This window comes from Pseudomonas sp. FW305-20 (assembly GCF_058788075.1).
The window spans coordinates 1-57671 of sequence record NZ_JBYTAJ010000014.1 but is presented as its reverse complement, the minus strand read 5'-3'; the positions used below and the strand labels follow the sequence as shown (position 1 = coordinate 57671).

The window sequence follows — 57671 nt, the reverse complement described above, 5'->3', positions numbered from 1 at the left end:
TTTCATGTCTTCGAATTTGTAGCGTTGCAGGGCACGCTCGAAACGCAACTCGCCGTTGAGCTCGGTGCGCACACGCAAGACCGGCTGATTGGTGCCCAGGAATGCGGTGAGTTTGACCGGGATATTCGTGGAGTCGTGCACCGGGCCGGTACTCAGCTGGATGCTTTCGGCGCTGAATTGCTTGCCGGTTTTCTCGTCGCTGTATTCAACGCGGGCGTTGTTGACGGTCAGGCTGTCGATGTCCAGGCGGATCGGCTGGGCCGGTTTTTCCGCTTGGGCAGTGGTCTCGGTCGCTGGTTCAGCAGTGGTCGCGGACGGTGTGGTTGGGGTAGCCGGCGCCGGTACCTTGCCGATGTCTTGCCAGTTGCCGTGGCCATCCTTGTCGCGGTTCAGGCGCAGGTTCAGGCCTTCGACGCGCACATCGCTCATCTGCACTTCGCGGCGCAGCAGCGGCAGCACGCGGACCGACAGACCAAGCATCTGCAAATCAGCAAAGGGCTCAGCGGGCTTGGCCAGGGTCGCAACGCTGGCTTCGTGCAATTCCAGGCCCAACCACGGGAACAGGCTCCAACCGATATCGCCATTGAGCGTCAGCTCGATGTGGGCCTTGTCGCGGGCTATCTGGCGAATCTCGTCTTTATAGTCGTTGGGATCAAAGAGGTGGGTCAGGGCAAAGCCCAGCGCCACAATGATCAGCAACAGCCCGAGAAGTACCAGACCCAGGATTTTGCCGAACGCTTTCATGGGCGAGTCCTTGTAGTTAGTCGAATTCGAAATTTAGCCGGGGAGTATAGCGCCCCGCAGCGGACGATCGGTCAGCGATCACGTCGGCCACTCATCCAGCGGTATTTTCAGTTTGGCCGCCAGCGCTTGTGCCTCCAGATGCCCGGCAGGCGCCAACAAATGCAATGTCGCACCCGCTTGCGACGCCATTTTCTGCGCTTCGTTCACCAGGCGCTCGGCCACGCCACGACGACGGGTAATTTTTCGTACGCATAATTGGGACAAATGCCAGACATCCGAGTGCCGTTGCAGACGTGCCGCGCCCAAAAGTCGATCGTTGAAGCGGCCGGCGATCAGCGAACCGTCCAGCAGACAGCTTTCGATCAGCTGCAATTCCCCGGCAAACGGGGCAAACAGCCAGTCCGGAGCATCGCGGTAGATCTTCTGCAGATCTTGCTGATCCTGATAAGTGGCTTCGTTTAGCGGCTCGACAATGATCGGCATGAGGGCTCCTTCGGTGGTACGAGAACTGATGACATACAAAAGGTGATATCACTTTGATTTTTCTGTCACGTACAGATGGTAACCTTTGCCCGTTCGTCCGTCCTTCTGCGACGTGAAGTCGCACCAAAATGAAGCCTTACCTCAAAAACAGTCATGCGTGCGCATAAAGGCTGGGGGTGAGGAGCGCTGACGAACCATTCTAATAATTGGGGGAAACATAATGACCACGAGCATCACGGCGGACGGCCTGAAAGCCGACCAGCCCGCGTTCCTGTCCAAGGAGCGCATCATCGCCAAGCCCGGTTTCAACCGTTGGCTGGTACCACCGGCCGCCCTGGCCATCCACTTGTGCATCGGCATGGCCTACGGCTTTTCGGTGTTCTGGTTGCCACTGTCCAAAGCCCTGGGCGTGACCAAGGCCGTGGCCTGCGCGCCGGACATGAGCTTCATCTCGCAAGTCTTCTCGTCCCAATGTGACTGGCCGATCTCGATGCTCGGCTGGATCTACACCCTGTTTTTCATCTTCCTCGGTTGCTCGGCAGCCATTTGGGGCGGCTGGCTGGAACACGCCGGGCCTCGCAAGGCTGGCGTTGTATCGGCCCTGTGCTGGTGTGGCGGTCTGCTGATTTCAGCGCTGGGGGTCTATACCCACCAGATCTGGCTGATGTGGATCGGTTCCGGGGTCATTGGCGGTATCGGTCTGGGCCTGGGTTATATCTCGCCGGTCTCGACCCTGATCAAGTGGTTTCCGGACAAGCGTGGCATGGCGACCGGCATGGCGATCATGGGTTTCGGTGGTGGCGCGATGGTCGGTGCTCCGCTGGCTGCAGCCTTGATGGGCCACTTCGCTTCGCCAACCAGCGTCGGCGTATGGCAGAGCTTCCTGGTGATGGCCGCGATCTACTTTGTGTTCATGATCGGTGGCGCACTGTCCTATCGCGTTCCGCCAACCGGCTGGAAGCCTGAAGGCTGGACCGCTCCGGCGAAGAAAGCTTCCAACTCGATGATCACCCACCGTCACGTCCACGTGAACGTGGCGTGGAAAACTCCGCAATTCCGTCTGGTGTGGCTGGTGCTGTGCCTGAACGTTTCGGCAGGTATCGGCATCCTCGGCATGGCTTCGCCGCTGTTGCAGGAAGTGTTTGCCGGCACGTTGTTGGGTAACGGCCTGACATTCGGTCAGCTGGATGCTTCGCAACTGGCCTCGATCGCGGCGATTGCTGCCGGTTTCACTGGTTTGTTGAGTCTGTTCAACATCGGCGGCCGCTTCTTCTGGGCCTCGTTCTCGGACTACCTGGGCCGCAAAAACACCTATTTCGTGTTCTTCGCCCTGGGTTTTGCCCTGTACGCGCTGATCCCGAACCTCGGTCACCTGGGCAACGTTGCGCTGTTCGTGGCGGCCTTCTGCATCATCCTGTCGATGTACGGCGGTGGTTTTGCGACGGTTCCTGCGTATCTCGCGGACCTGTTCGGTACGCAAATGGTCGGCGCGATCCACGGTCGTCTGCTGACGGCCTGGGCGGCGGCGGGCGTGTTGGGTCCGGTGTTGGTGAACTACCTGCGTGAGTATCAGTTGAGCATTGGCGTTGAACGCGCCGCGGCTTACGACATCACCCTATACATTCTCGCGGGCCTGCTGGTGCTGGGTTTCATCTGCAACCTGCTGGTGCGTCCGGTGGCTGACAAGTACTTCATGACCGACGCTGAACTGGCCGCCGAACAGGCGCTGGGCCACGACAAAGGGGCTGACAGCAGCACCGTGTTGGAGTGGAAAGCGGATCCGGGCACCAAGCCTTTGGCAGTGGCTGCGTGGCTGGTGGTGGGGATTCCGTTGGCGTGGGGTGTTTGGGTGACCCTGCAGAAGACTGCAGTTTTGTTCCACTAAGTTAAGTAAGCGCATTACCCCTTGTAGGAGTGAGCCTGCTCGCGATAGCGGTCTGACAGTCGACAGAGATGTTGAATGTGAGGTCCCCATCGCGAGCAGGCTCGCTCCTACAGTTGTTTTTGGAGGGGCCGAAATGAGTTGTATGGACATGTCTATCCCCGACAACAGGGGATTCAGCCCGTCAGGGATATCACGTCGCGTGTTTCTGTTTCGGCCCCGCGCCCCTATAATGGTTGCCTTTTTCGCCCAATGATTTTGCGGAGCTGGTGATGGCCGAACGTAAGGCGTCAGTCGAGCGCGACACTCTGGAAACCCAGATCAAAGCCTCGATCAACCTGGATGGCACCGGAAAGGCCCGATTTGATATCGGCGTTCCTTTTCTTGAGCACATGCTGGACCAGATCGCCCGTCACGGGCTGATCGACCTGGATATTGTCAGCAAGGGCGACCTGCATATCGACGACCACCACACGGTGGAAGACGTCGGTATCACCCTGGGTCAGGCCTTTGCCAAAGCCATCGGCGACAAGAAAGGCATCCGTCGCTACGGCCACGCCTACGTGCCGCTCGATGAAGCGCTGTCGCGCGTGGTGATCGACTTCTCCGGCCGCCCTGGCCTGCAGATGCACGTTCCCTATACCCGCGCCACCGTTGGCGGCTTCGACGTTGACCTGTTCCAGGAATTCTTCCAGGGCTTCGTCAATCACGCGCTCGTCAGCCTGCACATCGACAACCTGCGCGGCACCAACACTCACCACCAGATCGAAACCGTGTTCAAGGCTTTCGGCCGCGCCCTGCGCATGGCCGTAGAGCTGGATGACCGCATGGCCGGTCAGATGCCGTCGACCAAAGGCGTTCTGTAATGCAGACGGTCGCGGTTATCGATTACGGCATGGGCAACCTGCACTCGGTGGCCAAGGCCCTCGAGCACGTGGGTGCCGGCGAGGTCTTGATCACCAGCGATGCCGATGTGATTCGCGAAGCCGACCGGGTGGTTTTCCCCGGCGTCGGCGCGATTCGCGACTGCATGGCAGAGATCCGCCGCCTGGGCTTCGATTCGCTGGTGCGCGAAGTCAGCCAGGACCGCCCGTTCCTCGGCATCTGCGTCGGCATGCAAGCCTTGCTCGACAGCAGCGAAGAGAACGACGGCGTCGACTGCATCGGCCTGTTTCCTGGCGCGGTGAAGTTCTTCGGCAAGGATTTACACGAAGATGGCGAGCATTTGAAAGTCCCGCACATGGGCTGGAACGAAGTGAAGCAGACGGTCACCCATCCGCTGTGGCACAACATTCCGGACCTGGCGCGTTTCTACTTCGTGCACAGCTACTACATCGCTGCCGGCAACCCGCGGCAAGTGGTGGGTGGCGGTCACTACGGTGTTGATTTCGCCGCGGCGCTGGCCGATGGCTCGCGTTTCGCCGTGCAGTTCCACCCGGAGAAGAGCCATACCCATGGCCTGCAATTGCTGCAGAACTTCGCTGCGTGGGATGGTCGCTGGTAAATGGCTGTCAAGAAAAAGCCGCCGATCCTGACCCTCACTCCTGAACAGGAGAACGAGGCTAATCACAAGATCAAACGCTTTATGGAAGATCGCTTCGAACTGGACCTGGGTTCGTTCGAAGCGGCTGAAATCCTTGAGCTGTTTACCCGTGAAATTGCGCCGCACTATTACAACAGGGCGATTTTCGATGTGCAGACGCACCTCAAAGAGAGGTTCGAAAGCATCGAAAGCGACCTGTGGGCGCTCGAGAAAAACTGATTTCCGAGCAAAGCTGAATACTCGAATTTGAAGGTTTGCCAGATGCTGATTATTCCCGCTATCGATCTTAAAGACGGTGCCTGTGTTCGTCTGCGCCAGGGCCGCATGGAAGATTCCACGGTGTTCTCCGATGACCCGGTGAGCATGGCTGCCAAGTGGGTGGAGGGCGGTTGCCGTCGTCTGCATCTGGTCGACCTGAACGGCGCCTTCGAAGGCCAGCCGGTCAACGGCGAAGTGGTCACCGCCATCGCCAAGCGCTACCCGAACCTGCCGATCCAGATCGGCGGCGGTATCCGTTCCCTGGAAACCATCGAACACTACGTCAAAGCGGGCGTGAGCTACGTGATCATCGGCACCAAAGCCGTGAAAGATCCGGCTTTCGTTGCTGAAGCCTGCCGCGCATTCCCGGGCAAAGTGATCGTCGGCCTGGATGCCAAAGACGGTTTTGTCGCCACTGACGGCTGGGCTGAAATCAGCACCATTCAGGTGATCGACCTGGCGAAGCAATTCGAAGCCGACGGCGTGTCCGCGATCGTTTATACCGACATCGCCAAAGACGGCATGATGCAGGGCTGCAACGTTTCGTACACCGCCGCCCTGGCCGCTGCGACGAAGATTCCAGTGATCGCTTCCGGCGGTATCCACAATCTGGGTGACATCAAGTCGCTGCTCGACGCCAAGGCGCCAGGCATCATCGGCGCCATCACCGGTCGGGCGATTTACGAAGGCACCCTCGATGTCGCCGAAGCGCAAGCTTTCTGCGATTCGTACAAAGGCTGAGGACTGACCATGGCGCTGGCCAAACGCATCATCCCTTGCCTGGACGTGGATAACGGCCGGGTGGTCAAGGGCGTCAAGTTCGAGAACATTCGCGACGCCGGCGACCCGGTGGAAATCGCCCGTCGCTACGACGAGCAGGGCGCCGACGAGATTACCTTTCTCGACATCACCGCCAGCGTCGACGGTCGCGACACCACGCTGCATACCGTCGAGCGCATGGCCAGCCAGGTGTTCATCCCGCTGACCGTGGGTGGCGGCGTGCGTACCGTGCAGGACATTCGCAATCTGCTGAATGCCGGCGCGGACAAGGTTTCGATCAACACCGCTGCGGTGTTCAACCCGGAATTCGTCGGCGAAGCGGCTCAGCATTTCGGCTCGCAGTGCATTGTCGTCGCCATCGACGCCAAGAAAGTGTCCGGTCCGGGCGAAACCCCGCGCTGGGAAATCTTCACCCACGGCGGTCGCAAGCCAACCGGTCTCGACGCCGTTGAGTGGGCGAAGAAGATGGAAGGCCTCGGTGCCGGTGAAATCCTGCTGACCAGCATGGACCAGGACGGCATGAAAAACGGCTTCGACCTGGGTGTCACCCGCGCCATCAGCGATGCGCTGGGGATTCCGGTCATCGCGTCGGGCGGTGTCGGCAACCTGCAGCATTTGGCCGACGGCATCCTCGAAGGCCACGCCAGTGCGGTATTGGCGGCGAGTATTTTCCACTTCGGCGAATACACCGTGCAGGAAGCCAAGGCCTACATGGCTCATCGCGGCATCGTGATGCGTTAAACAAACGGTACAGGCCAGTGGACAGCATGGCGGGCTCAAGGCACTCTTGGACACGCCATGGATTCCGGTAGCCCGACATGCTTAAACGTCTTCTTCTTGCCTTCGCCAGCGCTTCTCTGTTGTTCATCAACGGAGTTCACGCCGCAGAAAATCAGGGCACCGGTCTGGTGTTACTGACGGAAAACTTCCCGCCGTACAACATGGCGAAGAACGGCAAGAACTTCGCTCAGGACGAGAACATCGACGGCATTGCCGTGGACATTGTCCGTGAGATGTTCAAGCGCGCCGACATCCCCTACAGCCTGACGCTGCGTTTCCCATGGGAGCGAATCTACAAACTCGCCCTGGAAAAACCCGGTTATGGCGTGTTCGTGATGGCGCGGTTGCCGGACCGCGAGAAACTCTTCAAGTGGGTCGGTCCGATTGGTCCGGATGACTGGATCATGCTGGCCAAGGCCGATAGCAAGATCACCCTCGAGACGCTGGATCAGGCGCGCAAGTACAAGATTGGCGCCTACAAGGGTGATGCAATTGCCGAGACGCTGGCCAAACAAGGACTGAAACCGATCGTTGTGCTGCGCGATCAGGACAACGCAAAAAAACTGGTCAACGGCCAGATCGACCTGTGGGCCACGGGTGATCCGGCAGGCCGCTATCTGGCGCGTCAGGACGGCGTGAACGGGCTCAAGACCGTGCTGCGCTTCAACAGCGCCGAGTTGTACCTGGCGTTGAACAAGGATGTGTCGGATGACGTCGTGGCCAAGTTGCAAGCCGCGCTGGATCAGCTACGCAAGGAAGGCGTGGTCGACGAAATCATGGCGCGGTACTTGTAGTGGATGTTGTATTCCGCTCGATTGGAGGAAGGGTGATCACGTCAAAGCGTATCGCGGATAGGTGTGGTTCAGTATCTCGGCGGGCGTAGCTGCAGAGTTTGACAGGTGAGAATGAGTATAAAACTCCGCTGTCGGCTATGGTTTTGTAACGCGGGTCATCATGATTGCCGCATTGTGTGGAGTCGGCCGGGCCTAAGTGAAAAAAGTGGGAGGTGTATTCTGGATATGAATTTTCCCATGTGATGTTGATGTGCCGATTGGAGTTCAGAGTAATATTCGGTACAGGAGCCGGCTCTGCCAGATAGACAGCGTGCGTGAAAGTATTTCGTAGTAATCCACTGGAGAGCTTCTGCTCTTGTGACTCCACACCAATAATGCACAAGACGTGCATGCGAGTCTGAGGGCCAATAGCGCTGGTTATGTGAGGACTTGTCGAACTAATAGCGGCACTGTACCGGTTGGGGTCTTGGCAATTTATGGCGTCGCGTGTGGTTTTGTAGCGATAGTAAGGGCTGTTGATACTGAACTTGTAATCCCATGTCGGTAAAATTTCTTTCCCCGCTGAATTCCAATGAGAGTATGTATGTGTTGTGAAAAGACTCGGTAGGTCGATAGTAATATCAACTTCCCGTAATGTGCAGTTTTCTGAATTGTTTGTGAAGACTCCATTAATAAAACAGTCGGAGATAAAATTTGCCGCGTAGCTATAGCCTTTTTCTGAGGTAATGCTGATGATCTCGTTTGTACGACGATCCAGCATCGGGCTCCCGGAACTTCCTGGGTGTAAATCAGCACACTGATTCGTTAAGCCCCCGGGGAACCTTGAGATGCTGTCGGACATGGTTCTGGAAACCTCTTGAGTACATGCGCTCAAGCGCAGCCCCTTCTCCACGAATTTTCCAGGTGCGCCCACATTGAGTACGTCATGCCTGTCTAGGGGCGGGAGGGGTGCAAGTTTGAGCGGGACAATTCCGTTTTCAATTAGCAGTGCAAGAGGTTTATCGACTTCAAGTAAAGCCATGTCCGTGCCGACCATGCTGGTCCAATTGGCTGTTTGAACTTTATATGTCTTGTGATTGTCGGGCGTGTCATAGAAATAATTGAAAGTTATGCTCGCATCAAATGTCTGGTTTAACTTGGCCGTTCCGATTTCAGCTGTTACGCAGTGACCGCTGGTGATTAAATAAGCAGGTCCAACAGCTTTGTTCTCAAAATTTCTGGTGTCGATAAGGGTCGCCGTGCAAGCACTGTCTTGAGTGGTCAGGTAACCGATACCACTCCAGAGCGAATATTGTTGTTCGCTATTTTTCAGTGCTTTCGATATGGAATTATTTCTGAGTCCTTCACCAATATCTCTTGGGGCTGCCTGGGCAGGACTAAGGAAGCTGCTGAATAAACAACCGATTAGTACGGTGCGTGTGTAGTTCATGGCCATTCCTTGGCGATATATTTAATTTGGTTAATTTCGGTGCGTAGTGGGGCGGTCGGTTATATGGATAGCTGAAGCTGTCAGATCGTGTCAAGGCAGTGTCAGCAAGTCGGTGCGTACCGCAGAGGACCGGGAGTCCAGGCTGTTGTTGTAGCTGCACAGTGTTAGAGGAAGCTGCTCGGCAGTAAAAGTCACTGCGTTATTTTCATAAGCATAAATATAATCTTCACGCTTTATGTCGCCGCAGTTTGTTTTGTCTGTCGGGCCGGCGTAGTAGAAGCTATTAAAATACAAAGGTAACGAATGACGCCATGTGACGTTGTAATTCCAGTCGGCTCCCAACGTAATAATGGGTTCTGCCATTCTGACGGGTTCTGCCTCTACGAGTTGTGCTGGAGAAATCCAGACGGTTCTCAGTAGCCCTGCTGTCGGAGTCTGCTCTGCTGATTCAACGCCCAGTACGCAGAGAAAATACATGCCTGCTTTGCGACCTGTAGGAGTATTGATCAAAGCGCCGATGGTGCTTATTACGTCGCTGTAGTAGTGAGGGGACAAACAGTCCCTGGCGTCGCGGACAGTTTTAAAGCGGTAGTAAGGCTTGTCCATCGAAAAATCCAGACCCCATGTAGGCACCGTCGGGTTTCCAGTAGATGGTACGGTGGCGTATCTCAATGGAGCGTAATCGTTCAGTTCTAAATTGAAAGTTGGTTCCAGCGTGCAAGAGCTAGATGTGGTGCTGAAAATTCCTTTTGCAAAACAACTTGGTAAGTAATAGGCCGTGTGGCTGTAATTGGTTTCAGGAGACAATTCGGTTTTTTCATTTTTCACTTCACAAGCGGTGTTGAAACATAATTCATCTAGTGACGATACAAATGTAGAAGCAAATAACACGCCGACAATACTTCCTGTTTCACGATCAAGGGCAGGGCTCCCGGAAGCGCCATGACGAATACCCTTGCACCTGTTTTTCAGGGTGTTCGGAAAGGCCCACCATTTCAACACAAGCGTTGCTTCTGTTGATTCCTGATAGCAAGCAGCTAGGCGCAGACCGGATTCTGGAAGATTATCTGGTGCGCCGACAACGAGTATATCGTTAGCTATCTTGGAGGCTCTGTATGCCAGCTTCAGTGGTGTCACCCCATCTTCAAGTAGCGTAGACAGAGGGGTGTCCAGCTCCAAAATAGCAATGTCGGTGGTGGACATGCTAGCCCAGTTTACTTTATGAATTTTGTAGCTCTTGTATTCATCCGAGGTATCGATGAAGAAGTTAAATGTTACGCTTGCCTCAAAAGGTATATCGGTGACAGGGTGTTCCAGACCTTGGGCTACACAGTGTCCTGCCGTGAGCAGGTAAGCCGGGCCCAGTGCATTGTTGTCTTCCTCTCGGGTATCTAACAGGCTGGCTGTACACAGTGGTTTGCTGTCTTTGAAAATTTTTCCAATACCATTCCAATGGTTATATTTAGCATCCTTGTTTTTCAAAAGTATCGGATTTGATTGGTTGGTCAGTCCCTCGCCTAGATCACTTGCGTGCGAGGCTTGGGACAGCAAAAGTATCAAAAAAGTGCAGTATTTAATTAGCGTAAGTTTATTTCTCATGACTGTTCCTCGGGAATTCAGATAAGCACTATCGTGGCATTAGGCTGAGTACCAAGAGACATATATAGTTATCGTGAAATCAGAAGTTCCAATCAATCAGCGGGCAGGAGGGATGCGGTAAAGCCCATCCTTGCCGTGTGCGGCTGTAGCGCGATTGCCGCGCACACTGACCATCTGTTTGATGTCGATCCAGTCAATGCCCTGAGCCTTGAACTTGGGCAATTCACGCTCAAGCACCGCTAATGTCTGCGGATACGGATGCCCGATCATCACCGCAGAACCCTGCTTGTGCGCCAGGCTGATAGCCGTCTGTAGCTGAGTGAAAATCGCCGCTTCAGTGGGTTCGTCGTCCAGGAACACATCCCGCGAAACACTCGCCAGACCAATCTTCTGCGCCTCGGCGGCCGCCACGGTTTGCGCACTGGTGCGGCTGTCGACGAAGAGTTTGTGCCGGCGCTGCAAGTCCGCCATCAACCAGGCCATGGCCGCCGGCTGAGAGGTCATGCGGCTGCCCATGTGGTTGTTGATGCCAGCGGTGTAGGGCACGACCTTGAACGCTGCGTTCAGACGCTTTTCAAGTTCGTCGATGGGCAGGTCGGGGTGCCAGGCGAACGGTCCGGTGGCCGGGTCCATGGGCATGTGCAGGATGACAATCTTGCCGGCGCGATGGGCCTCGCGGGCAAATTCGCTGGCGTGGGGTGTGTCGGGCATGATTGCTGCGGTGACCGGGCCGGGCAGGGCCAGCACGCGACGATCCCGGGGCAGGTTCTGCCCCAGGTCATCGATGATCAGGCTCAGATAAGCCTTGTGAGGTGTGGCTGCTGTTGTGGCAGGCGCCGCGTGAGCGACACCCACCAGACAGCACAGCAGGCCGAGGAACAACCGCAGGCTCATCTCAGCGGCCGGAGGTGATGCTCAGTCCTTTGAGCAGGCTCAGGGCCTGGGCCAACTGGTAATCGTCATCCTGCGGCATCGCCTTGGCTTTGCCGCCGGAACCGGTCGGTTTGTCTGCGCCGCCGTTGCCATTGCCCAAGTGACCTTGCAGATCGGCTTCCTTGAAGTACTCGCCGTCCTGCTCGTTGGTGATCTTGGCCCTGCGCACTTCGATGTCCGGGACGATGCCCTGAGCCTGGATCGAGCGACCGTTCGGCGTGTAGTACAGCGCCGTGGTGATCTTCAGTGCGCGGTCGTTGTTCAGCGGCAGCACGGTTTGTACCGAGCCTTTGCCGAAACTGGTGGTGCCCATGACCACCGCGCGTTTCTGATCCTGCAAGGCACCAGCGACAATTTCCGAGGCCGAGGCGCTGCCGCCGTTGATCAGCGCGACCATTGGCACCGCTTCGCTTTCGTCCTTGCCGGTGGCAGAGAAGCGCAGTTCGGAGTTGGCGATACGGCCCTTGGTGTAAACGATCAGGCCCTTGGTGATGAAGTGGTCGACCACTTCCACCGCCGCTTGCAGTACGCCGCCCGGGTTGTTCCGCAGGTCGAGGATGATGCCTTTGAGCTTCTTGCCGTTGTCCTTGCGCAGTTTCGCCAAGGCCTTGGAGACTTCGTCGCCGGTCTTGACCTGGAACTGGGTAATGCGGATGTAGCCGTAGCCGGACTCCAGCAGTTGGCTCTTCACGCTCTTCACTTGAATGATGGCGCGGGTCAGGGTCACGTCGAACGGCGCACCGCCGTCACGCACCAGGGTCAGGGTGATTTTCTGGCCGATCTTGCCGCGCATCTTGTCCACGGCTTCGGTCATGCTCTGGCCGCGGGTCGGCTGGCCGTTGATCTTGACGATGAAGTCGCCGGCCTGAATGCCAGCCTTGGAGGCCGGCGTGTCATCGATCGGTGAAACCACCTTGATGAAACCGTCTTCGGCGCCGACTTCGATGCCCAGGCCGCCGAATTCGCCGCTGGTGCTTTCCTGCAATTCAGCGAAGTCTTCCGGGCCCAGGTAGGCGGAGTGCGGGTCGAGGTTGCTGAGCATGCCCTTGATCGCGTTTTCCAGCAGGGTCTTGTCGTCCACCGGCTCGACATACGCGGCTTTGATCCGATCCATGACCTCGGCAAAGGTGCGCAACTCTTCCAGAGGCAACGGCGCCTTGGTGGTCGCAGCAGTGCCCGCAGGCGCGATCACCGGGGCCGGTTGAGCGGCAAACGCCAGAGGCGCGCCGATCACCAGGGCGATCGTCAGGGCCAGCGAGGTAAGGCGGGACAAATGCAGCATGTCTAACGAACTCCTGAATTAGGTCGCGTGCTTATCCTTGCGCGCGACACCATTGCGCTGGATCACTCGGGTGACCCTGCTGACGAATAGCGAAATACAGCGCTGGTGTGTCCTGCCCGCCACTGTTACCCACAGTGGAGATGGACTCACCGGCTTTAACCACGTCACCCGCAGACTTGAGCAGCGTCTGGTTGTGACCATAAAGACTCAAGAAGCCGTTGCCGTGGTCGAGAATCACTAGCAGCCCGGCACCGCGCAACCAGTCGGCGAACACCACGCGACCGCCATGCACGGCGTGCACCTGACTGCCGGCGGAGGCGCTGATCATCACACCGTCCCATTTGGTGCGGGCGTCGTCGCCACGGGATTCGCCAAAGCGTGCCAGCAGTCGACCATCAACAGGCCAGGGAAGTTTTCCCCGACTTGAAGCAAAGGGACCGCCGAAGGTCTCGCCTGAACTTGATACCAGGGCGCCGGGTGTCGATCTAACGGGTTTGCGTGGGGCGTCAGTGGCGTCAGCATCTGCTGCAGCCTGGACCTCACGTAAACGCTTTTTTTCGGCTTCCTGCTGGGCGATCAGCGCTTTTTGCCGCGCTTCTTCTGCCTCTCGAGCCTGGCGGGCCAGGGTTTCTTCGATGGTTTTAAGGACTTTAGACAGGTCTGCCTGATCCTGCTCGCGGGCCGCCAGCTTCTGATCGCGGGCCTTCACGTCGTCGCTGAGCTTGGCCAGGACTTGCTGGCGCTCCTTGCGGACTTTGTCGAGTTCGTCACGCTGGCTGTCGAGGCTGCTTTTCTGCACCAGCAATTGCGCCTGTTGCATGGCGATGTCTTTTTCGACATTGGCCAGTTGGCGCAGGGTTTCGTTGAAATTCTTCAGCTGCTCCAGGCGGGCCTGGCTCAGGTAGTCGTAATAGGTGAGGGTGCGGGCGAATTTTTCCGGGTTCTGCTGGTTGAGCAGCAGCTTCAAGTACTCCTGACGGCCGTTCTGATAGGCCGCGCGGGCCTGAATGGCGATCAGTCGTTGCTGTTCAATGCGCGCGCTCTGGAGTTTTTTTTTCTCGGCATCGAGTCGCTGCAGCTCGGATTCGCTTTTCTTCAGCTCTTTTTGCAGGGCTTCGACCTGCTTCTCGAGCTTGCCCATCTCGGTTTCGGTGCCCTTGAGTTCTTTCTGCACTCCGGTTTTTTCTTCCTGGAGTTTACCCAACAGTTTTTTCAGCTCGGCAATGTCCTGACGCGTGGCGTCCAACTGTTGTTGGGTTTGCGCGCGCTCGTCAGCAAAGGCCGGTTGGAGCAGGCAAGTCAGGGCAAGGGCTATCAGGACGCGAAGCATAGAGGCGGGCGACACCAGGGAAAGGGACGGCCTAGTATGCCCGCCAAGCGCTGCAAAAAAAACGCCCAATTGGGGCTGTGTGATGACTGGACCGGGTTGCGGAGAAAATTGTTCTATCAAACCACCCAAAACCAATGTGGGAGCGACGGTGCGACGATTCGACCTGCTCGCGATGGCGTCCTAATATTCAACATCGATGTTGGTTATCAGATTGCTATCGCGAGCAGGCTCACTCCCACAAGGTTTTGGCGGTGTTTGATAGGGCGGGTTACACCAGAATCGACGTGCCAGTCATCTCGGCCGGTTTTTCCAGACCCATCAACATCAGCATGGTCGGAGCCACGTCTGCCAGTACGCCGCCGTCGCGAACCTTGAAGTCACGCTTGCCGACATAGATGAACGGCACCGGCTCGGTGGTGTGTGCGGTATGCGCCTGGCCGGTGGTCTCGTCGGACATCTGTTCGACGTTGCCGTGGTCGGCAGTGATCAGGGCTTCGCCGCCGACTTTTTCCAGCGCATCGACGATACGGCCGACGCACAGGTCCAGGCATTCAACGGCTTTTACCGCTGCGTCGAACACGCCGCTGTGGCCGACCATGTCGCCGTTGGCGTAGTTGACCACGATCACATCGTAACGCTGGTTTTCGATGGCATCGACGATGCGGTCGGTGACTTCCGGGGCGCTCATCTCGGGCTGCAAGTCATAGGTGGCGACTTTTGGCGACGGGATCAGGATGCGTTCTTCACCCGGGAACGGTTCTTCGCGACCGCCGGAGAAGAAGAAGGTCACGTGGGCATACTTCTCGGTTTCGGCAATGCGCAGCTGGGTCTTGCCGTTTTTCGCCAGGTAGTCGCCCAGCACGTTGTCCAGGCTGCCCGCGGCGAAGGCCGATGGCGCAGGAATGCTGGCGGCGTACTGGGTCAGCATGACGAAGCCGGCCAGTTTTGGCTGGCGGGCGCGTTCGAATTCCTTGAAATCGTCTTCAACGAACACGCGGGTCAGTTCGCGGGCACGGTCTGCGCGGAAGTTCATGAACACCACAGCGTCGCCATCTTCGACTTTCACCGGCTCGCCGATGCTGGTGGCTTTGACGAATTCGTCGCTCTCGCCGCGTTCGTACGCCGCTTGCAGGCCTTCCTGAGCGGTGGCGGCGTTGAATTCGCCGTTGCCGTCGACAATCAGGTTGTAAGCCTGGGACACGCGGTCCCAACGGTTGTCGCGGTCCATGGCGTAGTAACGGCCAATAATGCTGGCGATCCGGCCTTTGCCGAGAGCCTGGAAGGCCGCATCCAGCAGTTCGATGGACGACTGGGCGCTTTTCGGCGGCGTGTCGCGACCATCAAGGAAGGCGTGCAGATAGATTTTTTCGGCGCCGCGCTTGAAAGCCAGTTCGGCCATGGCCACCAGGTGATCCTGATGGCTGTGAACGCCGCCATCGGACAGCAGGCCCATGAAATGCACGGCTTTGCCGGCAGCGACGGCTTTATCGACAGCGGCGCAAATGGTCGGGTTCTCGAAGAACTCGCCGTCGCGAATCGATTTGGTCACGCGGGTGAAGTCCTGATACACCACGCGGCCGGCGCCGAGGTTCATGTGGCCGACTTCGGAGTTGCCCATCTGGCCATCCGGCAGGCCGACGTCCATGCCGCTGCCCGAGATCAGGCCGTTCGGCACGGTGGCCCACAGACGGTCCAGTACGGGCTTCTTCGCCGCAAAGATGGCGTTGGATTCAGGGCTCTCACTGTGACCGAAGCCGTCGAGAATAATCAGGACCAAAGGTTTAGGCGTGGTAGTCATGGATTCCACTCGTGGCTGAGTTAATAGAGGGCGATGGAAAAGGGAGTGGCAGTTTAAAGCTAAGTTCCGACGGCGTCACCGCCGGACGGGGTTTGGCCCACCATAGTGGCTGTGTATACTGGCCGACATTTTAACGCCCTGGAACCTCCTTCGATGGTTGCTCACCTGATTGAATTTGCCACTAACCACTATCTGCTCGTCGGTATCTTCGTCGTACTGCTGGCGTTGCTGATCGCTTATCAGATGCAAGGCGGCGGCCGCAGCCTGAGCACCGGTGAACTGACCGGGCTGGTCAACAAGGACGCGGGCGTTGTGATCGACATTCGTTCGACCAAGGACTTCGCCGCCGGTCACATTGTTGGCGCGGTGAACATTCCTCACGACAAACTGACTGCTCGCGTCGGCGAACTGGAAAAGCACAAGGCCAAGACCATCATCCTGGTCGATGCCATGGGCCAGACCGCTGGTACTCATGCCCGCGAACTGATGAAGTCCGGCTTTACTGCCGCCAAGCTCTCCGGCGGTATTTCCAGCTGGAAAGGCGATAACCTGCCGCTGGTGAAGTGAAATGAGCAACGTCGTCGTCTATTCCAGCGATTACTGCCCTTACTGTTCGCGAGCCAAGTACCTGCTCGAGAACAAAGGCGTGGCCTTCGAAGAGATCAAGGTCGATGGCAAGCCGCAGGTGCGTGCCGCCATGGCTCAGAAGGCCGGACGTACATCCGTGCCGCAGATCTGGATTGGCAGCACCCACGTGGGTGGTTGTGATGATTTGTTCGCCCTTGAGCGCGCCGGCAAGCTCGACGCCATGCTCAAGGCCTGAATGCCTTCCCTATAAGACCCCAAGATCAGAAAGGATCTGAGATGACTGACCAACAGAACACTGCAGCTAGCGAAGAAGAAACCGCACCGCAATTCTCCTTGCAGCGCATCTACGTACGTGACTTGTCCTTCGAAGCACCGAAAAGCCCGGCAATCTTCCGCCAGCAGTGGGAACCGAGCGTCGGTCTGGATCTGAACACCCGTCAAAAGGCTCTGGAAGGCGACTTCCATGAAGTCGTACTGACGTTGTCCGTTACCGTGAAAAACGGTGAAGAAGTGGCGTTCATTGCTGAAGTGCAACAGGCCGGGATCTTCCTGATCAAGAACCTCGACGACGCTTCGATGAGCCACACCCTCGGCGCGTTCTGCCCGAACATCCTGTTCCCCTACGCTCGCGAAACCCTGGACAGCCTGGTGACCCGCGGTTCGTTCCCGGCCCTGATGCTGGCCCCGGTGAACTTCGACGCGCTGTACGCACAAGAGCTGCAACGCATGCAGGCGGCTGGCGAGACTCCAACCGTTCAGTAAGCGTTCGATGCAGTAACGAAAAAAGCGCCATAACAGGCGCTTTTTTCATGGGCGGAATGATGCTGCTGGGTGCGTTGCGATGATCGTTCCCACGCTCTGCGTGGGAATGCAGCCCGTGACGCTCCGCGTCAACCGGTGCCAGGCTCGACGCCAGTGGTGCTGCTGGAACGCGGAGCGTCCCTAGAGGCATTCCCACGCGGAGCGTGGGAACGATCAGTCACATTTGTTATGCGGTGTTATTTAAAACCGAGCTGGCGCCAGCCTTCGTACACGGCGACCGCCACGGTGTTGGACAGGTTCAGGCTGCGGCAGCCTTCACGCATCGGCAGGCGCAGGCGCTGTTCACTGGGCAGGGCATCGAGTACTTCTGCCGGCAAGCCACGGCTTTCCGGGCCGAACAGGAACGCATCGCCCTCGGCGAAGCTGGCATCGTGGAACGGCCGCGAGCCCTTGGTGGTGAAGGCGAACAACCGAGGATGCCCGAGGCTTTCCAGACAGCTGGCGAGGTCTGCGTGGCGTTGCAGGGTGGCATACTCGTGGTAATCGAGGCCGGCCCGGCGCAGACGCTTGTCGTCCATCTCGAAGCCCAGCGGTTCGATCAAATGCAGGTGGCAGCCACTGTTGGCGCACAGCCTGATAACGTTGCCGGTATTCGGCGGAATTTCTGGTTGGAAAAGGATGACGTGAAACATGCACGGCTCCGAAGGTAAAGATGAGCGGCATTCTACGCCGCCTGTGGACAACCGTTCGAAACTATTCCCGCGGGTGATGGCTTCGCTGGCGATTGTCGGGGTGATGGTGGGGCTGATGATCGGTCGCCTGACCACTCCCGACCCCAGCGAACTGCAGCAGGTCGAGGTGACGAACGATGGGCTGGTGGTGTGGTTCAACAACGAACCCAAGGCTCACGGCGAGTTCGTCGACGGTAGCCTCGCGTTGCTGTTCGAGGCTGAAGGAAAGTCACAGAAAGGTCAGCTCAAAATCAACGACAAGAACGCGAACTGGCGCGTGCGTTTGAGCGATGGGGGGTTGTTGCTGACGGTGGTGGCGGCCCGGCCACTGCAGGGCGAGTGGGCCGGTAGCGAGGTCGATGACCGCTGGCGGCTGGAGATCCATCTCCGGGAGCAATAAAAGAGGGAATCCCCGGCCTGCCTGTACCAAGGTTCCCAAAACGGCAGGGCTCGCGCATTGCGACGTGAGCCCGGTGTAAAGAAGGAACCCCTGACCTGCCTGTATCAAGGGCCCCAAAACTGCTTGGGCTCGTCGCTTGTGCGGTGTGAGCCCGATGTAAAAGAGGGGAATCCCCGGCCTGCCTGTACCAAGGTCCCCGAAACCGGGTAGTGAATCGAATCACTGAATGGACTATTGCAGGGGGCGTGCCAGGTTTTAACAAGTTGAAACAGAATGTCGCGCTGAAACGTCGAAAGCCCCGTATTCCGGGGCTTTCGTGTTTCTGTGATAGGGATTTTCTTGCAGATGAAGGCGGGGTTTTGGATCGGTTGCCATGCGCGATTGCGGTTCACGGTGCATTGCTGCGGTGCACGATGGCCCTAAAAGCATCGCGAGCAGGCTCGCTCCCACAGGGTTCAATGGTGTTCACAGAATAGTGAACAACTGAAAACCCACTGTGGGAGCGAGCCTGCTCGCGATTGGATCTGACAGTCAGCAAAAAACTAAAGGCTGCTTAGCCTTCATCCGCCTCATCGTCATCCCCACCATCAACCTTCATCCCCAATTCCTTGATCTTGCGCGTCAGGGTATTACGCCCCCAGCCCAGCAAAACGGCGGCATCGCGGCGGCGGCCGGCGGTGTGTTTGAGGGCGGTTTCGATCATGATCCGCTCGAATGCCGGTACAGCGCTGTCGAGCAGGCTCGACTGGCCACGAGCCAACGCCTGATCGGCCCACTGGCGCAGCGCTTGCTCCCAGTTGGTCACCGGCGCCGAATCCTGCGGCAGGTTCAGCAGCTCCGGCGGCAGGTCGCTGATGTGCACTTCACGACCCGAAGCCATCACCGTGATCCAGCGGCAGGTGTTCTCCAGCTGGCGCACGTTGCCGCCCCACGGCAGGTTTTTCAGGTATTCCTCGGTTTCGCTTTTCAACAGCTTCGGCTCTACCGCCAGTTCTTGCGCGGCGCGGCTGAGGAAGTGCTTGGCCAGGGTCGGGATGTCTTCGCGACGGTCCGACAGCCGTGGAATGTGGATACGAATCACGTTGAGGCGGTGGAACAAGTCCTCACGGAATTTCCCGGCATGCACCAGGGTCTCCAGATTCTGGTGCGTCGCGGCGATGATTCGCACATCGACCTTCACCGGCACATGGCCGCCGACGCGGTAGAACTCGCCGTCCGCCAGCACTCGCAGCAAACGAGTCTGGGTGTCTGCCGGCATGTCGCCGATTTCATCGAGGAACAGCGTGCCGCCGTCAGCCTGTTCAAAACGCCCGCGACGCAGGTTGGCCGCGCCGGTGAACGCGCCTTTCTCATGGCCGAACAGCTCGGATTCCATCAGGTCTTTCGGGATCGCCGCCATGTTCAGCGCAATGAACGGCGAAGCCGCACGCGGGCTGTGACGGTGCAGTGCATGTGCCACCAGCTCTTTACCGGTACCGGATTCGCCGTTGATCAGCACAGTGATGTTGGAATGGCTCAAGCGGCCGATGGCGCGAAACACTTCCTGCATCGCCGGCGCTTCGCCAATGATTTCCGGGGTACGTGTCAAGGCGACCGGGACTTCCAGGCCTTGCTGTTCCTGGGCGTGCTGGTTCGCGCGTTTGACCAGCGACACCGCTTCGTCGACGTCGAACGGTTTCGGCAGGTATTCGAACGCGCCGCCCTGATAGGACGCGACAGCGCTGTCCAGATCGGAGTGCGCAGTCATGATGATCACCGGCAGCCGTGGGTGCTGTTCGCGAATCCGCGCCAGAAGGTCCAGACCACTGGCGCCCGGCATGCGAATGTCGGAGATGATCACGTCCGGCTGCTGGCGCGCCAGGCGGCTCATCACGCCATCGGCGCTGTCGAAGCTTTGCGTGGTCATGCCTTCCTGCTGCAAGGCTTTTTCCAGGACCCAACGGATAGAACGGTCGTCATCGACGATCCACACGGTTTCACTACGGCTCATGTCGATGTGGCTCCTTGTTCCAGTGGCAGAAAGATCGAGAAGGTGGTGTGGCCTGGATGGCTGTCACATTCGATCAGGCCCTGGTGCTGGCTGATGATGTTCTGGGTAATGGCCAGGCCCAGCCCGGTACCGTCCGGGCGGCCGCTGACCATGGGAAAGAAGATGGTTTCCTGCAAGTCCGCGGGAATGCCCGGGCCGTTGTCGATGATTTCGATCTTGGTCACCAGGCGATGGCGCACGTGGCCGATGGTGAACTGGCGCATGGCGCGGGTGCGCAGGCTGATGCGGCCAAGGCGCAGCTCGTTCTGGCTGCTGATGGCCTGCATCGCATTGCGCACGATGTTCAGCACGGCCTGAATCATCTGTTCGCGGTCGATCAACACGTCGGGAATGCTAGGGTCGTAGTCGCGCACCAAAGTGATGCAACCCTGGCTTTCGGCTTCCACCAGATGACAAACCCGTTCCAGCACTTCATGGATGTTGCACATCGCCAGTGACGGCAGCTTGTTGGAGCCGAGCATGCGATCGACCAGATTGCGCAGGCGGTCGGCCTCTTCAATGATCACGTTGGTGTAGTCGCGCAGGCTTTCTTCCGGCAGTTCGCGAGCGAGCAATTGCGCCGCGCCGCGAATCCCGCCGAGGGGATTCTTGATCTCGTGAGCGAGGCCGCGCACCAGCATCTTGCTGGTTTCCTGCTTCGACAGCTGCGCCTCTTCCTTGGTGATTCGCAGCAAGCGGTCGCGGGGGTGGACTTCCAGCAGCAGCATGGTGGCGCCGTTGGCCAGGATGGGCGTCACCGCGTAGTCGACGGTCAGCGTCTGGCCGGTGAGGGCGGTGAGCATCGCTTCGCGCTTGGTGAACGGATGGGCTTGCTGGACCGCCTGGCGCAAGGAGTTCAGCGCCTCGGTGGATTCGGTGAACAACTCGCTGATGAACTGCCCATGGCTACGCTGACCGCTGATGGCCAGGAGCATTTCCGCCGCCGGGTTCATGTACTCGAGGCGCAGTTCGGCGTCGAGCAGAATGGTGGCGGTGGTCAGGTTGTCGAGTAGCAATCGATGCAGTGCGTCGCTAATGGTCATCAGGACCTCTTTTGGAGCAGGGCGCGCGCATGAATAAAGCGCTGATGCGAGGAAAATGCAAAAACCAAACCAAGGCTCCGAAAAGAAGCGTTTAAGGCCTGAAACGGGCGTTTGACGCTCGTTTGCGTGGCGTTCTGCCAGCTTTGACGGGTACTTTCGAACCAAAATGGGTTGGTATATGGGTATGGTGCAACCAATTGCACCAATATAGTGCGCAAACCTGAATGGCGTTAGAAGAAGCGCAGGAAGGGATTTTTTTCCTCTGCGGGCTTGTCTTTAAGCGGACATTCCGGCCGTTGGCCGTAATCGGGGAGGGTGCAGGGTCTGACCTGGCGCTTCTGCGCCAGAGAGATGCGCAGCATGTGGAACGGCTGGTTGGCGGTGCGCTCGACCGTGCGGCCCTGCTCGTCGAGGATTTCCACCGAGAGGTTGTGGCTGCCGCGATCGATGTTGCTCAGGGCGAACACCGGGCTCAAGCCGGGATCTGCGGTGGGTTGGCCATCGAGGAGCAATCGGTAGCGATGGCCACGTTGCAGACCGGGTTCGCTGGTGACGCTGACAATAATCTCTCCAGCGCTGCTGCGTACCGTGGCGTCTGGCTCCGGCACCAGTACTCTCAGCATGTCGTAGTGAAACAGTGGTTTTGTTGCGGCCTTCTTTCCAGCTACCGGTGCTGCGCCGCCAGGGTTGGCGGACATGCGGTTACTCGGCGCCATCGGGACACGCTTGGCATTGCCGGAGCCTGGCTGGTCGGTGTAAACCCGATTGCCCTGGGCGTCGATGTAGGTGAATACCTCGGCCGTCACCGGCAGGGCGATCAAGCAGATGATCAGCAGCCACAGCCTCACGGCTTATGCACCCGTTGTACGGTGAACGTCACGGTGGGACTTTGTTGAACGATGGTTTCCCCGTCGATCACCTGCACCGCGAGGCTGTGCGTGCCGCGATCAATATTGACCAGTTGCAGGATTGGCACGTTGCTCGGCTGGCCGTAAGGCTGATCGTCCAGCAACAGCCTGAACAAATGTGGGCCTTGCAGGCGGGGTTTGATCAGCACGTTAACAGTGAAGGTGCCGTTGTTGGCACGCAGCGCTTCGGTGGTGGGCAAGTTGGTCAGTTCCAGCACCTCGTAAGCGCTGCGCGGCTGTTCGCGACTGCTGGCTTCAGCCGGTGGCGCAGGAGGCGCCTGGGGCTCAACCCTGTTCAGCGGTGGCAACTCGACCGGTTGAGCCTTCACGCCATCGGGCGGTTGATTGCTGTAGGCGGTGTTGCCGTCGGCGTCGGTGTACTTGTAGATCTGCGCCATCACAGGGCAAGCGAAAGACAGCAGCAGAAATATCAAAAGTGACCGCATCCAGACTCCCTGTGGGTATCAAGGTTACTCCGACAGTGGAATACCTTGGCTGCCAGCATAGAACACAATGAGTTCTACCGGCTTGTCACCGGTTTTGCCGCGATGGGTGATGTTAACCATTTCAGCCACCGCATCGCCCTGCTTGAAGCGTCGGATCTGGCCGCTGTCCTTGCTCTCGACTGTCAGCTCGCCGGCAAGAATGTACGCGGCATTGGGGATTGGATGGGTGTGCCAGTCGAGTGCAGTGTTCGCAGGTATCTTGAGTTTCAGGAGCGACAGCTCAGGTGCTGCCTTCGGGTAGGCGATGTAAGGCGTGTCGTCCCAGGATGCACTGCTTTGAAGTAGAACTTTACGTTCGATTGCCGCCGTCGATGCTGCTGGGTTGCAGCCCGACAGGGCACCTGCGGTCAAGGTGCCAAGCAGGGTTGTAAGCATGTAGATCTTCATCGTTCCATCCGTTGAGTGCAGGCAAGTCGGTACAGGCTACGAGCAACTCAAATGGATTGATGCCAGACGAAACTGTGAATGTCATGGGAGATGGATCGATTGCTTGTCAGAAATTGCAGAGCGGCTCATCCGGATGCTTCCATGCAAGGCCCGATAACCTTGCGCAACCCGCTGTCGTCTTCTGGCAATACAAACTCTGCAATCAGTGGGGTATCACCCTTGAGCGAAGGCAGTGTCAACGTTACAGGTTGACCACGGGCTGTGTCAGTGAGCCAGTAATGCAACTCGCGCTTGTCGATGCTCGTACCAAACTCGAATACCCAACCGTCTTCTTGCAGGCTCCTTACCGAGCCCGAACCGCTGACCAGAGAGCTGATGGGCGCGCGTGTGCCGGTTGTCAGGCGCAATGGTCCGTTTGCCGGCGCGCCCGGGCCTTCATAATCATCGGCATTGAAGTCAAGTCGCTGGGTCGGGATAGTCAGGGACATTCTCATCGGGTTATCAGGATGACAACTTATCGCCAATAGGGCCTCGCCGGTTTTGCCGTCATAGCGCGTATTTCCGCTGAGAAGGGCAATTTGAAACCGGCTGTCATCGGAAGATTTTTCCACCAGCCAGTGTTTGCCCTGATCAGTGGTATGGGAACTATCCGCTACGGCCCAGGCAGGTGTCAGCGCAGCAAGAAACAACGCTAGCGAATAAAGAGAGGCCGATGCTGATTTCATCTGATGGTCCTTCCGAAAAGTCCCGGGACAGTAAATGAAAATTGCCTGGAAGTTTCACAGAACTATTTTCAAAAAATGTTTTGCCTGAAAACTTACGCCCACAAAAAAGGCCTCCCGAAGGAGGCCTCATTTGTTACGCCGCGTGTGCTGGCGCTACCGGATCAGCAGCTGTAGTACAGCTCGTATTCCAGTGGGTGTACGAAGGTACGAACCTTGATTTCTTCTTCGCTTTTCAGGGCGATGTAAGCGTCGATGAAGTCGTCGCTGAAAACGCCGCCTTTGGTCAGGAACGCACGACCTTTGTCCAGCTCTTCCAGGGCTTCTTTCAGGCTGCCGCAAACTTGTGGGATCTCTTTCGCCTCTTCAGGCGGCAGGTCGTACAGGTTTTTGTCAGCTGCGTCGCCAGGGTGGATCTTGTTCTGGATACCGTCCAGGCCGGCCATTACCAGGGCAGCGAAGGCCAGGTACGGGTTGGCTGCCGGATCCGGGAAGCGAGCTTCGATACGGCGGGCGCGAGGGCTGGATACGTAAGGAATACGGATCGAAGCGGAACGGTTGCGAGCCGAGTAGGCCAGCATTACTGGCGCTTCGAAACCTGGGACCAGACGCTTGTAGGAGTTGGTCGACGGGTTGGTGAAGCCGTTCAGCGCCTTACCGTGCTTGATGATGCCGCCGATGAAGTACAGGGCAGTGTCGGACAGGCCGGCATAGCCTTCGCCAGCGAAGGTGTTCTTGCCATCTTTGGCGATGGACAGGTGAACGTGCATACCCGAACCGTTGTCGCCGTACAGCGGCTTAGGCATGAAGGTCGCGGTGCGGCCGTATGCATCAGCAACGTTGTGTACGCAGTACTTCAGGGTCTGAACTTCGTCAGCCTTGGCGACCAGGGTGTTGAACTTCACACCGATTTCGTTCTGGCCGGCAGTCGCCACTTCGTGGTGGTGAACTTCGATGACCAGGCCCATTTCTTCCATGGCGTTGCACATGGAGGTACGGATTTCGTGGTCGTGGTCGAACGGCGGAACAGGGAAGTAGCCGCCTTTGACGCCTGGACGGTGGCCTTTGTTGCCGCCTTCCACGTCCTGGTCGGACATCCACGAACCTTGTTCGGAGTAGATCTTGAACATCGAGCCGGAGATGTCGGACTTGAACTTCACTTCGTCGAAGATGAAGAACTCAGGCTCTGGACCAACGAATACGGTGTCGCCGATACCGGTCGACTTCAGGTATTCCTCGGCACGCTTGGCGATCGCACGTGGGTCACGGTCGTAGCCTTGCATGGTCGAAGGCTCGATCACGTCGCAAACCAGGATCAGGGTTGGCTCTTCGGTGAACGGGTCGAGAACGGCAGTGCTGTCGTCCGGCATCAGGATCATGTCGGAGGCTTCGATGCCTTTCCAGCCAGCGATGGAGGAACCGTCGAACATTTTGCCTTCTTCGAAGAAAGCTTCATCCAGCGCGTCGCGAGCCGGCATGGTCACGTGATGCTGAGTGCCTTTGGTATCCGTGAAGCGCAGATCAATCCACTTGACGTCATGATCTTTGATGAGTTGAACCGACTTCGACATAGTGTCCTCCGGGTGGCTTCGGGCTTAGTAGTGGATGCCCTTAGAATGTGGGTGATGCCGGCGCGAATACTCTGCCAAGGCAACCTGCCTCACAAGGGAGCAAATTGCATGCCAGTGCCCCACCATGGGTTTTTTGCCCCATTTTCACGCTTATATAGAGGTAAAGCGCAGCAAAGCTGGAAATAGCGCCCTGTAATGTAGCGCCATATTCCACGAATGACCTGTTTTGGTGCGCGCAAAACCTTCTGCACATTAACTGGTTAAACCTTGAGCAATTTCCGCTATAATCCGCGCCCCCCTTTTTCGGCTGGCCCAGCGCGCGCTGTTTTCATGAAACTAATCGTAAAAGTCTTCCCCGAAATCACCATCAAGAGCCGCCCGGTACGGATGCGTTTCATCCGCCAGTTGGCCAAAAACATCCGTACCGTGCTCCGCGACCTGGACCCGGCTGTGGTGGTGAACGGTGTGTGGGACAACCTCGAGTTGGAAACCCGCGTCAGCGAGCCGAAAGCCCTGAAGGAGATGACCGAGCGCCTGAGCTGCATGCCGGGCATCGCGCATTTCCTGCAAGTCGACGAATACCCGCTGGGCGACTTCGACGACATCGTCGCCAAGTGCAAGCAACACTTCGGTGATGCGTTGGCCGGGAAGATTTTTTCGGTGCGCTGCAAGCGTGCCGGCAAGCATGAATTCAGCTCGATGGATGTCGAGAAATACGTCGGCAGCCAACTGCGTCGTCAGTGCGGCGCCGCCGGAATCTCGCTGAAAGAGCCGGAAATTGAAGTTCGTCTCGAAATTCGCGACAAACGGTTGTTCGTGATCCACAACCAGCACAACAGCATCGGCGGTTATCCGCTGGGGGCCCTGGAACAGACGCTTGTGCTGATGTCCGGCGGCTTCGATTCCACTGTAGCTGCCTACCAGATCATGCGCCGCGGGCTGATGAGCCATTTCTGCTTCTTCAATCTGGGCGGACGAGCCCATGAACTGGGCGTTATGGAAGTCGCGCACTTCATCTGGAAGAAGTACGGCAGCTCCCAACGCGTGTTATTTGTCAGTGTGCCTTTCGAGGAAGTACTGGGAGAAATTCTCGGGAAAGTCGATAACAGTCATATGGGCGTAGTTTTGAAGCGTATGATGTTGCGCGCTGCTTCCCGTATTGCCGATCGGCTGGAGATCGAAGCGCTGGTCACCGGCGAAGCGATTTCCCAGGTGTCGAGCCAGACGCTGCCGAACCTGTCCGTGATCGACTGCGTGACCGACAAGCTGGTCTTGCGACCGCTGATCGCCAGTCACAAGCAGGACATCATCGACCTGGCCAACGAAATCGGGACTGCCGATTTCGCCAAGCACATGCCGGAATACTGCGGGGTCATCTCGGTGAACCCCAAGACCCACGCCAAGCGTCCACGCGTGGAGTACGAAGAACAACAGTTCGACATGGCAGTGCTCGAGCGTGCGCTCGAAAACGCCAAACTGGTGCCGATCGATCGCGTAATCGACGAATTGGGCCAGGATTTGCAGATCGAAGAAGTCAGCGAAGCTCTGGCGGGCCAGATCATCATCGACATCCGTCATCCGGATGCCGCTGAAGACGAGCCGCTTGAACTCGCTGGCATTGAGGTGCAGACGATGCCGTTTTATGCATTGAACGCTCGTTTCAAGGAACTGGACCCTACTCGCCAGTACCTGCTGTATTGCGACAAAGGCGTGATGAGTCGCCTGCATGCCCACCATTTGCTCAGTGAGGGGCATGCCAATGTGCGCGTTTATCGACCGAGCTAAGAGCCCGGGGCTGTATGCCTGTGGCCTGCGTCACCGGCCCCCCGACCCTGCCGTCAAGCTGTAACGGCAAGGCCTGACTCTACTGTAAATCGCTGCCAAGACTTGTCAGCACACCGAATCCTCTGATCGAGATACACAAGTGATCGAAAATCTACGCAACATCGCCATCATTGCTCACGTTGACCATGGTAAGACCACCCTGGTAGACAAACTCTTGCGTCAATCCGGCACCCTGGAGCGCAACGAGCTCAACGACGAGCGCGTGATGGACTCCAACGACCAGGAGAAAGAGCGCGGTATTACCATTCTGGCGAAAAACACCGCCATCAACTGGAACGGCTACCACATCAACATCGTGGACACCCCGGGCCACGCCGACTTCGGCGGCGAAGTTGAACGCGTAATGTCGATGGTCGACTCCGTTCTGCTGCTGGTTGACGCTCAAGACGGCCCTATGCCGCAAACCCGTTTCGTGACCAAGAAGGCTTTCGAAGCCGGCCTGCGTCCAATCGTGGTGATCAACAAGGTTGACCGTCCAGGCGCGCGTCCGGACTGGGTTCTGGACCAGATCTTCGACCTGTTCGACAACCTCGGTGCTACCGAAGAACAGCTGGACTTCAAAGTCGTCTACGCCTCGGCCCTGAACGGCATTGCCGGTCTGGAACACACCGACATGGCTGAAGACATGACCCCGCTGTACCAGTCGATCGTCGACAACGTACCTGCGCCGAAAGTCGACCGTGAAGGTCCGTTCCAGATGCAAATCTCCGCTCTGGACTACAACAGCTTCCTGGGTGTTATCGGCGTTGGCCGTATCGCTCGTGGTCGCATCAAGCCGAACACTCCGGTTGTCGCTATCGACGCCGACGGCAAGAAGCGTACCGGTCGTATCCTGAAGCTGATGGGTCACCACGGTCTGCACCGTATCGACGTTGAAGAAGCAGCTGCCGGCGACATCGTCTGCATCAGCGGCTTCGACCAGCTGTTCATCTCCGACACTCTGTGCGACCCACTGAACGTCGAAGCGATGAAGCCGCTGACCGTTGACGAACCAACCGTTTCCATGACCTTCCAGGTAAACGACTCGCCTTTCTGCGGTAAAGAAGGCAAGTTCGTCACCAGCCGTAACATCAAGGAACGTCTGGACAAAGAACTGCTCTACAACGTTGCCCTGCGCGTTGAAGAAGGCGACACCGCCGACAAGTTCAAAGTCTCCGGCCGTGGTGAGCTGCACCTCTCGGTACTGATCGAAACCATGCGTCGCGAAGGCTTCGAAATGGGTGTTGGTCGTCCGGAAGTGATCATCCGCATGGTTGACGGCGTCAAGCACGAACCGTACGAAAACGTGACCATCGACCTGCCGGAAGAATCGCAAGGTTCGATCATGGAACAGATCGGTATCCGTAAGGGCGACCTGACCAACATGGTTCCGGATGGCAAGGGCCGTGTGCGCCTTGAGTACAACATCCCGGCTCGTGGCTTGATCGGTTTCCGTAACGAGTTCCTGACCCTGACCTCCGGTGCAGGCATCCTGACCTCGATCTTCGACCGTTACGACGTGATGAAGTCCGGCGACATGTCCGGCCGTCAGAACGGCGTGCTGGTTTCGGTTGCTACCGGTAAGGCTCTGACTTACTCGCTGGAAACCCTGCAAGCTCGCGGCAAACTGTTCCTGGGTCACGGTGAAGACGTGTACGAAGGTCAAATCGTCGGCATCAACAGCCGCGACAACGACCTGGGCGTTAACCCAACCAAAGGCAAGAAGCTCGACAACATGCGTGCCTCGGGTAAAGACGAAACCATCGCTCTGGTTCCGCCTATCCGTTTCACCCTGGAACAAGCTCTTGAGTTCGTGCAAGAAGACGAACTGTGCGAAGTCACTCCTAAGTCCATCCGTCTTCGTAAGAAGATCCTGGGCGAAAGCGAGCGTACCCGCGCTGCCAAGAAAGCCGGTAACTGAGTTTCGACTTAGTTAGCTGCTAAAAAAACGCCCCCGACCGCAAGGTCGGGGGCGTTTTTGTTTGTCTGGGGTTTGAAGATCGTTCCCACGCTCTGCGTGGGAATGCAGCCCGGGACGCTCCGCGTCCCTAAAGCGGACGCGGAGCGTCCGTTGAGGCATTCCCACGCGGAGCGTGGGAACGATCAGGGTTGGGTTAAAACTTTTCGAGGGTACGACGGCTCTCGCTGGTCTCGCGCGCCACTTCTTTGGGCTTATACGCGCAATACCCCGGCCGCGGCCCGATTTTCGGGTGGTTGCGGCAAGTATCCGGGCGCTTTTCATAAATAGTGCACAGACGGCTCTTACGATCCAGGTACAGGCAATCGTTATTGCTCATGCGCTGAAGGGTGAAGATCTCGGACTTCTGGTTGTAACGCTCGACGATCCCTTCCTTCTGCAGACGCTTGGCGATGTTCTTCGGCGGCTCGCCTCGCTCGAATTCATCGACGATGCCGATACGGATCAGATCCTTGATCTTGACCTCGACCGGCAGGGTGCAGCAGCTGGAAACACACGAACCACACATCGGGGCGGAGTACTTGGCCCAGGTATCGAGGCGATCGATCTCCGCGGCGGCGATCAGGTTGGACTTCATCATCGGTTGTTACCAGCGTGCATCAGGGCGCGCGATCATACCGGGACTGGTGGATTTTTGAACAACCTTTCGCCAGATTTTTTCGTATTTCGCCCGATAACACCTGTAACCCGGCACGGCCCCTGCATTCTTTCCGGTGCGCGGCAAGGTAATGTCGATCTATCTCACACTAACGGGAAAAACTGCCGAACCAGAGTTCCAACGGCCTGTCAGACCGTCTAGGCTCAACAACTCCACGCTCGCTCGAGGTCCTTTCAATGACTCAAGAACCACTTGTTCGCGAAGCAGAGGTGGCCGCATTTCGCGACGCCGTCTTGACCAAACTCACCTACGCGGTGGGCAAAGACCCGGATCACGCCTTCGACCACGACTGGTTCGAAGCCATTGCCCTGGCGGCGCGCGATCACATGGTCGAGCACTGGATGGATCACACCCGGCAGATTTACCGCAAAGGTCAAAAGCGGGTTTATTACCTTTCCCTCGAATTCCTGATCGGCCGTCTGCTCTACGACAGCCTGAGCAACCTTGGTCTGCTGGACGTCGCCCGCGAGGCCATGACTGAACTCGGCGTCGACCTTGAGCGCATCCGCCTGCTGGAGCCCGACGCAGCGTTGGGCAACGGCGGCCTCGGTCGTCTGGCCGCGTGCTTCATGGAAAGCATGTCGACCCTCGGCATTGCCGGCCACGGTTACGGTATTCGTTACGAACACGGTTTGTTCCGCCAGGCCATCGTCGACGGCTGGCAACAGGAACAGACCGAACACTGGCTGGATTTCGGTAACCCTTGGGAGTTCGAACGGCCAGAGGTCGTTTACCCGATCGGTTTCGGCGGCAGTGTCGAAACCGTCACCGACGAAGCCGGCAAGTCCAAGCAAGTCTGGACGCCAGCGGAAACCGTTCGCGCGATTGCGTATGACACGCCGGTCGTCGGCTGGCGCGGAGCGAGCGTCAACACGTTGCGCCTGTGGCGCGCCCGGGCCATGGAAGATTTGCACCTGGAACGCTTCAACGCCGGCGACCACTTGGGCGCCGTGGCAGAAGTCGCCCGGGCCGAAAGTATTTCCCGGGTGCTCTACCCGGCGGACAGCACCGAAGCCGGCCAGGAACTGCGCCTGCGTCAGGAGTATTTCTTCGTCGCCGCGTCCTTGCAGGACTTGCTGCGCCGCCATCGCAACATGCACACCTCGGTCCTGACCCTGGGCGATCATGCCGCGATCCAGCTCAACGACACGCACCCCTCGATTGCCGTGGCCGAACTGATGCGGCAACTGGTCGATGTCTATGACGTCGCGTGGGATGCGGCATGGCAGGTCACCGTCGACACGCTGTCCTACACCAACCACACGCTGCTGCCGGAAGCGCTGGAAACCTGGCCGGTCGGTTTGATGGAGCGGATGCTGCCACGGCACATGCAGATCATTTATTTGATCAACGCCCAACACATCGATTCGCTGCGGGCCAAGGGTATCCATGACTTCGAGGTCTTGCGCGCGGTGTCGCTGATCGAAGAAGACAACGGCCGCCGTGTGCGCATGGGCAACCTGGCGTTCCTTGGTTCCCACAGCGTCAACGGCGTGTCCGGGCTGCACACGCAGCTGATGCGCAAAACGGTATTTTCCGAACTGCACAAGCTCTACCCGGACCGGATCAACAACAAGACCAACGGCATCACCTTCCGCCGCTGGCTTTACCAGGCCAACCCTGAGCTGACCTCGATGATGGTCGACGCCCTCGGCCCGGATCTGCTGGACAACGCCGAAGAGCGTCTGCTCGGCCTGGAACCCTTCGCCGAGAAAGCCGCGTTCCGCAAGGCCTTCGCCGAGCAGCGCCTGCACAGCAAGAAAGCCCTGGCGTACATCATTCATGAGCGACTTGGCGTTGCGGTCAACCCGGCCGCGATGTTCGACGTGCAGGTCAAGCGGATCCACGAATACAAACGTCAGTTGCTGAACCTTTTGCACACCGTCGCGCTGTATCAGGCGATTCGCGCCGAACCGGAAGTCGATTGGGTGCCCCGGGTGAAGATCTTCGCCGGCAAGGCGGCGGCCAGTTATCACCAGGCCAAGCTGATCATCAAATTGACCAACGACATCGCCCGGGTGGTGAACAACGACCCGACCGTGCGCGGTTTGCTCAAAGTGGTGTTCTTGCCCAACTACAACGTCAGTCTGGCGGAAAGCATCATTCCGGCCGCGGATTTGTCGGAGCAGATTTCCACCGCAGGCTTCGAGGCATCGGGCACCAGCAACATGAAGTTCGGCCTCAACGGCGCGCTGACCATCGGTACCCTGGACGGGGCGAACGTGGAAATGTGCGAACGCATCGGCGTGGAACACATGTTCATCTTCGGCCTCAGCGCCCAGCAGGTTGAAGCGCGCAAGCAGAACCATGAGTTCAACGCGACGCCGGATATTGCGGCCTCCCACCGGCTCAATGACGTGCTGCAAGCGATACGCGGCGGGGTGTTCTCGCCGGATGATCCTTCCCGTTACACAGGATTGATCGATTCGCTGATCGACTACGATCGCTTCCTGGTCTGCGCCGATTTCGACTCTTACTGGGAAGCGCAGATGCGGGTAGAAGCCCATTGGCACGATTCGAAAGAATGGTGGCGTTCGGCGGTGTTGAACACCTCCAGGATGGGCTGGTTCTCGTCCGACCGGACCATTCGCGAGTACGCCACGGATATCTGGAAAGCTTTGGAGTAACTTTTAGCAATAATTGCGAGCAAGGCCCGACGGTTGTTGGGCCTGATCGATATACTAAGCGCCGGTTACACCGGGCGGTATGCATCGCGATCCATTGTGGGAGCGAGCCTGCTCGCGAAAGCGGACTGACATTCAACATCAATGCTGAATGTTAAGGCCTCATCGCGAGCAGGCTCGCTCCCACAGGTTTGTGTGGTTTCACACTAAACTCAGCCAGATGCCGCTTTACCCGGATTCGCCCCGCAGCGGGGCCGCTTAGGGATATCGACCATGCAATGGATGTTCATGCTGATTGGGCTGGTGCTGGGCTGGGTACTCGACGAGTCGTTCAGCGATGCGCTGCTGGGCGCGCTGCTCGGGCTGGGTATTGGCCAGGCCATTCGCATTGGCCGCCTGAGTTCTCAGGCTGCCGAGCAACGCAAGCTACTCGATCAGGCTCAGATTGCGCTGAATGCAGTGCAGCAACGGTTGTCACTGCTGGAAGTGTCAGGCGTCAAGACGCCGGAAACCCACGAGCCCGAGCCGGCTCCTGAATTTACGCTCGACGAAATCCCTGTCGAAGCCCCGGAGCTGATCTGGGAGCTCCCCCCCGAACTCGAACCGATCACCGTGGTCGCCGCTGAAGCGAGCCGCCCAGTGCCCGTCGATGCCTGGAAACCCCAGCCGGTCGCCCGCGAGCCGCAACAACCCGCCATCCCGCGTGGCCCGAACTTCATCGATCGCGCCATCAGTGGCGCCCGCAACTGGCTGTTCGGCGGCAACACGGTGCTGCGGGTCGGTGTGGTGCTGTTGTTTCTCGGCCTGGCCTTCCTGTTGCGTTACGCCACCGAAGGCATGGTGGTGCCGATCGAGTTGCGTTATGCCGGTGTTGCGGCGGCGGCATTGGGGCTTCTGGGGCTGGGCTGGTGGCTTAGAACACGCAACAGCCATTACGCGTTGATGCTGCAAGGCACCGGGATCGCGGTGTTGTACCTGACCGTGTTTGCCGCGATGCGCCTGCATCCACTGCTCGATCCTACGGCGGCGTTGGGTCTGCTGGTCGCGGTGACGGTGTTCTCGGCGATTCTCGCCATCACCCAGGATGCCTTGGGCCTGGCTGCCGCTGCGGCACTCGGGGGTTTTGCGGCGCCGATCCTGACCTCCACCGGTGCCGGCAATCATGTCGCGCTGTTCAGCTACTTCGCCTTGCTCAACGCCGGCATCCTCGCCATCGCCTGGTTCAAGGCCTGGCGGCTGCTCAACCTGATCGGCTTCGTCGGCACCTTCGGCATCGGTTTCGCCTGGGGCCTGCGTTCCTACACGCCGGAATTGTTGTGGAGCACTGAGCCGTTCCTGATTGTGTTCTTCCTGATGTACCTGGCCATCGGTCTGCTGTTCGCCCGGCGCAAGTTGCTGGAAATGAGTGATGCGCCAGAGGACGACAGCCGTGAAGCGCTGCTGCACTGGTCGGCGCGCAAGGGCGATTACGTCGACGGCACGATGCTGTTCGGTCCTCCGTTGGTGGGCTTCGGCTTGCAGTTCGCGTTGGTCCAGCACCTGGAGTTCGCCGCAGCCTTCAGCGCGTTGGCGTTGGGCATGATTTACATGGGCCTGGCGCGGCTGCTGATGGGCGGACGCGCGTTGCTGCTGGCGGAAACCTGCCTGGCGCTGGGGGTGATCTTCGCCAGCCTGGCGATTCCCTTGGGGCTCGATGCGCGCTGGACCGCTGCTGCCTGGGCCGTCGAAGGCGCCGGCATCTTCTGGCTGGGCCTGCGTCAGCAACGACCGCTGGCCCGAGCCTTTGCCTTGCTGCTGCAACTGGGCTCGGCCCTGGCCTTCCTCAGTGAATTGCGAATCGGCGAAAGTAGTCTGCTCGACGGTGCGCCGCTCGGTGCATTGATGCTCGGCGTAGCGTTGTTGTTCAGCTTCTACCAGTTGCGCAAAGCCTTGCCCGAGCAGGCGTCGGACTGGGAGCGTAAAGGGCTGCCGGTATTGGCCTGCCTCGGTTTGACCTTTCTTTATCTGCTGGCGCCGTTGTTTTTCTTCACTCATGGCACGGCGATCAGTTGGGCACTGGCGGGGTTGGCGACGTTGTTCGTTGGCTTGCGTCTGCAATCGCGCACCTTCCTGTTCACCGCATTCGCCGTGCAGTTGCTCGGCGGTGCGTTGTTCCTGCTGCGGCTGCAAGGTTCGAGCGGTGAGTCCGGCGCTGTATTCAACGCGGGTTGGAGCGGTTTGTTGAGTGCGTCGTTGATCGGCCTGGCGCTGATCGCTGGCATGTTGTTGGCGGCGCGCGATGAGATGGTCCGAAGCGACGTGCGCTTGCTGCGCGGCTTGTCGGTGGTGCTGCTGGCCGGTCTGGTGTTGATCAATCTGGCGGTGCTGTTCGTCCTGCCTTGGCAAACAGCGAGTGCGGTATGGGCGGCCAGCGGTTTGTTCATCATCTGGCTCAGCCTGTACCTCAAACAGCGCGTGAGTTTTGTCTTCGGTTTGCTGTTGCAGGTGATCGGTGGCGCGGCGTTCCTGCTGGCCGGGCCGGATTTACTCGGCCCGCTGGCGAGCGAAGGGTTGAAACCTCTGGCTCATAGCGGTTTCTGGACGCCGCTGGTGTTGGGTTTGGCTGCGATGGTGGGCGCCTGGCGCTTGCAGCTCGGCAACCATGCTTCGGCCTTCGATGTGTTGAGCTTGCAGCGTTTGTCCGAAGTGCTGCTGGTGTGGGGCGCGGCTTGGTGGGCGGTGGCGTGGGTCAGTGAGGTGCTGCGCTTCGCACCTTTGAACCTGCAAGCGACGTTGTTGCTGGTGGTTGCGGCAGCGAGTGTGGCTCTGTGGACAGTCTTGGCGTTGCGTTTGAAATGGTCGTCGCTGGGCTTGCTCTGCACCTTGCTGATGCTTGCGTCCGGTTTGGTGTTGCTGGCTGCGTGGCACTCGCGTTATCACCCAGCGGCCAATGTTGGTTGGCTGGTATGGGCGGCCGTGTTCGTCGTGCACTTCATCTCCCTGCGGCGTCTGGCGCCGATGTTGCCGGCGCGCGCGCTCAGTACCGCGCACGTACTCGGCTGCTGGCTGTTGATCGGTGTGTTGGCCCTGGAGCTGCGTTACGGCCTGTTGCTGTTGTCCGAGCAGTACAACGCCTGGCGCTGGTTGGGTTGGGCGATCCTGCCGAGCCTGTATCTGGTACTGATGGCCGCACCCCGTGCCTGGCCATGGCCGGTGTCGGCTTATTCGCGCGAATACCGCGTGTACGCGGCAGCACCGTTGGCGTTGCTGATGCTCGGCTGGTTCTGGCTGGCGAACATCGTTAGCGATGGCACCGCCGAGCCGTTGCCTTACGTGCCGCTGATCAACCCGCTGGAGTTGGGTCTGCTGTTTGCGCTGTTCGGCGTCTACGTATGGTCCCGCAGCGCCGTGACACAACTGGCGATCCGCAAGGACTATGCCGAACACGCCACGCAACTGATCGCTGGCGCCTCGCTGTTTGTGTTCTTCACGGCGCTGGTAATGCGCACGGCTCACCATTGGGGCGGCGTGCCGTTCGAGTTGGATCTATTGCTCGAATCCATGCTGGTGCAGGCCGGCCTGTCCATCGTCTGGACCTTGATGGCCCTGAGTCTGATGATCGGCGGTCATTTGCGTCATCGCCGCGAAGTCTGGCTGATTGGTGCGGCGCTGATCGGTGTGGTGGTGGCCAAACTGTTCTTTGTCGAATTGAGTAACCGCGGCGGACTCGCCCGGATCGTCTCGTTTATCGGCGTTGGCGTATTGCTGTTGGTGGTGGGCTATTTCGCCCCGTTGCCGCCCAAGCGCTTTGATGCTGAGCCGGAGGCTGAAAAACCGGCCCCGCAAACCGAAGGAGTGTCGTCTTGAGTCAGAAGCTGAACCGGGTCTGGTTGGGCGCTGTTGCCCTGGGTGTGGCGTTGTCGGCCAGTGCCCAGGAAAAACTGGCGGACTTCGCCACGCAGGTGCCGTTGTCGGTCAGCGGTGAAGGTCCGTGGTATCGCCTCGAATTGCCGTTGAGCGTGCAATTGAATGCGCGGCAAACCGATCTCAGCGATGTGCGCGTGTTCAATGCCGCCGGTGAGGCCCAGGCGTATTCCTTGGCGCGTGCGCCGGCGCAGACCAGCGACAACCGTACCCTGACGGATGTGAAATGGTTCCCGCTATACAACTCGGCGGACTCCACTGAGCGTGCACCGAGCGTGCGGGTGCAATCGAGCGCCAACGGCACGCTGGTCGAAGTGCAGCCATCCAGTCAACTGGAGGCGGGCGAAGAAGTGCTGCGCGGCTGGTTGCTCGACGCCAGCAGCATCAAAGCACCGTTGCAACAGTTGATCCTCGACTGGACCAGCGAACGCGATGGCTTCCAGCGTTTCACCATCGAAGCGAGCGACGACCTGCAGCACTGGCAATCGTGGGGTGAAGGTCAGGTGGCGCGCCTGACGTTTGCCGACGAACAGGTCGAGCAGCATGAAGTCGCGCTGCCGGGTCAATCGGCCCGTTATCTGCGCTTGCTGTGGAACACGCCGCAATCGGCCCCGACATTGACCTCGGCGCAACTGCAAAGCGCCAAGACCCGCAGCCTGCCGCTACCGCTTGTCTGGTCGCAGCCGCTGGCCGGCAGCAGCGTCAAGGCGGGTGAATACACCTGGCAATTACCGATGGGACTGAATGTCGAGCGCTTGCAGGTCGAATTGAGTCAGCCCAACAGTTTGGCGCCCGTGACCTTGTCCGGTCGTCGGGAAAGCAGCCTGCCGTGGCAGCCGTTGAGCAGCGGTTTGCTGTACCGCCTGACCCAGAATGGCCAGGATGTGGTGCAGAACGAATTGCAGCTGCCGGGGCAAACCGTACAGCAGTTGAAGCTGACGGTGGACGAGCGCGGCGGCGGCCTGGGTGCCGAGGCCCCAACGGTGCGATTCGCCGTGCGCTCCATTCATCTGGTGTTCCTGGCGCGGGGAGCGGGGCCTTATACGCTCGCGCTGGGAAGTGCCACGGTGAAGGCGGCGAGCCTGCCGCTGTCGACGTTGATTCCGGATTACAGCGCTGCAAAGTTGGCGACGTTGGGCAAGGCTACGGTGGACGGCGGGCTGGTGGCCACGCCGGCATCGACCGTGACAACGACGGCGACGACGGACACCAACTGGAAGAAGTTCGGGCTGTGGGCGGTGTTGTTGCTCAGTGTTTTGTTTCTGGGCGCGATGGCGTTCAGTCTGTTGCGCAAGCCGCCGGTCAAGCCTTGAAGGCGGGTGCTGCGCACCCAATCGCGAGCAGGCTCGCTCCCACAGTGGAATGCGGACCCTGTGGTAGCGAGCCTGCTCGCGAAGACGGTTTATCGGTCGGAAAAGAACCTGGATTCCAACTACGCTAAACCGGGCGCATGAACTCTATTGGGTGTAACACGTCTGATAGGAGGAAATGCGCCCTGACTCGCGTTAAACTGCGCGGGTTTTTAGCCCCCCATTCCACCGGAGCCTTCCATGTCCCGCGTTACCCTGAGTCGCTATTTGATTGAGCAGACCCGTAGCAACAACACCCCTGCCGATCTGCGTTTCCTGATCGAAGTGGTGGCGCGTGCTTGCAAAGAGATCAACCACGCCGTGTCCAAAGGCGCCCTCGGCGGTGTTCTGGGCAGCATGGGCACTGAAAACGTCCAAGGTGAAGTGCAGAAGAAACTCGACGTGATCTCCAACGAGATCCTGCTCGAAGCCAACGAATGGGGCGGTCACCTGGCCGGCATGGCGTCCGAAGAAATGGACAACGCCTACCAGATTCCGGGCAAATACCCGAAAGGCGCGTACTTGCTGGTTTTCGACCCACTGGACGGCTCGTCGAACATCGATATCAACGCACCGGTCGGTACGATCTTCTCGGTGCTGCGTTGCCCGAACGAATACCTGAGCCAAAACGAGCCCTTGAATGAAAAGGCTTTCCTGCAGCCAGGCACTGAGCAAGTGGCTGCCGGTTACGCGATCTACGGTCCACAGACCATGTTGATCCTGACCTTGGGCGACGGCGTAAAAGGCTTCACCCTGGACCGCGAAATGGGCAGCTTCGTGTTGACCCATGAAGACATCAAGATCCCGGAGTCCACTCAGGAATTCGCGATCAACGCCTCCAACCAGCGTCACTGGGAAGCGCCGGTACAACGCTACGTCAGCGAATTGCTGGCGGGCGAAGAAGGCCCGTTGAAAAAGAACTACAACATGCGTTGGGTCGCCGCGATGGTCGCGGACGTGCACCGCATCCTGACCCGTGGTGGCTTGTTCATGTACCCACGCGACAGCCGCGAGCCATCCAAGCCGGGCAAACTGCGTCTGATGTACGAAGCCAACCCGATGTCGTTCCTGGTTGAACAGGCTGGCGGCGCTTCCACCGATGGCCATCAGCGCATCCTCGACATCAAGCCTGACGGCTTGCACCAGCGTGTCGCCGTGTTCCTCGGCTCGAAAGAAGAAGTCGAGCGCGTCACGGCTTACCACAAGGAATAAACATGACCGCGCCCTGGCAGCCGTTGCTCGAATGGTGGTTTGGATCTTTCGAATCACCCAACGAAATAGCGGCTGAGAAGGGCAAGTTATGGTTTGGCAAGCGTGACAGCCAGGACCTCGAAGCGCGCACGCGTTTCGGGGACCAGGTCGAGCAGGCACTGGCCGGCGGATTGACCGAATGGGCGCAATGCCCTGAAGGTTGGCTGGCCCTGGTGCTGTTGCTCGATCAACTGCCGCGCATGATCTATCGCGACACTCCCAAATCCTTTTCAGGCGATCTCAGGGCCCAGGCACTGGTGGCGCAAGGCATTGCTGCGGATTTCGATCGGCAGTTGCGGCCGATCCAGCGAGTGTTCATCTACCTGGTGTTTGAGCATTGCGAGAATCTGGCGGTGCAGAACGAGGCGGTTTCGCGGTTTATCGATCTGGTTGAACAGCAACCCGAGGCGGATCGGGCGGTGTTTGCGGACAACCTGGATTATGCCGAGCGGCATCAGAAGATCATTGCGCGGTTTGGACGGTTTCCGCATCGCAATGCGGTGTTGGGCCGGGAATCTACGGCTGAGGAGTTGGCGTTTCTTTCGGGGCCTGGTTCTCGCTTTTAGTTTTCTGCTGTAGCTGATGCCGCTATCGCCAGCAGGCTGGCTCCCACATTTGGTTTGTGTCGTTCACAAATCCCCTGTGGGAGCCAGCCTGCTGGCGATGGGGCCAGTGAAAGCAGCTTATATTCGGAAACTACCGACCAACTGCTTCAACCGCGCCGCCTGCTGTTCAAGGTCTGAACACGCACGCAACGTCGATTGCAAGTTCTCCACGCCTTCCTGGTTCAGCGTGTTGATCTCGGTAATGTCGACGTTGATCGACTCCACCACCGCCGTCTGCTCTTCCGTCGCAGTGGCCACCGACTGGTTCATCCCGTCGATCTCACCGATACGCTGAGTCACGCTGCCCAGACGTTCGCCCGCCTGGTTGGCGATGCCGACGCTGCTTTCGCTCTGGCGCTGGCTGTCGGTCATGGTGATCACGGCTTCCCGGGCGCCGACTTGCAGTTCCTCGATCATCTTCTGCACTTGCTGCGCCGAATCCTGGGTTCGGTGCGCGAGGTTGCGCACCTCGTCCGCGACCACGGCAAAACCGCGACCGGCTTCACCAGCACGGGCCGCTTCGATGGCGGCGTTGAGTGCCAGCAGGTTGGTTTGCTGGGAGATGCTGGTGATCACTTCCAGAATCTGCCCGATGTTCACGGTATTGCTGTTGAGCGTTTCGATGTTGCCGCACGAATCGCTGATCTTCGCCGAGAGCTGCTGCATCGCCGCGATGGTTTTATCCACGACTTGCTGACCGTCCTCGGCCAATGCGCGAGCATCGCTCGAATGCTGAGAGGCGAGGGCGGCGTTCTGGGCGATTTCCTGGGCGGCAGCGCCAAGTTCGTTGATGGCGGCGGCCACGCTGCTGGTGCGCGAGGCTTGCTGGTCGGAGTTGAACATCGACGAATTCGACGCGGCAACCACACGCAAGGCGACTTCGTTGACCTGGCCGGTGGCCGAGGACACTTCGCGAATCGACGTATGAATACGCTCCACAAAACGGTTGAACGAGGTACCCAGCGCACCGAACTCGTCCTGGCCGTGAATCGTCAGGCGTTTGGTCAGGTCACCTTCGCCTTCGGCGATGTCATGCATGGCGCGGCCCATGGTCAGCAGTGGCTGCATCAGGAAGCTGATCAGCATGCCCAGCAACGCGATGATGATCACCACGGCAATGACCATGGCGATGATCGCCGAGGTGCGGAACTCGCTGAGCATCGAGAACGCGGTGTCCTGATCCAGCACCAGCGCCACGTACCAGTCTGCCGAGGGCACACCGTTGACGTGGGTAAAGGAGATGAATTGGGTCTTGCCGTCGATCTCGACTTCTTTCATGCCCGGGCTGACTTTCGGCGCACCGTTCGGGTAGGCGTCGGCCAGGCTCTTGAGCACCAGTTTGCTGTCTGGATGAATCAGGATCTTGCCGTCGGCGCTGACGATGAACGCATGGCCGTGGCCGCCGAAGTTCAGCGAGTTGATGATCGCGCTGACGCTGGACAGGTCGATGTCTGCGCCGGCGACGCCGATCATTTGATTCTGATGTTTCACCGGTGTGGCGACGGTGATCACCAGTTTGCCCGACGAAGCAGCGATATAAGGTTCGGTGACGATGGTCTGTTGCGCAGTGTTCGCCGCCTTGTACCAGCCACGGGCACGGGGATCGTAATCCGCGGCACGATTGCCGGCCGGGACCGAGAACATCACACCGTCAGTGCCACCGAAATAGCTCAGTTGAAAGTTAGTGGTGTAGGCCGGCAAGTCGATGGCGCGCTTGAGGCTGGCCGCAGCGCTACCGTCCACGGCGACCTGCTGGGACAGTGATTGCAGCAATTGAATGCGGCTTTCCAGCCAGGTCTGGATGTTGCTGGTGGTCAGGCTGCCGAGTTCCTGCATCGAGGATTCGGTACTGCTGCGCAGGGTTTGCCGCTGGCGGTAGTCGTTGAAAAGGATGAAACAAGCGAATGCAACGGCCACCACGAGGGCGGCAGCCAACAAGATCTTGTGGCTGAACTTCATGTTTCTGGTCATTAAATGAACTACCGCGGAGGGGCTGGTCAACAAAGGGGCGTCAATTTGCCACAGTCGTGGGCGTTGCGCTGCTTTTATGTCGACTGGCCGGCGCCAAAGATTAGGCGGTTTTTGCGAAAACCGACGAAATACCCGATAGCGAAAGTAAAGTTGCAGATTTTCCAAATAAGGCAGACGAACGGCCAAATAAATAGGCGGGAGACCAGGGAACCAGATTGGGGTTTTCTCTTCTAAGCTTCAGCTTGGCAGCCATGCCATCCCCTTTGCCCCAGGAGCTACACCATGTCGCTGCGCTCTATTGCCCTGCTTTCGTTCTGCGTGTTGTTGGCCGCTTGCAGCAAGGTTAATCAGGAAAACTACTCGAAGCTGTCGTCAGGCATGCCCAAGGCCGAAGTAGAAAACTTGCTGGGCAAACCCGCCGATTGCTCCGGCGCGCTCGGCATGTCCAGTTGCACCTGGGGTGACAAGAACAGCTTTATCAGCGTGCAGTACGCCGGTGACAAAGTGCTGATGTTTTCCGGCCAAGGCCTGAAGTAAACCGGGGTTATACGCCCACGGGAGAAAAACAATGAAGCGGTTACTGATAGTCCTTTTAGCCGGCTTGTTTTTGGCCGGCTGCGCCACCTCTGGCGTAGATCCATTGGCACCGAAAACTGCCAATAGCGTCAATCTCAAGAAGTACCAAGGGACCTGGTACGAGTTGGCTCGTCTGCCGATGTATTTCCAGCGCAACTGCGCGCAATCCGAAGCCCATTACACGCTCAAGCCCGACGGCAAGGTATTGGTGCTCAATCGCTGCCTGACAGCGGACTGGCAATGGGAAGAGGCCAAAGGCGTGGCCTGGCCACAGGAACCGGGCAAGACCGACAAGCTGTGGGTCGAGTTCGATACCTGGTTTTCGCGGCTGATTCCGGGTGTGGCGAAGGGCGAGTACTGGGTGTTGTACGTCAGCGATGACTACAAGACCGCCATTGTTGGCGACCCGAGCCGCAAGTATCTGTGGCTGCTGTCACGGACCCCGACGGTCAATGGCGTGGTGCGTGAGGAACTGCTGAGCAAGGCGCGTCAGCAAGGTTACGACACCACACGGCTGATCTGGCGCGCGACAGATACGCAGATGGCCAAGACGTCGAACTGATCACTGCGCTACTGATCGTTCCCACGCTCCGCGTGGGAATGCCTCAATGGACGCTCTGCGTCTGCTGTTGGGACGCGGAGCGTCCCGGGCTGCATTCCCACGCAGAGCGTGGGAACGATCGGCGGGGGGGTTAACCCAACAAATCGCGCAGGACTTGGGTGAAGGCGCGGTTACTTTCTTCTTCGCCAGCATGCCGCCCATCGCGCACAACCCACTGGCCATTGACCAGCACATCCCGCACCTGGCGATCGCCACCGGCGAACAACCAACGATTGAGAATCCCGTCGCCGCTGGCCGTCGCCAGGTACGGATCGTTGCCGTCCAGCACCAGCCAATCCGCACGTTTGCCAACTTCGAGCGCACCAATCGGCTGACCCAGCGCCTGAGCGCCGCCATCCAGCGCCGCGTCGTACAGCGTGCGGCCAACCATCGGCTGATCCGCGCCATACAAACGGTTACGTCGTTGGTCGCGCAGACGCTGGCCGTATTCCAGCCAACGCAATTCTTCCACCACGCTCAATGACACATGGCTGTCGGAACCGATGCCCATGCGCCCGCCCTGAGCGAGGAAATCCACCGCCGGGAAAATCCCGTCGCCGAGGTTGGCTTCGGTCGTCAGGCACAAGCCGGCGATGGCGCGACTCTTGGCCATCAGCGTGACTTCTTCCGGGTTGGCGTGGGTGGCGTGAACCAGACACCAGCGCTGATCGACTTCAGTGTTTTCGTGCAGCCATTGCAGCGGACGGCGGCCGCTCCAGCTCAAGCAGTCATCGACCTCCTTCTGCTGTTCGGCAATGTGAATGTGTACCGGGCACTGCTTGTCGCTGGCCGCCAATACTTCGCTGATCTGCTGCGGTGTTACCGCGCGCAACGAGTGGAAACACAATCCCAGCGACTGCGCCGGTTGCTGCGCCAGGATCGGCTGCAAGCGCGACTGAAGCTTGAGGTAGTTTTCGGTGCTGTTGATAAAGCGGCGCTGGCCTTCGTTCGGGGCCTGCCCGCCGAAACCGGAATGGCTGTAGAGCACCGGCAGCAGAGTAAGCCCGATCCCGGCGGAGCTGGCGGCATGGCTGATGCGCAGCGCCAGTTCGGCCGGGTCCGCGTATGGCTGGCCGTTGGTGTCGTGGTGTACGTAATGAAATTCCGCGACCGAGGTGTAACCGGCCTTGAGCATTTCGATGTACAGCTGACGGGCGATGACGCCGAGTTGATCCGGGCTGATTTTTCCGACGAGGCGATACATCAAGTCGCGCCAGGTCCAGAAACTGTCATTCGGATTACCCGCCACTTCCGCCAGCCCGGCCATGGCGCGCTGGAAGGCGTGGGAGTGTAGATTCGGCATACCCGGCAGCAGCGGACCGCTAAGCCGTTCGGCGCCATCTGCGTTGGAATCGGCCTGGATATGGGTCAACACGCCATCGGCGCTGACCTCAAGACGTACATTGTTGGCCCATCCACTAGGCAGCAGCGCGCGTTCGGCAAAGAAGGCGGACATGGTTCAGCACCCCATCGTGTGTTATTTGTATATACATATACAGACGTTTGCCTGCTCGGTAAACTCCGGCAAGCTAGCAACCTTTACTAAACGAACAAGGATTAACCGTGCCGACTCCCTCTGCCACATTGCCGCCGAATGCCAATCTGAGCGCCAATCTGGGCGACAGTCCGGCGCCCTTGTACGCCCGCGTCAAACAGATGATCACCCAGCAGATCGACAGTGGAAACTGGCCGCCGCACTACCGCGTTCCGTCGGAAAGCGAGCTGGTCAGCCAGCTGGGTTTCAGCCGTATGACCATCAACCGCGCCCTGCGCGAGATGACCGCCGATGGTCTGCTGGTGCGCATGCAGGGTGTCGGCACGTTCGTCGCCGAACCGAAAAGCCAGTCCGCCCTGTTTGAAGTCCACAACATCGCCGACGAAATCGCCTCCCGTGGCCATCGCCACACCTGCAAGGTCATCACCCTCGAGGAAGAGGCCGCCGGTTCCGAGCGCGCACTGGCCCTGGACATGCGTGAAGGGCAGAAAGTCTTTCACTCGCTGATCGTGCATTTCGAAAACGATATCCCGGTGCAAATCGAAGACCGTTTCGTCAACGCACTGGTGGCGCCGGAGTACCTCAAGCAAGACTTCACCCTGCAAACGCCTTACGCCTATCTGAACCAGGTCGCGCCGCTGACCGAAGGCGAGCATGTGGTCGAAGCGATTCTCGCCGAGCCGTCCGAATGCAAGTTGCTGCAGATTGAAAAGGGCGAGCCGTGCCTGCTGATTCGTCGCCGCACCTGGTCCGGCCGTCAGCCAGTGACCGCCGCCCGTTTGATCCACCCTGGTTCCCGTCATCGTCTGGAAGGTCGGTTTCATAAATGAATCAAGTAAAGGTTCTACGCGCAAAAGATTACCCGCGCATGCCGTGGAAAAACGGCGGCGGCAGCACTGAAGAAATCACCCGTGATGGAGGTGCCGGCCTTGAGGGTTTCGGCTGGCGCCTGTCGATTGCCGACATCGGCGAGTCGGGCGGCTTCTCGACATTCGCCGGCTATGAGCGAGTGATCACCGTATTGCAAGGCGACGGCATGACCTTGCGGATTGATGGTCAGGACACTCGGCCATTGTTACCGCTGGACCCGTTTGCTTTCAGCGGCGAGAGCCAGGTTTCCTGCACATTGCTTGGTGGGCCGATCCGCGACTTCAACCTGATTTATGCACCGCAGCGTTATAGCGCACGGTTGCAGTGGCTGGACGGCGAGCAGCGGTTTTTCAGTTCGGCCGGCACCGTGCTTGTGTTCAGTATCACCGATGAGCTTGAAGTGAAGGTCGGTAACAGTGCCTCGCAGTTGGGTCGCCATGATTGCCTGCAACTCGTCGGTAATGTCGGACTGCTGGAAGTCTCCGGTAATGGCCTGTGCTGCGTGATCGAACTGACCGCACGCTGATCCAATTGTTTACAAAATCTCTGTGGCGAGGGGGCTTGCCCCCGTTGGATGGCGAAGCCGCCCCCGATTTTCACATCCAATTTTGCGACTGCTGCGCAGCCGAACGGGGGTAAACCCCCTCGCCACAAAAGCAATCCACATCCTGTTTCCCATCGCGCACCACTTTGTTACCGAACGCCCCAGCGTGGCGCAAAACCGCGCTCAAGTAACAGCTGCCTCTCCTCCGAAAAATCCCCCGCGAAAAATTTCATCTTTGTCTAAACCCTTGATCCAAGGGCCTTCCAGCGTTCCAAAAACTTTTCTTGAACACTCATCCAGCAAGTTGGCCGCTTGATTGCATATGCTTGTATGTACAAGTAAAGACGTATGCGTATGAGTCGATCGAGGCTCCTCGCAACGTCCACTGATTCGCTTGTGTCGCGTTGACGCGCACAGGCTGGCTTACCCACCGCCAGGGTTGGTTTGGATTGATCGCTGAGGAGTCTTTTTCGTGACTGACAATACCCAGAAACCTACGAAGTATCGTGACGTTGAAATCCGTGCCGCACGCGGTAACAAGCTGACCGCCAAAAGCTGGCTGACTGAAGCGCCGCTGCGCATGCTGATGAACAACCTCGACCCGGAAGTCGCCGAGAACCCTAAAGAACTGGTGGTTTACGGCGGCATCGGTCGTGCGGCGCGTAACTGGGAATGCTACGACAAGATCGTCGAAAGCCTGACCAACCTGAACGACGACGAGACCCTGCTGGTGCAATCCGGCAAGCCGGTCGGCGTGTTCAAGACCCACAGCAACGCCCCGCGCGTACTGATCGCCAACTCCAACCTGGTGCCACACTGGGCGAGCTGGGAACATTTCAACGAACTCGACGCCAAAGGCCTGGCCATGTACGGCCAGATGACTGCCGGCAGCTGGATCTACATCGGCAGCCAGGGCATCGTCCAGGGCACTTACGAAACCTTCGTCGAAGCCGGTCGCCAACACTACAACGATGACCTCAAAGGTCGTTGGGTCCTGACCGCAGGCCTCGGCGGCATGGGCGGCGCTCAGCCATTGGCCGCGACCCTGGCCGGCGCTTGCTCGCTGAACATCGAATGCCAGCAGGTCAGCATCGATTTCCGCCTGAACAGCCGCTATGTCGATGAGCAAGCCACCGACCTCGACGACGCGCTGGCCCGCATCGCCAAATACACCAAGGAAGGCAAAGCGATTTCCATCGCCCTGCTGGGCAACGCGGCGGAAATCCTGCCGGAACTGGTCAAGCGTGGCGTGCGCCCGGACATGGTCACCGACCAGACCAGCGCCCACGACCCGCTCAACGGTTACCTGCCCGCCGGCTGGACCTGGGAAGAGTACCGCGCTCGCGCCAAGACCGAGCCGGCTGCCGTGGTCAAAGCCGCCAAGCAGTCCATGGCCGTGCACGTTAAAGCGATGCTCGAATTCCAGAAAATGGGTATTCCGACCTTCGACTACGGCAACAACATCCGTCAGATGGCCCAGGAAGAAGGCGTCGAGAACGCATTCGACTTCCCGGGTTTCGTACCGGCTTACATCCGTCCACTGTTCTGCCGCGGCATCGGTCCGTTCCGCTGGGCTGCGCTGTCGGGCAACGCCGAAGACATCTACAAAACCGACGCCAAGGTCAAAGAGCTGATCCCGGACGACGCTCACCTGCACAACTGGCTGGACATGGCCCGCGAGCGCATCAGCTTCCAGGGTCTGCCGGCACGTATCTGCTGGGTTGGCCTGGGCCTGCGCGCCAAGCTCGGTCTGGCATTCAACGAAATGGTGCGCAGCGGTGAATTGTCCGCGCCAATCGTGATCGGTCGCGATCACCTGGACTCCGGCTCTGTTGCCAGCCCTAACCGCGAAACCGAATCGATGCAGGACGGTTCTGACGCCGTGTCCGACTGGCCACTGCTCAACGCTCTGCTCAACACCGCGAGCGGCGCGACCTGGGTTTCCCTGCACCACGGCGGCGGCGTCGGCATGGGCTTCTCCCAGCACTCGGGCATGGTGATTGTCTGCGACGGTACTGACGAAGCGGCCGAGCGTATCGCTCGCGTGCTGCACAACGACCCGGCTACCGGTGTCATGCGTCACGCCGATGCGGGTTACCAGATCGCAATCGACTGTGCCAAGGAGCAGGGTCTGAACCTGCCGATGATTACCGGCAAATAACGCAAATCCCTGTGGGAGCTGGCTTGCCAGCGATAGCGGCGGCAATGCTGGAATTGATGTTGAAGGTGCCGACGTCATCGCGGGCAAGCCCGCTCCCACAGGGTCCAGGTAAACCGGATAGAACAATTAAAACAATCCACAGAGGTTGAATCATGGCTGTTAACAGCGATCGTGCAGGCAGTAAACCGTTGATCGAGAAACGTTCGATCGACTACATCCCGGAAGCGGAGAGACACGGTCGTCTGTTGAGCCAGTTCACCCTGTGGATGGGGGCCAACCTGCAAATCACCGCGATTGTCACCGGGGCCCTGGCCGTGGTGCTGGGCGGTGATGTGTTCTGGTCGTTGATCGGTTTGTTGATCGGTCAAGTGCTCGGCGGTGGCGTAATGGCGCTGCATGCGGCACAAGGGCCCAAGCTTGGCCTGCCGCAGATGATCTCCAGCCGGGTGCAATTCGGCGTGTATGGCGCGGCCATCCCGATCGTGCTGGTGTGTCTGATGTACCTGGGTTTCACCGCAACGGGCACCGTGCTTTCCGGCCAGGCGCTGGGCCAGTTGTTTGGCGTCAGCGACAGCGTCGGGATCCTCATCTTCGCCAGTGTCATCGTGCTGGTCACGGTGCTTGGTTATCGGGTGATCCATTTCATCGGCCGAGTCGCCAGCGTCATTGGTGTGATTGCCTTCGTTTACCTGTTCAGTCGTCTGATGAGCCAGACGGACGTTGGCGCACTCCTGCAAATCCGCCATTTCAGCTGGACCAGCTTCCTGCTCGCGGTGTCGCTCGCGGCGTCCTGGCAGATCGCCTTCGGTCCTTACGTAGCGGACTATTCACGCTACCTGCCGAGCAGCACGTCTTCGGTGAAAACCTTTTTCGCCGCTGGCGCGGGTTCGGTTATCGGTGCACAGGTGGCGATGATCCTCGGCGTGTTTGCCGCGGCCATGGCCAACGGGCAATTCGCCGGTCACGAAGTGGCCTACATCGTTGGTTTGAGCGGTAGTGGTGCCACCGCTGCGCTGCTGTATTTCAGCATCGCGTTCGGCAAGGTCACCATCTCCACGCTGAACTCCTACGGCAGCTTCATGTGCATTGCGACGGTCATCAGCGGTTTCCGTGGTGATCTGAAAGTAACGCGCTTGCAGCGTCTGGTCTTCGTGCTGGTCATCGTCGGCACGGCGACCCTGATCGCGTTGCTCGGTCAGCACTCGTTCCTCGGTGCGTTCAAGTCCTTCATCCTGTTCTTGCTGGCCTTTTTCACGCCATGGAGCGCGATCAACCTGGTGGACTACTACTGCATCACTCGCGAGCGCTATGACGTGCCGGCCCTGGCCGATCCGAACGGTCGCTACGGCCGTTGGAACCCCCTCGGTATCAGCGTCTATGTCTTCGGTGTGCTGGTGCAACTGCCGTTCATCTCTACCAAGTTCTATACCGGTCCGCTGGTGGACGTTCTGGGTGGTGTGGATATTTCCTGGATCATCGGTCTGGTGCTTCCCGCCGGCCTGTATTACGTCTGCGCGAAAAAATGGCACAGCGCGGTACCCGATCACCTGATCCTGCCAGTCGAGCAGGACAGCGATGCAGCACCTATAACAAGCGGGGCCAGTCGCGCTGCGGCGCGGGCCTGATTGGACGTGGACAGGGCTGGATGCCTCTTGACTGCCGTAAGCCAACTCATGATTAGGAGCGTCACACAATGAAATCGAACAAGACCCTGCTGACCACATTACTTTCCATGGGCCTGCTGGCCAGCGCCGGAGCCACTCAGGCGGCGGGCTGGTGCGAGTCGGGCAAACCGGTGAAATTCGCCGGCCTGAACTGGGAAAGCGGCATGCTGCTGACCGACGTGATGCAAGTCGTGCTGGAGAAAGGTTACGACTGCAAGGTCGACAGTCTCCCAGGCAACTCCATCACCATGGAAAACGCCCTGAGCAGCAACGATATTCAAGTGTTTGCCGAGGAGTGGGTCGGCCGCAGTGAAGTCTGGAACAAGGCCGAGAAGGCCGGCAAGGTCGTCGGTGTCGGCGCTCCGGTCGTTGGCGCGATCGAAGGCTGGTACGTGCCGCGTTACGTGATCGAAGGCGACGCCAAGCGCAAGCTGGAGCCTAAAGCCCCGGACCTGAAAGCGATCGCCGATCTGGGCAAATACGCTGCCGTGTTCAAGGATCAGGAAGAGCCATCCAAGGGCCGTTTCTACAACTGCCCGGCCGGCTGGACCTGTGAACTGGACAACAGCGAAATGCTCAAAAGCTATGGCCTGGAAAGCACCTACACCAACTTCCGCCCGGGCACCGGTCCGGCACTGGATGCCGCGGTGCTGTCGAGCTACAAGCGTGGCGAGCCGATCCTGTTCTACTACTGGTCGCCAACCCCGCTGATGGGCCAGGTTGATCTGGTCAAACTCGAAGAGAAACCAGGCGTGGACAAGAGCGTGACCATCAAGGTCGGCCTGTCCAAGACCTTCCACGAGCAAGCCCCGGAACTGGTGGCTGTGCTGGAAAAGGTCAACCTGCCAATCGACCTGCTGAACCAGAACCTCGGGCGCATGGCTAAAGAGCGGATCGAGTCACCAAAACTGGCGAAAATCTTCCTCAAGGAACATCCTGAAGTCTGGCACGCATGGGTGAGCGAAGACGCAGCCAAAAAGATCGACGCGGCCTTGTAGGTCGAGTGTCTCCGACTGTCGGCAGCGGCAGTCGGATGCTTGATCGCAACCCCTTGATTGAGAGTCTCTTATGTTTCCCGAAAGCTTTACCTTTTCCATCGCCGACTGGGTCAACAGTTGGGTCGATTCGCTGGTCACCAACTACGGCGATGTGTTCCGCAGCATCTCCGACACCCTGTTGTGGGCCATCGTCAATCTTGAAGGGCTGCTGCGTGCGGCGCCTTGGTGGCTGATGCTGGCGATCGTGGCGGGCGTTGCCTGGCACGCGACCCGCAAAGTCGTGACCACCGCCGTGATCGTTGGCTTATTGTTCCTGGTGGGCGCGGTCGGCCTCTGGGACAAGCTGATGCAAACCCTGGCGCTGATGATGGTAGCGACGGTCATTTCGGTATTGATCGGCATTCCGCTGGGCATTCTCTCGGCGCGCAGCAATCGCCTGCGTTCGGTGCTGATGCCGCTGCTGGACATCATGCAGACCATGCCGAGTTTCGTGTACCTGATCCCGGTGCTGATGTTGTTCGGCCTGGGCAAGGTCCCGGCGATTTTCGCCACGGTGATCTACGCCGCGCCGCCGCTGATCCGCCTGACCGATCTGGGTATTCGCCAGGTCGACGGCGAAGTGATGGAAGCGATCAACGCCTTCGGTGCCAACCGCTGGCAGCAACTGTTTGGCGTGCAACTGCCGCTGGCCCTGCCGAGCATCATGGCCGGGATCAACCAGACCACCATGATGGCCCTGTCGATGGTCGTGATTGCCTCGATGATCGGTGCCCGTGGCTTGGGCGAAGACGTGTTGGTGGGGATTCAGACCCTCAACGTCGGACGTGGTCTTGAGGCCGGTCTGGCGATCGTGATTCTGGCAGTGGTCATCGACCGCATTACTCAGGCGTATGGTCGGCCACGGCATGAGGTGAGCAAATGAACAACGCAGCCATCAGCAAGATCGAAGTCAAAAACGTCTTCAAGATTTTCGGCAACCGTTCCAAGGATGCGCTGGCCATGATTGGCCAGGGCAAGACCAAAGACCAGGTCCTGGCCGAAACCGGCTGCGTGGTCGGCGTGAACGATTTGTCCCTGAGCATCGGCACCGGCGAGATCTTCGTGATCATGGGCCTGTCGGGTTCCGGCAAGTCGACCCTGGTGCGCCACTTCAATCGCCTGATCGACCCGACCAGCGGCGCGATCCTGGTGGACGGCGTGGACATCCTGCAATACGACATGGAAGCCCTGCGCGAATTTCGCCGGCACAAGATCAGCATGGTGTTCCAGAGCTTCGGCCTGCTGCCGCACAAGACCGTGCTGGATAACGTCGCCTACGGCCTGAAAGTGCGTGGCGAGAGCAAGCAGATGTGCGCCGAGCGCGCGTTGCACTGGATCAACACCGTGGGCCTCAAGGGCTACGAAAACAAATACCCGCATCAACTTTCCGGTGGTATGCGCCAGCGTGTGGGCCTGGCTCGCGCCTTGGCGGCGGACACCGACATCATCCTGATGGACGAAGCTTTCAGTGCCCTCGACCCGCTGATTCGCGCGGAAATGCAGGACCAGTTGCTGGAGCTGCAAAAGACCCTGCACAAGACCATCGTCTTCATCACCCACGACCTCGACGAGGCTGTGCGCATCGGCAACCGCATTGCGATTCTCAAGGATGGCCGCCTGATCCAGGTGGGCACGCCAAGAGAGATCCTGCATTCGCCGGCGGATGAGTATGTGGACCGGTTCGTACAGCGGCGGGCTGCGGTGGTTTAAAGGCCGATCGTTCCCACGCTCTGCGTGGGAATGCATCCCGTGACGCTCCGCGTCACACATGCGCAGGGCTTGAGCCTTGCGCTGACAACGGGACGCGGAGCGTCCCAGGCGGCATTCCCACGCAGAGCATGGGAACGATCAAGTTCAAGAGGTTGAAGATGTCCCAGGCTGAAAAAATCGTTATCGCCGACGCCCCGTTGCGTTGGCAGGATGTGGTTGCCGTCGCTCGCCATGGCGCACAGCTTGAGCTGTCACCCCGGGTCTGGGCGCGGATCGAAAACGCCCAGGCCATCGTCCAGCGCATCGTCGTCAGCGGTGAGCGCGCCTATGGCGTCAACACCGGCCTCGGCGCGCTGTGCAACGTCTCGCTCAAAGACGAACAACTCAGCCAATTGTCGCGCAACACCCTGCTCAGTCACGCCTGTGGCGTCGGCGCACCCTTGGCCGACGAACAGACCCGCGCAATCATCTGTGCCGCCATTCGCAACTACAGCCACGGCAAATCCGGCATTCATCGCCGGGTGGTCGAAGCCCTGTTGGCGCTGCTCAATCGCGGCATCACCCCGCAAGTGCCGTCCCAGGGTTCGGTGGGTTACCTGACCCACATGGCCCACATCAGCATCGCGCTGCTGGGTGTCGGCAATGTCAGCTATCGCGGTCAGATCGTTTCCGCGCAGCAGGCCCTGGCCGAAGAAGGTCTGCAACCGGTTCAACTGGGCGCCAAAGATGGCCTGTGCCTGGTCAATGGCACGCCGTGCATGACCGGCCTCAGCTGCCTGGCGCTGGCCGACGCGATGCGTCTGCTGCAATGGGCCGACGTGATCGGTGCCATGAGCTTTGAAGCCCAGCGCGGCCAGATTGCCGCGTTCGATGCCGAGATCATCGCGCTCAAGCCTCACCCGGGCATGCAGCAAGTCGGCATCAACCTGCGTGCGTTGCTCGATGGCAGTGAAGTGATTGCCAGCAGCAAAGGCATTCGTACCCAGGATGCGCTGAGCATCCGTTCGATTCCGCAAGTTCACGGTGCCGCTCGCGATCAGCTTGAGCACGCCAGAAAGCAGATCGAAACCGAACTCAACTCGGTCACCGACAACCCGATGTTGCTGGGCACGCCGGACGACTTCCGGGTGATGTCCCAAGCCAACCCGCACGGTCAATCGGTCGCGTTGGCCGCTGACTTGTTGGCAATCGCCATGGCCGAAATCGGGTCCATCGCCGAACGTCGCCTGGACCGCTTGATCAATCCGCATGTCAGCGGTCTGCCAGCCTTTTTGGTGGCGAATCCGGGAGTGAACTCCGGAATGATGATCGTCCAGTACGTCGCCGCTTCGCTGTGTGCGGAAAACCGCCAATTGGCGCAACCGGCGGTGCTCGACAACTACGTCACCTCGGGTTTGCAGGAAGACCATCTGAGCCTGGGCACCAACGCCGCGCTGAAGCTGCACCGCGCGTTGGAAAACTGCACGCAGATCCTCGCCATCGAGTACCTGTTGGCGGCTCAGGCGTTTGAGTTCTTGAAAGAGCAACGCTTTGGCGTCGGCACTGGTGCCGCCTGGCGTGTGCTGCGCGAGCGGGTCCCGGCCTACGATCAGGACCGCTGGCTGGCACCGGACATCGCCAGTGCCGCCGCCGTTTTGAAAGACCCGATTTTGCTGAGCAAGGTATTACCGAACCTGAACTGATTCCCACCACACCAGCGTGCCAAGGCGCGGCTCCCCAAAAGGCGAGACGCGACGGACAACGGACATTTCCGGAGCGTCTGGTGAGTTAATAAAAGACTCTCAAAAGGAGAATGATGTGACTGCGCTTAATTTGATTCCCGGCCAACTGAGCCTTGCCCAACTGCGTGATATCTATCAGCAACCGGTCAAAATCACCCTCGACAACAGTGCCTCGGCGCAGATCGAAGCCAGCGTTGCCTGCGTGGAACAGATCCTCGCCGAGAACCGCACCGCTTACGGCATCAACACCGGTTTCGGCCTGCTGGCTTCGACCCGCATCGCCAGCGAAGACCTGGAAAACCTGCAGCGCTCGCTGGTGCTGTCCCACGCCGCCGGTGTCGGCGAGCCGATCAGCGACGCGCTGGTTCGCTTGGTCATGGTGCTCAAGGTCAACAGCCTGAGCCGTGGTTTCTCCGGCATTCGTCGCGTCGTGATCGACGCGTTGATCGCCCTGATCAACGCCGAGGTTTACCCGCACATTCCATTGAAAGGTTCGGTCGGTGCCTCCGGTGACCTGGCGCCGTTGGCCCACATGTCGCTGGTGCTGCTGGGCGAAGGCAAGGCTCGCTACAAAGGCGAGTGGATGGAAGCCACCGAAGCACTGAAAGTGGCCGGTTTGACCCCGCTGACCCTGGCCGCAAAAGAAGGTCTGGCGCTGCTCAACGGTACTCAGGTGTCCACCGCTTATGCGTTGCGTGGTCTGTTCGAAGGAGAAGACTTGTTCGCTGGTGCTGTGGCGCTGGGCGCACTGACCGTTGAAGCCGTGCTGGGCTCGCGCTCGCCGTTCGACGCCCGCATCCACGCTGCTCGTGGCCAGAAAGGCCAGATCGACGCCGCTGCCGCTTACCGCGATCTGCTGGGCGAGCGCAGCGAAGTGTCCGACTCGCACCAGAACTGCGAAAAGGTCCAGGACCCGTACTCCCTGCGCTGCCAGCCGCAAGTCATGGGCGCCTGCCTGACCCAGTTCCGTCAGGCCGCCGAAGTGCTCGCCATCGAAGCCAACGCCGTTTCGGACAACCCGCTGGTCTTCGCCGCTGAAGGCGACGTGATTTCCGGCGGTAACTTCCACGCCGAACCGGTCGCCATGGCTGCTGACAACATGGCCTTGGCTATCGCCGAAATCGGTTCCCTGAGCGAACGTCGTATCTCGCTGATGATGGACAAGCACATGTCGCAACTGCCGCCGTTCCTGGTGGCCAATGGCGGTGTGAACTCCGGCTTCATGATTGCCCAGGTGACTGCTGCGGCACTGGCCAGTGAGAACAAGGCACTGTCCCATCCGCATTCGGTGGACAGCCTGCCGACTTCCGCGAACCAGGAAGACCACGTTTCTATGGCGCCGGCTGCCGGCAAGCGCCTGTGGGAAATGGCTGAAAACACTCGCGGCGTTCTCGCGGTGGAATGGTTGGCGGCCTGCCAGGGCCTGGATCTGCGTGAAGGTCTGAAGACCTCGCCAAAACTCGAAAAAGCCCGCGGGATACTGCGTGCCGAAGTGCCTTTCTATGAGAAAGACCGCTTCTTCGCACCGGACATCAATGCGGCGACCGAGTTGTTGGCGACGCGTTGCCTGAATGAACTGGTATCGGCGAAGTTGCTGCCTAGCCTCTAACCCCCCACCCACCGATCGTTCCCACGCTCTGCGTGGGAATGCAGCCCGTGACGCTCCGCGTCACTGGACGCAGAGCGTCCCTAGAGGCATTCCCACGCGGAGCGTGGGAACGATCAAAGACGAGGAACTCGGGATGAAAACTCTCTGGCAACACTGCCACGTCGCAACCATGGCGCAAGGCGTCTACTCGATCATCGAGGATGCGGCCATCGTGACGTCAGGAGCGCACATTGAGTGGATCGGCCCGCGTGCCGAACTGCCGGCGGGCGAGTACCCGGCAGTCAATGATCTTAAAGGGGCCTGGGTGACGCCGGGCCTGATCGACTGCCACACCCACACGGTGTTCGGCGGTAACCGCAGCGGTGAATTCGAACAGCGTCTGCAAGGCGTCAGCTATGCAGAAATCGCCGCGGCCGGTGGTGGCATCGCCAGCACCGTGCGCGCCACTCGTGCGGCCACTGAAGATGAACTGTTCGCCAGCGCCGCCAAGCGTCTGAAGAGCCTGATGCGCGACGGCGTGACCACCGTCGAAATGAAATCCGGCTACGGCCTGGACCTGGCCAGCGAACGCAAGATCCTGCGGGTCATCCGCCGTCTCGGCGCCGAGCTCCCGGTCAGCGTGCGCAGCACCTGCCTGGCCGCTCACGCCTTGCCGCCGGAATACGCGGACCGTGCCGACGACTACATCGATCACATCTGCGCCGAGATGCTCCCGGCCCTGGCCGCCGAAGGGTTGGTGGATGCGGTGGACGCGTTCTGTGAATACCTGGCCTTTTCGCCGGCGCAGGTCGAGCGGGTGTTCATCACCGCGCAGCAACTCGGTTTGCCGGTGAAGCTGCACGCCGAACAGTTGTCGTCGTTGCAGGGTTCGAGTCTGGCGGCGCGTTATCACGCACTGTCGGCCGATCATCTGGAATTCATGACCGAAGACGACGCCATCGCCATGGCCAAGTCCGGCACCGTCGCGGTGTTGCTGCCCGGCGCCTTTTACTTCCTGCGGGAAACCCAATTGCCGCCGATGGAGGCGCTGCGCAAGCACGGCGTGAAAATCGCCATCGCCAGCGACCTCAACCCCGGCACCTCGCCGGCACTGTCGTTGCGTTTGATGCTGAACATGGCGTGCACCTGTTTCCGCATGACCCCGGAGGAAGCCTTGGCCGGGGCAACGATTCACGCCGCCACCGCGCTGGGCATGGCTGAAACCCACGGTTCGCTGGAAGTCGGCAAGTGTGCGGATTTCGTCGCTTGGCAAATCGATCGTCCGGCCGACCTGTCGTACTGGCTGGGCGGTGACCTGGAAAAACGCGTCGTGCGTCACGGCGTTGAAGTGAGCATTTAGGAGAACAGTTGTGGATAAGGTCCTGAACTTCAAACAAGGTCGTGTACCGCTGCTGATCAGCATGCCCCACGCCGGCCTGCGCCTGACCCCGACGGTCGAAGCCGGGTTGATCCCCGACGCGAAAAGCCTGCCGGACACTGACTGGCATATTCCGCAGCTTTACGAGTTTGCTGCCGAGCTGGGCGCCAGCACCTTGGCCGCCGAGTACTCGCGTTTTGTCATTGACCTGAATCGACCGTCTGACGACAAGCCGTTGTATGCCGGCGCGACCACCGGTCTGTTCCCGGCGACGCTGTTCGACGGCATTGCGTTGTTCCGCGAAGGGCATGAGCCATCAGCCGCAGAGCGCGCGACTTATCTGGAGCAGATCTGGACGCCGTATCACAGCACCTTGCAGAACGAGCTGGCGCGGCTGAAAGCCGAGTTTGGTTATGCGCTGCTGTTCGATGCGCACTCGATCCGCTCGATCATCCCGCACCTGTTCGACGGCAAGCTGCCGGACTTCAACCTCGGCACCTTCAACGGCGCCAGTTGCGATCCACAGTTGGCCTCTCAGCTGGAAGCCATCTGCGCACGCCACGGCGATTACAGCCATGTGCTGAACGGTCGCTTCAAGGGCGGCCACATCACCCGGCATTACGGCAATCCGGCCGAGAACATCCATGCGGTGCAACTGGAGTTGGGCCAGTGCACGTACATGGAAGAGTTCGAGCCGTTCCGCTATCGCCCGGACCTGGCGGCACCGACGCAGGTGGTGCTCAAGGAATTGCTGCAAGGGCTGCTGGCCTGGGGCGAAAAGCATTACGGATGACTGATCGCTGACTGATCGTTCCCACGCTCCCGCGTGGGAATGCCTCAAGGGACGCTCCGCGTCCAGTGACGCGGAGCGTCACGGGCTG

Annotated in this window: 51 protein-coding genes (1 of these 51 running past the window's edge); 31 read left to right on the top strand and 20 right to left on the bottom strand. The window is 59.2% G+C overall.

What is annotated here, in order from left to right; genetic code table 11:
• Together AC3WP4_RS14320 and AC3WP4_RS14315 are read right to left on the bottom strand one after the other, a co-directional pair.
• Nucleotides 1-744 carry the 5' end (the start) of an AsmA family protein gene (locus AC3WP4_RS14320; protein ID WP_102614937.1) on the bottom strand. It extends 1482 nt beyond the left edge of the window, so 744 of the gene's 2226 nt are visible here — the first part of the coding sequence; the start codon lies at nucleotides 742-744; the stop codon falls past the left edge of the window.
• A gap of 78 nt (nucleotides 745-822) precedes the next feature.
• Nucleotides 823-1227, bottom strand: a complete 405-nt coding sequence (locus tag AC3WP4_RS14315) for an acetyl-CoA sensor PanZ family protein (RefSeq protein WP_074872713.1) — start codon at nucleotides 1225-1227, stop codon at nucleotides 823-825.
• 220 nt (nucleotides 1228-1447) lie between these two features.
• Here AC3WP4_RS14315 and AC3WP4_RS14310 point away from each other — a divergent pair, with 220 nt between their 5' ends.
• The 7 genes from AC3WP4_RS14310 to AC3WP4_RS14280 all read left to right on the top strand — a co-directional run bounded on the left by AC3WP4_RS14310 (nucleotide 1448) and on the right by AC3WP4_RS14280 (nucleotide 7264).
• Nucleotides 1448-3112 (top strand): OFA family MFS transporter, encoded by a 1665-nt coding sequence (locus tag AC3WP4_RS14310; protein WP_102614936.1) that lies wholly within the window; start codon nucleotides 1448-1450, stop codon nucleotides 3110-3112.
• A 269-nt stretch (nucleotides 3113-3381) separates the two neighbouring features.
• Nucleotides 3382-3975 (top strand): imidazoleglycerol-phosphate dehydratase HisB, encoded by a 594-nt coding sequence (hisB, locus tag AC3WP4_RS14305; protein ID WP_003218037.1) that lies wholly within the window; start codon nucleotides 3382-3384, stop codon nucleotides 3973-3975.
• Nucleotides 3975-4613 (top strand): imidazole glycerol phosphate synthase subunit HisH, encoded by a 639-nt coding sequence (gene hisH / locus AC3WP4_RS14300; protein ID WP_102614935.1) that lies wholly within the window; start codon nucleotides 3975-3977, stop codon nucleotides 4611-4613. Before hisB ends, hisH begins: the two co-directional genes overlap by 1 nt.
• Nucleotides 4614-4871 (top strand): DUF2164 domain-containing protein, encoded by a 258-nt coding sequence (locus tag AC3WP4_RS14295; protein WP_008024930.1) that lies wholly within the window; start codon nucleotides 4614-4616, stop codon nucleotides 4869-4871. It abuts the gene before it with no gap.
• A gap of 42 nt (nucleotides 4872-4913) precedes the next feature.
• A complete protein-coding gene (gene hisA, locus AC3WP4_RS14290; RefSeq protein WP_007897434.1) occupies nucleotides 4914-5651 on the top strand; it encodes a 1-(5-phosphoribosyl)-5-[(5-phosphoribosylamino)methylideneamino]imidazole-4-carboxamide isomerase in 738 nt (245 codons plus the stop codon).
• 9 nt (nucleotides 5652-5660) lie between these two features.
• Nucleotides 5661-6431, top strand: a complete 771-nt coding sequence (gene hisF, locus AC3WP4_RS14285) for an imidazole glycerol phosphate synthase subunit HisF (protein WP_007897430.1) — start codon at nucleotides 5661-5663, stop codon at nucleotides 6429-6431.
• A gap of 77 nt (nucleotides 6432-6508) precedes the next feature.
• A complete protein-coding gene (locus AC3WP4_RS14280; RefSeq protein WP_102614934.1) occupies nucleotides 6509-7264 on the top strand; it encodes a substrate-binding periplasmic protein in 756 nt (251 codons plus the stop codon).
• Here the strand turns inward: AC3WP4_RS14280 and AC3WP4_RS14275 are convergent.
• The 6 genes from AC3WP4_RS14275 to gpmI all read right to left on the bottom strand — a co-directional run bounded on the left by AC3WP4_RS14275 (nucleotide 7245) and on the right by gpmI (nucleotide 15635).
• Complete coding sequence (locus AC3WP4_RS14275; RefSeq protein ID WP_102614933.1) at nucleotides 7245-8693, bottom strand: trypsin-like serine peptidase; 1449 nt, start codon at nucleotides 8691-8693, stop codon at nucleotides 7245-7247. The two genes, AC3WP4_RS14280 and AC3WP4_RS14275, sit on opposite strands and share 20 nt — an antisense overlap.
• Nucleotides 8694-8783: 90 nt before the next feature.
• Nucleotides 8784-10292, bottom strand: a complete 1509-nt coding sequence (locus AC3WP4_RS14270) for a trypsin-like serine peptidase (protein WP_102614932.1) — start codon at nucleotides 10290-10292, stop codon at nucleotides 8784-8786.
• A 96-nt stretch (nucleotides 10293-10388) separates the two neighbouring features.
• Nucleotides 10389-11186, bottom strand: coding sequence for a divergent polysaccharide deacetylase family protein (locus AC3WP4_RS14265; protein WP_102614931.1), 798 nt, complete (start codon nucleotides 11184-11186; stop codon nucleotides 10389-10391).
• A gap of 1 nt (nucleotide 11187) precedes the next feature.
• Nucleotides 11188-12507: a S41 family peptidase gene (locus AC3WP4_RS14260; RefSeq protein WP_074872730.1), complete on the bottom strand. Its 1320-nt coding sequence runs from the start codon at nucleotides 12505-12507 to the stop codon at nucleotides 11188-11190.
• 31 nt (nucleotides 12508-12538) lie between these two features.
• The gene (locus tag AC3WP4_RS14255; RefSeq protein ID WP_102614930.1) at nucleotides 12539-13837 is read right to left on the bottom strand and encodes a murein hydrolase activator EnvC family protein; all 1299 of its coding nucleotides are present in this window, start codon (nucleotides 13835-13837) and stop codon (nucleotides 12539-12541) included.
• A gap of 268 nt (nucleotides 13838-14105) precedes the next feature.
• Nucleotides 14106-15635: a 2,3-bisphosphoglycerate-independent phosphoglycerate mutase gene (gpmI, locus tag AC3WP4_RS14250; protein WP_074872736.1), complete on the bottom strand. Its 1530-nt coding sequence runs from the start codon at nucleotides 15633-15635 to the stop codon at nucleotides 14106-14108.
• Nucleotides 15636-15788: 153 nt separating this feature from the next.
• Here gpmI and AC3WP4_RS14245 point away from each other — a divergent pair, with 153 nt between their 5' ends.
• The 3 genes from AC3WP4_RS14245 to secB are packed head-to-tail and all read left to right on the top strand — an operon-like array spanning nucleotide 15789 to nucleotide 16985.
• A complete protein-coding gene (locus AC3WP4_RS14245) occupies nucleotides 15789-16202 on the top strand; it encodes a rhodanese-like domain-containing protein (RefSeq protein WP_008149429.1) in 414 nt (137 codons plus the stop codon).
• Between the two features lies 1 nt (nucleotide 16203).
• Entirely contained in the window at nucleotides 16204-16458 is a 255-nt protein-coding gene (gene grxC / locus AC3WP4_RS14240; protein ID WP_008149430.1) for a glutaredoxin 3, read from the top strand.
• A 41-nt stretch (nucleotides 16459-16499) separates the two neighbouring features.
• The gene (gene secB, locus AC3WP4_RS14235) at nucleotides 16500-16985 is read left to right on the top strand and encodes a protein-export chaperone SecB (RefSeq protein WP_007897410.1); all 486 of its coding nucleotides are present in this window, start codon (nucleotides 16500-16502) and stop codon (nucleotides 16983-16985) included.
• 236 nt (nucleotides 16986-17221) lie between these two features.
• Here secB and AC3WP4_RS14230 read toward each other — a convergent pair whose 3' ends face one another.
• Entirely contained in the window at nucleotides 17222-17677 is a 456-nt protein-coding gene (locus AC3WP4_RS14230; RefSeq protein ID WP_008068783.1) for a tRNA (cytidine(34)-2'-O)-methyltransferase, read from the bottom strand.
• On the opposite strand from AC3WP4_RS14230, the gene AC3WP4_RS14225 reads away from it, so the two are divergent.
• Entirely contained in the window at nucleotides 17676-18116 is a 441-nt protein-coding gene (locus AC3WP4_RS14225; protein WP_074872739.1) for a hypothetical protein, read from the top strand. The genes AC3WP4_RS14230 and AC3WP4_RS14225 overlap by 2 nt on opposite strands.
• A 553-nt stretch (nucleotides 18117-18669) precedes the next feature.
• Here the strand turns inward: AC3WP4_RS14225 and ntrC are convergent.
• From ntrC to glnA, 7 genes are all read right to left on the bottom strand, one after another.
• A complete protein-coding gene (ntrC, locus tag AC3WP4_RS14220) occupies nucleotides 18670-20106 on the bottom strand; it encodes a nitrogen regulation protein NR(I) (RefSeq protein ID WP_074872742.1) in 1437 nt (478 codons plus the stop codon).
• Nucleotides 20103-21188 (bottom strand): nitrogen regulation protein NR(II), encoded by a 1086-nt coding sequence (glnL, locus tag AC3WP4_RS14215; RefSeq protein ID WP_074872746.1) that lies wholly within the window; start codon nucleotides 21186-21188, stop codon nucleotides 20103-20105. The genes ntrC and glnL overlap by 4 nt, the downstream gene beginning before the upstream one ends.
• 230 nt (nucleotides 21189-21418) lie before the next feature.
• Nucleotides 21419-22036, bottom strand: a complete 618-nt coding sequence (locus tag AC3WP4_RS14210) for a DUF4124 domain-containing protein (protein ID WP_074872750.1) — start codon at nucleotides 22034-22036, stop codon at nucleotides 21419-21421.
• The gene (locus tag AC3WP4_RS14205; protein WP_074872753.1) at nucleotides 22033-22542 is read right to left on the bottom strand and encodes a DUF4124 domain-containing protein; all 510 of its coding nucleotides are present in this window, start codon (nucleotides 22540-22542) and stop codon (nucleotides 22033-22035) included. Before AC3WP4_RS14205 ends, AC3WP4_RS14210 begins: the two co-directional genes overlap by 4 nt.
• 24 nt (nucleotides 22543-22566) lie before the next feature.
• Nucleotides 22567-22989, bottom strand: coding sequence for a cupin domain-containing protein (locus tag AC3WP4_RS14200; protein WP_083383345.1), 423 nt, complete (start codon nucleotides 22987-22989; stop codon nucleotides 22567-22569).
• A gap of 125 nt (nucleotides 22990-23114) precedes the next feature.
• Nucleotides 23115-23714 carry a hypothetical protein gene (locus tag AC3WP4_RS14195; protein ID WP_102614929.1) on the bottom strand — a complete coding sequence of 200 codons (600 nt, stop codon included), beginning with the start codon at nucleotides 23712-23714 and terminating at the stop codon, nucleotides 23115-23117.
• 161 nt (nucleotides 23715-23875) lie between these two features.
• Nucleotides 23876-25282 (bottom strand): glutamate--ammonia ligase, encoded by a 1407-nt coding sequence (gene glnA, locus AC3WP4_RS14190; protein WP_046045568.1) that lies wholly within the window; start codon nucleotides 25280-25282, stop codon nucleotides 23876-23878.
• 330 nt (nucleotides 25283-25612) lie between these two features.
• Here glnA and thiI point away from each other — a divergent pair, with 330 nt between their 5' ends.
• Both thiI and typA read left to right on the top strand, forming a co-directional pair.
• On the top strand, nucleotides 25613-27067 hold the full coding sequence (gene thiI / locus AC3WP4_RS14185; RefSeq protein WP_076028975.1) for a tRNA uracil 4-sulfurtransferase ThiI: 1455 nt from the start codon (nucleotides 25613-25615) through the stop codon (nucleotides 27065-27067).
• A 139-nt stretch (nucleotides 27068-27206) separates the two neighbouring features.
• The gene (gene typA, locus AC3WP4_RS14180; protein ID WP_008149445.1) at nucleotides 27207-29027 is read left to right on the top strand and encodes a translational GTPase TypA; all 1821 of its coding nucleotides are present in this window, start codon (nucleotides 27207-27209) and stop codon (nucleotides 29025-29027) included.
• 193 nt (nucleotides 29028-29220) lie between these two features.
• Here the strand turns inward: typA and AC3WP4_RS14175 are convergent, their stop codons facing one another.
• Nucleotides 29221-29664, bottom strand: coding sequence for a YkgJ family cysteine cluster protein (locus AC3WP4_RS14175; RefSeq protein ID WP_008149447.1), 444 nt, complete (start codon nucleotides 29662-29664; stop codon nucleotides 29221-29223).
• A gap of 254 nt (nucleotides 29665-29918) precedes the next feature.
• Here AC3WP4_RS14175 and AC3WP4_RS14170 point away from each other — a divergent pair, with 254 nt between their 5' ends.
• From AC3WP4_RS14170 to AC3WP4_RS14150, 5 genes are all read left to right on the top strand, one after another.
• Nucleotides 29919-32369, top strand: coding sequence for a glycogen/starch/alpha-glucan phosphorylase (locus tag AC3WP4_RS14170; RefSeq protein WP_074872762.1), 2451 nt, complete (start codon nucleotides 29919-29921; stop codon nucleotides 32367-32369).
• A gap of 270 nt (nucleotides 32370-32639) precedes the next feature.
• Nucleotides 32640-36212, top strand: a complete 3573-nt coding sequence (locus AC3WP4_RS14165) for a DUF2339 domain-containing protein (RefSeq protein WP_102614928.1) — start codon at nucleotides 32640-32642, stop codon at nucleotides 36210-36212.
• Complete coding sequence (locus tag AC3WP4_RS14160; protein ID WP_074872767.1) at nucleotides 36209-37582, top strand: DUF3999 domain-containing protein; 1374 nt, start codon at nucleotides 36209-36211, stop codon at nucleotides 37580-37582. Before AC3WP4_RS14165 ends, AC3WP4_RS14160 begins: the two co-directional genes overlap by 4 nt.
• Before the next feature lie 237 nt (nucleotides 37583-37819).
• Nucleotides 37820-38830 (top strand): class 1 fructose-bisphosphatase, encoded by a 1011-nt coding sequence (locus AC3WP4_RS14155; protein WP_074872770.1) that lies wholly within the window; start codon nucleotides 37820-37822, stop codon nucleotides 38828-38830.
• Between the two features lie 2 nt (nucleotides 38831-38832).
• The gene (locus AC3WP4_RS14150) at nucleotides 38833-39435 is read left to right on the top strand and encodes a DUF924 family protein (protein WP_074872773.1); all 603 of its coding nucleotides are present in this window, start codon (nucleotides 38833-38835) and stop codon (nucleotides 39433-39435) included.
• Nucleotides 39436-39552: 117 nt separating this feature from the next.
• Here the strand turns inward: AC3WP4_RS14150 and AC3WP4_RS14145 are convergent, their stop codons facing one another.
• Nucleotides 39553-41445, bottom strand: a complete 1893-nt coding sequence (locus AC3WP4_RS14145; RefSeq protein ID WP_158242618.1) for a methyl-accepting chemotaxis protein — start codon at nucleotides 41443-41445, stop codon at nucleotides 39553-39555.
• Nucleotides 41446-41545: 100 nt separating this feature from the next.
• The gene (locus AC3WP4_RS14140) at nucleotides 41546-41698 is read right to left on the bottom strand and encodes a hypothetical protein (RefSeq protein WP_158242619.1); all 153 of its coding nucleotides are present in this window, start codon (nucleotides 41696-41698) and stop codon (nucleotides 41546-41548) included.
• Nucleotides 41699-41727: 29 nt separating this feature from the next.
• Here AC3WP4_RS14140 and AC3WP4_RS14135 point away from each other — a divergent pair, with 29 nt between their 5' ends.
• The gene (locus AC3WP4_RS14135; protein WP_074872779.1) at nucleotides 41728-41982 is read left to right on the top strand and encodes a hypothetical protein; all 255 of its coding nucleotides are present in this window, start codon (nucleotides 41728-41730) and stop codon (nucleotides 41980-41982) included.
• 31 nt (nucleotides 41983-42013) lie between these two features.
• Complete coding sequence (locus AC3WP4_RS14130; RefSeq protein ID WP_074872782.1) at nucleotides 42014-42583, top strand: lipocalin family protein; 570 nt, start codon at nucleotides 42014-42016, stop codon at nucleotides 42581-42583.
• Nucleotides 42584-42713: 130 nt separating this feature from the next.
• On the opposite strand, the gene AC3WP4_RS14125 is transcribed toward AC3WP4_RS14130, so the two are convergent.
• A complete protein-coding gene (locus AC3WP4_RS14125) occupies nucleotides 42714-44078 on the bottom strand; it encodes a formimidoylglutamate deiminase (protein ID WP_102614927.1) in 1365 nt (454 codons plus the stop codon).
• A 200-nt stretch (nucleotides 44079-44278) separates the two neighbouring features.
• On the opposite strand from AC3WP4_RS14125, the gene hutC reads away from it, so the two are divergent.
• The 11 genes from hutC (at nucleotide 44279) to hutG (ending at nucleotide 57583) form a co-directional block, all read left to right on the top strand.
• Entirely contained in the window at nucleotides 44279-44947 is a 669-nt protein-coding gene (gene hutC / locus AC3WP4_RS14120; RefSeq protein WP_232252242.1) for a histidine utilization transcriptional repressor HutC, read from the top strand.
• The gene (locus AC3WP4_RS14115; protein ID WP_102614926.1) at nucleotides 44944-45513 is read left to right on the top strand and encodes a HutD/Ves family protein; all 570 of its coding nucleotides are present in this window, start codon (nucleotides 44944-44946) and stop codon (nucleotides 45511-45513) included. The genes hutC and AC3WP4_RS14115 overlap by 4 nt, the downstream gene beginning before the upstream one ends.
• Nucleotides 45514-46003: 490 nt before the next feature.
• On the top strand, nucleotides 46004-47692 hold the full coding sequence (hutU, locus tag AC3WP4_RS14110) for a urocanate hydratase (RefSeq protein ID WP_008149472.1): 1689 nt from the start codon (nucleotides 46004-46006) through the stop codon (nucleotides 47690-47692).
• Between the two features lie 152 nt (nucleotides 47693-47844).
• Nucleotides 47845-49317, top strand: a complete 1473-nt coding sequence (locus tag AC3WP4_RS14105) for a purine-cytosine permease family protein (protein WP_102614925.1) — start codon at nucleotides 47845-47847, stop codon at nucleotides 49315-49317.
• Between the two features lie 68 nt (nucleotides 49318-49385).
• On the top strand, nucleotides 49386-50354 hold the full coding sequence (locus AC3WP4_RS14100) for an ABC transporter substrate-binding protein (protein ID WP_076028965.1): 969 nt from the start codon (nucleotides 49386-49388) through the stop codon (nucleotides 50352-50354).
• Between the two features lie 70 nt (nucleotides 50355-50424).
• A complete protein-coding gene (locus tag AC3WP4_RS14095; RefSeq protein ID WP_074872803.1) occupies nucleotides 50425-51276 on the top strand; it encodes an ABC transporter permease in 852 nt (283 codons plus the stop codon).
• The gene (locus AC3WP4_RS14090) at nucleotides 51273-52103 is read left to right on the top strand and encodes a quaternary amine ABC transporter ATP-binding protein (RefSeq protein ID WP_074872806.1); all 831 of its coding nucleotides are present in this window, start codon (nucleotides 51273-51275) and stop codon (nucleotides 52101-52103) included. The genes AC3WP4_RS14095 and AC3WP4_RS14090 overlap by 4 nt, the downstream gene beginning before the upstream one ends.
• Nucleotides 52104-52261: 158 nt before the next feature.
• Entirely contained in the window at nucleotides 52262-53785 is a 1524-nt protein-coding gene (gene hutH / locus AC3WP4_RS14085) for a histidine ammonia-lyase (RefSeq protein WP_102614924.1), read from the top strand.
• A 115-nt stretch (nucleotides 53786-53900) separates the two neighbouring features.
• Complete coding sequence (gene hutH / locus AC3WP4_RS14080; protein WP_102614923.1) at nucleotides 53901-55433, top strand: histidine ammonia-lyase; 1533 nt, start codon at nucleotides 53901-53903, stop codon at nucleotides 55431-55433.
• Between the two features lie 133 nt (nucleotides 55434-55566).
• Nucleotides 55567-56772, top strand: a complete 1206-nt coding sequence (gene hutI / locus AC3WP4_RS14075) for an imidazolonepropionase (RefSeq protein WP_102614922.1) — start codon at nucleotides 55567-55569, stop codon at nucleotides 56770-56772.
• Nucleotides 56773-56782: 10 nt separating this feature from the next.
• Nucleotides 56783-57583 (top strand): N-formylglutamate deformylase, encoded by an 801-nt coding sequence (gene hutG / locus AC3WP4_RS14070; RefSeq protein WP_074872819.1) that lies wholly within the window; start codon nucleotides 56783-56785, stop codon nucleotides 57581-57583.
• Nucleotides 57584-57671: the final 88 nt, after the last annotated feature.

Coding starts and splice junctions, on each gene's coding strand:
- AC3WP4_RS14315 (WP_074872713.1), bottom strand. CDS start 1,227: ATGCCGATCATTGTCGAGCCGCTAAACGAAGCCACTTATCAGGATCAG.
- AC3WP4_RS14310 (WP_102614936.1), top strand. CDS start 1,448: ATGACCACGAGCATCACGGCGGACGGCCTGAAAGCCGACCAGCCCGCG.
- hisB (WP_003218037.1), top strand. CDS start 3,382: ATGGCCGAACGTAAGGCGTCAGTCGAGCGCGACACTCTGGAAACCCAG.
- hisH (WP_102614935.1), top strand. CDS start 3,975: ATGCAGACGGTCGCGGTTATCGATTACGGCATGGGCAACCTGCACTCG.
- AC3WP4_RS14295 (WP_008024930.1), top strand. CDS start 4,614: ATGGCTGTCAAGAAAAAGCCGCCGATCCTGACCCTCACTCCTGAACAG.
- hisA (WP_007897434.1), top strand. CDS start 4,914: ATGCTGATTATTCCCGCTATCGATCTTAAAGACGGTGCCTGTGTTCGT.
- hisF (WP_007897430.1), top strand. CDS start 5,661: ATGGCGCTGGCCAAACGCATCATCCCTTGCCTGGACGTGGATAACGGC.
- AC3WP4_RS14280 (WP_102614934.1), top strand. CDS start 6,509: ATGCTTAAACGTCTTCTTCTTGCCTTCGCCAGCGCTTCTCTGTTGTTC.
- AC3WP4_RS14275 (WP_102614933.1), bottom strand. CDS start 8,693: ATGAACTACACACGCACCGTACTAATCGGTTGTTTATTCAGCAGCTTC.
- AC3WP4_RS14270 (WP_102614932.1), bottom strand. CDS start 10,292: ATGAGAAATAAACTTACGCTAATTAAATACTGCACTTTTTTGATACTT.
- AC3WP4_RS14265 (WP_102614931.1), bottom strand. CDS start 11,186: ATGAGCCTGCGGTTGTTCCTCGGCCTGCTGTGCTGTCTGGTGGGTGTC.
- AC3WP4_RS14260 (WP_074872730.1), bottom strand. CDS start 12,507: ATGCTGCATTTGTCCCGCCTTACCTCGCTGGCCCTGACGATCGCCCTG.
- AC3WP4_RS14255 (WP_102614930.1), bottom strand. CDS start 13,837: ATGCTTCGCGTCCTGATAGCCCTTGCCCTGACTTGCCTGCTCCAACCG.
- gpmI (WP_074872736.1), bottom strand. CDS start 15,635: ATGACTACCACGCCTAAACCTTTGGTCCTGATTATTCTCGACGGCTTC.
- AC3WP4_RS14245 (WP_008149429.1), top strand. CDS start 15,789: ATGGTTGCTCACCTGATTGAATTTGCCACTAACCACTATCTGCTCGTC.
- grxC (WP_008149430.1), top strand. CDS start 16,204: ATGAGCAACGTCGTCGTCTATTCCAGCGATTACTGCCCTTACTGTTCG.
- secB (WP_007897410.1), top strand. CDS start 16,500: ATGACTGACCAACAGAACACTGCAGCTAGCGAAGAAGAAACCGCACCG.
- AC3WP4_RS14225 (WP_074872739.1), top strand. CDS start 17,676: ATGCACGGCTCCGAAGGTAAAGATGAGCGGCATTCTACGCCGCCTGTG.
- AC3WP4_RS14230 (WP_008068783.1), bottom strand. CDS start 17,677: ATGTTTCACGTCATCCTTTTCCAACCAGAAATTCCGCCGAATACCGGC.
- ntrC (WP_074872742.1), bottom strand. CDS start 20,106: ATGAGCCGTAGTGAAACCGTGTGGATCGTCGATGACGACCGTTCTATC.
- glnL (WP_074872746.1), bottom strand. CDS start 21,188: ATGACCATTAGCGACGCACTGCATCGATTGCTACTCGACAACCTGACC.
- AC3WP4_RS14205 (WP_074872753.1), bottom strand. CDS start 22,542: ATGCGGTCACTTTTGATATTTCTGCTGCTGTCTTTCGCTTGCCCTGTG.
- AC3WP4_RS14200 (WP_083383345.1), bottom strand. CDS start 22,989: ATGAAGATCTACATGCTTACAACCCTGCTTGGCACCTTGACCGCAGGT.
- AC3WP4_RS14195 (WP_102614929.1), bottom strand. CDS start 23,714: ATGAAATCAGCATCGGCCTCTCTTTATTCGCTAGCGTTGTTTCTTGCT.
- glnA (WP_046045568.1), bottom strand. CDS start 25,282: ATGTCGAAGTCGGTTCAACTCATCAAAGATCATGACGTCAAGTGGATT.
- thiI (WP_076028975.1), top strand. CDS start 25,613: ATGAAACTAATCGTAAAAGTCTTCCCCGAAATCACCATCAAGAGCCGC.
- AC3WP4_RS14175 (WP_008149447.1), bottom strand. CDS start 29,664: ATGATGAAGTCCAACCTGATCGCCGCCGCGGAGATCGATCGCCTCGAT.
- AC3WP4_RS14170 (WP_074872762.1), top strand. CDS start 29,919: ATGACTCAAGAACCACTTGTTCGCGAAGCAGAGGTGGCCGCATTTCGC.
- AC3WP4_RS14165 (WP_102614928.1), top strand. CDS start 32,640: ATGCAATGGATGTTCATGCTGATTGGGCTGGTGCTGGGCTGGGTACTC.
- AC3WP4_RS14155 (WP_074872770.1), top strand. CDS start 37,820: ATGTCCCGCGTTACCCTGAGTCGCTATTTGATTGAGCAGACCCGTAGC.
- AC3WP4_RS14150 (WP_074872773.1), top strand. CDS start 38,833: ATGACCGCGCCCTGGCAGCCGTTGCTCGAATGGTGGTTTGGATCTTTC.
- AC3WP4_RS14145 (WP_158242618.1), bottom strand. CDS start 41,445: ATGACCAGAAACATGAAGTTCAGCCACAAGATCTTGTTGGCTGCCGCC.
- AC3WP4_RS14140 (WP_158242619.1), bottom strand. CDS start 41,698: ATGGCTGCCAAGCTGAAGCTTAGAAGAGAAAACCCCAATCTGGTTCCC.
- AC3WP4_RS14135 (WP_074872779.1), top strand. CDS start 41,728: ATGTCGCTGCGCTCTATTGCCCTGCTTTCGTTCTGCGTGTTGTTGGCC.
- AC3WP4_RS14130 (WP_074872782.1), top strand. CDS start 42,014: ATGAAGCGGTTACTGATAGTCCTTTTAGCCGGCTTGTTTTTGGCCGGC.
- AC3WP4_RS14125 (WP_102614927.1), bottom strand. CDS start 44,078: ATGTCCGCCTTCTTTGCCGAACGCGCGCTGCTGCCTAGTGGATGGGCC.
- hutC (WP_232252242.1), top strand. CDS start 44,279: ATGATCACCCAGCAGATCGACAGTGGAAACTGGCCGCCGCACTACCGC.
- AC3WP4_RS14115 (WP_102614926.1), top strand. CDS start 44,944: ATGAATCAAGTAAAGGTTCTACGCGCAAAAGATTACCCGCGCATGCCG.
- AC3WP4_RS14105 (WP_102614925.1), top strand. CDS start 47,845: ATGGCTGTTAACAGCGATCGTGCAGGCAGTAAACCGTTGATCGAGAAA.
- AC3WP4_RS14100 (WP_076028965.1), top strand. CDS start 49,386: ATGAAATCGAACAAGACCCTGCTGACCACATTACTTTCCATGGGCCTG.
- AC3WP4_RS14095 (WP_074872803.1), top strand. CDS start 50,425: ATGTTTCCCGAAAGCTTTACCTTTTCCATCGCCGACTGGGTCAACAGT.
- AC3WP4_RS14090 (WP_074872806.1), top strand. CDS start 51,273: ATGAACAACGCAGCCATCAGCAAGATCGAAGTCAAAAACGTCTTCAAG.
- hutH (WP_102614924.1), top strand. CDS start 52,262: ATGTCCCAGGCTGAAAAAATCGTTATCGCCGACGCCCCGTTGCGTTGG.
- hutI (WP_102614922.1), top strand. CDS start 55,567: ATGAAAACTCTCTGGCAACACTGCCACGTCGCAACCATGGCGCAAGGC.